The sequence below is a fragment of the Desulfosporosinus sp. I2 genome (assembly GCF_000960765.1).
Classification (GTDB): domain Bacteria; phylum Bacillota; class Desulfitobacteriia; order Desulfitobacteriales; family Desulfitobacteriaceae; genus Desulfosporosinus.
In genome coordinates this window covers 57,672-98,149 of sequence record NZ_JYNH01000005.1, presented here as the reverse complement: position 1 = coordinate 98,149, position 40,478 = coordinate 57,672, and the positions used below count along the sequence as shown (strand labels likewise).

40 protein-coding genes (1 of these 40 only partly in view) are annotated in these 40,478 nt (G+C 42.1%); 23 read left to right on the top strand and 17 right to left on the bottom strand.

Features of this window, described 5'->3' with window-relative positions; all coding sequences use genetic code 11:
- The coding region (locus UF75_RS02810) for a 4Fe-4S dicluster domain-containing protein (protein ID WP_045573083.1) at nucleotides 1–1,611 on the top strand (1,611 nt) is incomplete at its 5' end.
- A 95-nt stretch (nucleotides 1,612–1,706) separates the two neighbouring features.
- On the opposite strand, the gene UF75_RS02805 is transcribed toward UF75_RS02810, so the two are convergent.
- A complete protein-coding gene (locus tag UF75_RS02805; protein ID WP_045573068.1) occupies nucleotides 1,707–2,705 on the bottom strand; it encodes a rhodanese-like domain-containing protein in 999 nt (332 codons plus the stop codon).
- A gap of 396 nt (nucleotides 2,706–3,101) precedes the next feature.
- Between UF75_RS02805 and UF75_RS26095 the strand changes: the two genes are divergently transcribed.
- The 5 genes from UF75_RS26095 to nrfD are packed head-to-tail and all read left to right on the top strand — an operon-like array spanning nucleotide 3,102 to nucleotide 8,081.
- Nucleotides 3,102–3,719, top strand: a complete 618-nt coding sequence (locus UF75_RS26095) for a rhodanese-like domain-containing protein (RefSeq protein WP_052692967.1) — start codon at nucleotides 3,102–3,104, stop codon at nucleotides 3,717–3,719.
- Between the two features lie 59 nt (nucleotides 3,720–3,778).
- Nucleotides 3,779–6,025 (top strand): thiosulfate reductase PhsA, encoded by a 2,247-nt coding sequence (phsA, locus tag UF75_RS02795; protein WP_045573067.1) that lies wholly within the window; start codon nucleotides 3,779–3,781, stop codon nucleotides 6,023–6,025.
- Nucleotides 6,025–6,606 (top strand): molecular chaperone TorD family protein, encoded by a 582-nt coding sequence (locus UF75_RS02790; protein ID WP_045573066.1) that lies wholly within the window; start codon nucleotides 6,025–6,027, stop codon nucleotides 6,604–6,606. The genes phsA and UF75_RS02790 overlap by 1 nt, the downstream gene beginning before the upstream one ends.
- Nucleotides 6,593–7,162 carry a 4Fe-4S dicluster domain-containing protein gene (locus tag UF75_RS02785; protein ID WP_045573065.1) on the top strand — a complete coding sequence of 190 codons (570 nt, stop codon included), beginning with the start codon at nucleotides 6,593–6,595 and terminating at the stop codon, nucleotides 7,160–7,162. The genes UF75_RS02790 and UF75_RS02785 overlap by 14 nt, the downstream gene beginning before the upstream one ends.
- A gap of 1 nt (nucleotide 7,163) precedes the next feature.
- On the top strand, nucleotides 7,164–8,081 hold the full coding sequence (nrfD, locus tag UF75_RS02780; protein WP_045573064.1) for an NrfD/PsrC family molybdoenzyme membrane anchor subunit: 918 nt from the start codon (nucleotides 7,164–7,166) through the stop codon (nucleotides 8,079–8,081).
- 331 nt (nucleotides 8,082–8,412) lie between these two features.
- Here nrfD and UF75_RS29810 read toward each other — a convergent pair whose 3' ends face one another.
- Nucleotides 8,413–8,643 carry a hypothetical protein gene (locus UF75_RS29810; RefSeq protein ID WP_242860086.1) on the bottom strand — a complete coding sequence of 77 codons (231 nt, stop codon included), beginning with the start codon at nucleotides 8,641–8,643 and terminating at the stop codon, nucleotides 8,413–8,415.
- A gap of 82 nt (nucleotides 8,644–8,725) precedes the next feature.
- Here UF75_RS29810 and UF75_RS02770 point away from each other — a divergent pair, with 82 nt between their 5' ends.
- From UF75_RS02770 to UF75_RS02755, 4 genes are all read left to right on the top strand, one after another.
- Entirely contained in the window at nucleotides 8,726–9,352 is a 627-nt protein-coding gene (locus tag UF75_RS02770) for a cytochrome b N-terminal domain-containing protein (protein ID WP_045573063.1), read from the top strand.
- Between the two features lie 73 nt (nucleotides 9,353–9,425).
- Complete coding sequence (locus UF75_RS02765; RefSeq protein WP_045573062.1) at nucleotides 9,426–9,839, top strand: hypothetical protein; 414 nt, start codon at nucleotides 9,426–9,428, stop codon at nucleotides 9,837–9,839.
- Between the two features lie 16 nt (nucleotides 9,840–9,855).
- Nucleotides 9,856–11,319, top strand: a complete 1,464-nt coding sequence (locus tag UF75_RS02760) for a hypothetical protein (RefSeq protein ID WP_045573061.1) — start codon at nucleotides 9,856–9,858, stop codon at nucleotides 11,317–11,319.
- Between the two features lie 252 nt (nucleotides 11,320–11,571).
- Nucleotides 11,572–12,474: a selenium metabolism-associated LysR family transcriptional regulator gene (locus UF75_RS02755; protein WP_045573060.1), complete on the top strand. Its 903-nt coding sequence runs from the start codon at nucleotides 11,572–11,574 to the stop codon at nucleotides 12,472–12,474.
- A gap of 91 nt (nucleotides 12,475–12,565) precedes the next feature.
- Here UF75_RS02755 and UF75_RS02750 read toward each other — a convergent pair whose 3' ends face one another.
- The 4 genes from UF75_RS02750 to UF75_RS26775 all read right to left on the bottom strand — a co-directional run bounded on the left by UF75_RS02750 (nucleotide 12,566) and on the right by UF75_RS26775 (nucleotide 14,403).
- Nucleotides 12,566–13,057 carry a YeeE/YedE thiosulfate transporter family protein gene (locus UF75_RS02750; protein WP_045573059.1) on the bottom strand — a complete coding sequence of 164 codons (492 nt, stop codon included), beginning with the start codon at nucleotides 13,055–13,057 and terminating at the stop codon, nucleotides 12,566–12,568.
- A 15-nt stretch (nucleotides 13,058–13,072) separates the two neighbouring features.
- A complete protein-coding gene (locus UF75_RS02745; RefSeq protein ID WP_045573080.1) occupies nucleotides 13,073–13,303 on the bottom strand; it encodes a sulfurtransferase TusA family protein in 231 nt (76 codons plus the stop codon).
- 9 nt (nucleotides 13,304–13,312) lie between these two features.
- On the bottom strand, nucleotides 13,313–13,942 hold the full coding sequence (locus UF75_RS02740; RefSeq protein WP_045573058.1) for a YeeE/YedE thiosulfate transporter family protein: 630 nt from the start codon (nucleotides 13,940–13,942) through the stop codon (nucleotides 13,313–13,315).
- Between the two features lie 287 nt (nucleotides 13,943–14,229).
- Nucleotides 14,230–14,403 (bottom strand): DUF3787 domain-containing protein, encoded by a 174-nt coding sequence (locus tag UF75_RS26775; protein ID WP_082074980.1) that lies wholly within the window; start codon nucleotides 14,401–14,403, stop codon nucleotides 14,230–14,232.
- A gap of 195 nt (nucleotides 14,404–14,598) precedes the next feature.
- Between UF75_RS26775 and UF75_RS02735 the strand changes: the two genes are divergently transcribed.
- From UF75_RS02735 to UF75_RS02720, 4 genes are all read left to right on the top strand, one after another.
- Nucleotides 14,599–15,150, top strand: a complete 552-nt coding sequence (locus tag UF75_RS02735) for a TetR/AcrR family transcriptional regulator (protein WP_045573057.1) — start codon at nucleotides 14,599–14,601, stop codon at nucleotides 15,148–15,150.
- 17 nt (nucleotides 15,151–15,167) lie between these two features.
- Nucleotides 15,168–16,253 carry an efflux RND transporter periplasmic adaptor subunit gene (locus UF75_RS02730; RefSeq protein WP_242860084.1) on the top strand — a complete coding sequence of 362 codons (1,086 nt, stop codon included), beginning with the start codon at nucleotides 15,168–15,170 and terminating at the stop codon, nucleotides 16,251–16,253.
- Nucleotides 16,250–19,318: an efflux RND transporter permease subunit gene (locus UF75_RS02725; protein WP_242860083.1), complete on the top strand. Its 3,069-nt coding sequence runs from the start codon at nucleotides 16,250–16,252 to the stop codon at nucleotides 19,316–19,318. Before UF75_RS02730 ends, UF75_RS02725 begins: the two co-directional genes overlap by 4 nt.
- A gap of 274 nt (nucleotides 19,319–19,592) precedes the next feature.
- Entirely contained in the window at nucleotides 19,593–20,963 is a 1,371-nt protein-coding gene (locus UF75_RS02720) for a citrate/2-methylcitrate synthase (RefSeq protein ID WP_045573055.1), read from the top strand.
- Between the two features lie 134 nt (nucleotides 20,964–21,097).
- Here the strand turns inward: UF75_RS02720 and UF75_RS02715 are convergent, their stop codons facing one another.
- Complete coding sequence (locus tag UF75_RS02715; RefSeq protein ID WP_052692965.1) at nucleotides 21,098–22,483, bottom strand: M48 family metallopeptidase; 1,386 nt, start codon at nucleotides 22,481–22,483, stop codon at nucleotides 21,098–21,100.
- Between the two features lie 265 nt (nucleotides 22,484–22,748).
- Here UF75_RS02715 and UF75_RS02710 point away from each other — a divergent pair, with 265 nt between their 5' ends.
- The 3 genes from UF75_RS02710 (at nucleotide 22,749) to pheA (ending at nucleotide 25,514) form a co-directional block, all read left to right on the top strand.
- Nucleotides 22,749–23,648 carry a phosphatidylglycerol lysyltransferase domain-containing protein gene (locus tag UF75_RS02710; protein ID WP_045573077.1) on the top strand — a complete coding sequence of 300 codons (900 nt, stop codon included), beginning with the start codon at nucleotides 22,749–22,751 and terminating at the stop codon, nucleotides 23,646–23,648.
- A 38-nt stretch (nucleotides 23,649–23,686) separates the two neighbouring features.
- The gene (locus UF75_RS02705; protein WP_045573054.1) at nucleotides 23,687–24,574 is read left to right on the top strand and encodes a GNAT family N-acetyltransferase; all 888 of its coding nucleotides are present in this window, start codon (nucleotides 23,687–23,689) and stop codon (nucleotides 24,572–24,574) included.
- Between the two features lie 106 nt (nucleotides 24,575–24,680).
- Nucleotides 24,681–25,514 carry a prephenate dehydratase gene (gene pheA, locus UF75_RS02700; protein WP_045573076.1) on the top strand — a complete coding sequence of 278 codons (834 nt, stop codon included), beginning with the start codon at nucleotides 24,681–24,683 and terminating at the stop codon, nucleotides 25,512–25,514.
- 30 nt (nucleotides 25,515–25,544) lie between these two features.
- Here pheA and UF75_RS02695 read toward each other — a convergent pair whose 3' ends face one another.
- Both UF75_RS02695 and UF75_RS02690 read right to left on the bottom strand, forming a co-directional pair.
- Nucleotides 25,545–27,608 carry an HD domain-containing phosphohydrolase gene (locus UF75_RS02695; protein WP_045573053.1) on the bottom strand — a complete coding sequence of 688 codons (2,064 nt, stop codon included), beginning with the start codon at nucleotides 27,606–27,608 and terminating at the stop codon, nucleotides 25,545–25,547.
- 309 nt (nucleotides 27,609–27,917) lie between these two features.
- Nucleotides 27,918–28,727: a ParA family protein gene (locus UF75_RS02690; protein ID WP_045573052.1), complete on the bottom strand. Its 810-nt coding sequence runs from the start codon at nucleotides 28,725–28,727 to the stop codon at nucleotides 27,918–27,920.
- Between the two features lie 207 nt (nucleotides 28,728–28,934).
- On the opposite strand from UF75_RS02690, the gene UF75_RS02685 reads away from it, so the two are divergent.
- Nucleotides 28,935–30,221, top strand: a complete 1,287-nt coding sequence (locus UF75_RS02685) for an MFS transporter (protein ID WP_045573051.1) — start codon at nucleotides 28,935–28,937, stop codon at nucleotides 30,219–30,221.
- 86 nt (nucleotides 30,222–30,307) lie between these two features.
- On the opposite strand, the gene UF75_RS02680 is transcribed toward UF75_RS02685, so the two are convergent.
- The 5 genes from UF75_RS02680 to yyaC form a co-directional block, all read right to left on the bottom strand.
- Entirely contained in the window at nucleotides 30,308–30,541 is a 234-nt protein-coding gene (locus UF75_RS02680) for a hypothetical protein (protein ID WP_207642467.1), read from the bottom strand.
- Between the two features lie 113 nt (nucleotides 30,542–30,654).
- Nucleotides 30,655–31,356, bottom strand: coding sequence for a hypothetical protein (locus tag UF75_RS02675; RefSeq protein WP_045573049.1), 702 nt, complete (start codon nucleotides 31,354–31,356; stop codon nucleotides 30,655–30,657).
- Nucleotides 31,346–31,546 (bottom strand): hypothetical protein, encoded by a 201-nt coding sequence (locus UF75_RS02670; protein ID WP_045573048.1) that lies wholly within the window; start codon nucleotides 31,544–31,546, stop codon nucleotides 31,346–31,348. Before UF75_RS02670 ends, UF75_RS02675 begins: the two co-directional genes overlap by 11 nt.
- 331 nt (nucleotides 31,547–31,877) lie before the next feature.
- Nucleotides 31,878–32,450, bottom strand: a complete 573-nt coding sequence (locus UF75_RS02665; RefSeq protein ID WP_045573047.1) for a xanthine phosphoribosyltransferase — start codon at nucleotides 32,448–32,450, stop codon at nucleotides 31,878–31,880.
- A 359-nt stretch (nucleotides 32,451–32,809) separates the two neighbouring features.
- Complete coding sequence (gene yyaC, locus UF75_RS02660) at nucleotides 32,810–33,412, bottom strand: spore protease YyaC (protein ID WP_045573046.1); 603 nt, start codon at nucleotides 33,410–33,412, stop codon at nucleotides 32,810–32,812.
- 501 nt (nucleotides 33,413–33,913) lie between these two features.
- Here yyaC and UF75_RS26085 point away from each other — a divergent pair.
- The 5 genes from UF75_RS26085 (at nucleotide 33,914) to UF75_RS02635 (ending at nucleotide 39,243) form a co-directional block, all read left to right on the top strand.
- Complete coding sequence (locus UF75_RS26085; protein ID WP_052692964.1) at nucleotides 33,914–34,234, top strand: DUF1992 domain-containing protein; 321 nt, start codon at nucleotides 33,914–33,916, stop codon at nucleotides 34,232–34,234.
- Nucleotides 34,235–34,458: 224 nt separating this feature from the next.
- On the top strand, nucleotides 34,459–34,944 hold the full coding sequence (locus UF75_RS02650) for a ferritin family protein (RefSeq protein ID WP_045573045.1): 486 nt from the start codon (nucleotides 34,459–34,461) through the stop codon (nucleotides 34,942–34,944).
- A 276-nt stretch (nucleotides 34,945–35,220) separates the two neighbouring features.
- On the top strand, nucleotides 35,221–36,126 hold the full coding sequence (locus UF75_RS02645) for an EamA family transporter (RefSeq protein WP_045573044.1): 906 nt from the start codon (nucleotides 35,221–35,223) through the stop codon (nucleotides 36,124–36,126).
- A gap of 79 nt (nucleotides 36,127–36,205) precedes the next feature.
- Nucleotides 36,206–37,396 (top strand): multidrug efflux MFS transporter, encoded by a 1,191-nt coding sequence (locus UF75_RS02640; RefSeq protein ID WP_045573043.1) that lies wholly within the window; start codon nucleotides 36,206–36,208, stop codon nucleotides 37,394–37,396.
- Between the two features lie 137 nt (nucleotides 37,397–37,533).
- On the top strand, nucleotides 37,534–39,243 hold the full coding sequence (locus tag UF75_RS02635) for an aldehyde ferredoxin oxidoreductase C-terminal domain-containing protein (RefSeq protein WP_045573042.1): 1,710 nt from the start codon (nucleotides 37,534–37,536) through the stop codon (nucleotides 39,241–39,243).
- 87 nt (nucleotides 39,244–39,330) lie between these two features.
- Here the strand turns inward: UF75_RS02635 and UF75_RS02630 are convergent, their stop codons facing one another.
- From UF75_RS02630 to UF75_RS02620, 3 genes are all read right to left on the bottom strand, one after another.
- On the bottom strand, nucleotides 39,331–39,741 hold the full coding sequence (locus UF75_RS02630; protein WP_045573041.1) for a DUF202 domain-containing protein: 411 nt from the start codon (nucleotides 39,739–39,741) through the stop codon (nucleotides 39,331–39,333).
- 79 nt (nucleotides 39,742–39,820) lie between these two features.
- On the bottom strand, nucleotides 39,821–40,054 hold the full coding sequence (locus tag UF75_RS02625; protein WP_045573040.1) for a hypothetical protein: 234 nt from the start codon (nucleotides 40,052–40,054) through the stop codon (nucleotides 39,821–39,823).
- Nucleotides 40,055–40,164: 110 nt separating this feature from the next.
- Nucleotides 40,165–40,478: the 3' portion of an MBL fold metallo-hydrolase gene (locus UF75_RS02620; protein WP_045573039.1), read on the bottom strand. The gene runs 382 nt beyond the window's last position; only the last 314 of its 696 coding nucleotides appear in the window; its start codon lies beyond the right edge, outside the window; it ends in the stop codon at nucleotides 40,165–40,167.

Here is a 40,478-nt window from a genome sequence, read left to right as displayed (position 1 = left end):
ATTCAGCGACCTATGGCTCGTCACGATGGAGAAGACCTCCCGACGAGTGCTTTTGTCGGGGTTGAGGATGGTACTTTTCCTTTAAGCACAACACGGTACGAAAAACGGGGAATTGCAGTTTATTTACCCGAATGGCAAATCGATCAATGTATTCAGTGTAATCAGTGTGCCTATGTCTGCCCCCATGCCACCATTCGGCCTTTCCTCTTGGATGATAGCGAGCTTGAAAAAGCTCCGGATACTTTCAAGACGAAGAAGCCTATCGGCAAAGGGCTGGAAGGTTACCACTATCGTATTCAGGTTACGCCCCTTGATTGTACAGGTTGTGCAAACTGTGCTGACGTTTGTCCGGCACCCGGTAAAGCAATTGTGATGAAACCCGCCGACCATGAGATTGAAATGGAATCAGAAAACTGGGAATATGCGATTAAAAATGTCACCGAAAAACGTCAGCTCATGGATGTTAAGACTTTAAAAGGGAGTCAATTCGCTCGTCCACTGCTGGAGTTCCATGGAGCTTGTCCAGGCTGTGGTGAGACCCCTTATGCTCGACTTATTACACAGTTATATGGTGACCGTATGTTAATTGCTAACGCAACAGGTTGTTCCTCCATCTGGGGCGGCAGTGCACCGTCTATTCCTTATACGGTTAATGCAGAAGGCAAAGGACCCGCCTGGATGAGTCCACTCTTTGAAGATAATGCTGAGTTTGGCTATGGCATATATCTGGGTTCAAAGCAAATTCGAGCTAAACTAGCTCAGCTTATGCAACAGGGCTTGGAGAGTACGATTGGCGAAAACCTCAAAGAAGCTTTCAGGGAATGGCTAGAAAACATGGAGGATGGAGAAGGATCAAAACGAGCCTCTGCCCGCGTACTTGAAGCGATGAGCAAGGAAGATGCTGCTGGTAATCCGATTGTGCGTGAAATCAAGGGGAAGAAAGATTATCTCATCAAACCCTCTGTTTGGATTTTTGGCGGGGATGGCTTTGCTTATGATATTGGTTATAATGGCATAGACCATGTCATCGCGAGCGGAGATGACGTGAATATCCTAGTCATGGATACGGAGGTTTACTCCAATACGGGTGGACAAGCCTCAAAGGCAACCCAGACCGCCGCCATTGCTAAATTTGCAGCCGCCGGGAAGAAGGTCCGCAAAAAGGATCTAGGATTGATTGCTACGACCTACGGTTATGTCTATGTTGCTCAAATAGCTATGGGTGCTAACATGAATCAAACGATTAAGGCAATTGCTGAAGCTGAAAGCTATCGTGGACCGTCGATTATTATTGCTTATGCTACTTGTGTGAACCACGGGATTAAATCCGGTATGGGCACGAGTATCCTTGAACAGAAGAAGGCTGTCGAAGCAGGGTATTGGCATCTCTGGCGACATGACCCCCGTCTTAAAGAGCAAGGTAAGAACCCGTTTGTTCTAGACTCAAAAGAGCCTTCGGCTTCCTTCCAAGATTTCTTAAAAGGCGAAATCCGATATTCTTCTCTGATGAACGTTTTCCCGGAAGTTGCTCAAGAGATGTTCGACGAGGCAGAAGGACATGCTCGAGAAAAATATCAGACTTTAAAGCGTTATGCAGAAATGCAATATTGATAAACTCTAGGGTTTTTATCAAATAATATGACAAAAGGCATGTCAATCATCAAAATTGGCATGCCTTTATTCTTCAGATAACTAAATGACTCGTATTATTGTACAACTTCATAAGATTTGTCAGAACTCCACCCTTTACTAAAGCCAGCCATACCGAATCCGAAATTCAGACTCTTTGTGGGAATGCCATAGATATTAAGCATGGAGTCGGTTTGCCCAGCCGTTTGTCCGGTATAACAATAGACAACGACAGTTTTACCTTTGCTTTTTTCCTTGATCGAATCGAGGTTTTTCGCGATGTCAGGACCGTAGGAAATGTTTACCGCGCCTTTAATGTGGCCTTTAGCAAAATCTTCAGCTTTGCGAACATCAACCAAGTAGTATTTGTCAGCCTCTTTGGCAAGGGCATCTTTCATAACCGGGAGCTCAATTTTATTGGAATCTTTTGGCAATTCATTAAAATATTTCTGAACTGCCTCATCAATTGCTTTGCTCTTACTAGCGACTGCAGGAACTGTAGGCATTACAGTTGGTTCTGTTACAGTCGGATACTTCTGCCCTAACCAACCCCTGGTCTCAAAGCCTGCAGTGCCGCTGCCACCCATTCCTGAGTTTAAGGAGAGGGTCTTGATTCCGGCAACATTGAGAAGTGAATCTGTTTGACCGGCGGTCTGTCCGGTATAGCAAGCAACGATTAACGTTTTGTCTTTGGCGATTGCTCGGATGCTATCCAGGTTTTTAGCGATATCTGGGCCATAGGGCACGTTAATAGCTCCCTTAATATGTCCTTGAGCATATGCATCCGCACGACGAACATCCAATATTACGTATTTATCGGGGGTTTTATCGAGCGCATCCTTTAAATCTTTCTCAGCTATCTTATAGGAGTCTTTAACATTAGAGCCAATATCATTGAAGTAAGTTTCAACAGCTCCTTTAATTGCTTTTGCTGGGTCTTCTGCAGGAAGAGATACGGCTGCTACTGGTGAACTAGACGGAGTAGTGGCAGCGGGTTGGGCTTGACCACACCCAGTTACAAGAAGGCCGACAATTGCAAGGGAGGTCAAAAAGAGCGATAATTTTCTTTTTAACATTTAAAACATCCTCTCAACTTTAAATTATATTCCAAATTATTTAGATTATATTCTAACTTAAATTGGAATATGTTATTTAACATAAATATTCTACAAGCATGTGAAAAACCCCTCTATCACAACTGAGTTAATCGTATAAATATTTGTTATGCACCTATAAAATTAATAAATAAGGTAATTTTATTTCCATTCATCATAAATAAATTTTATTAAAACATAACTATGCTTATAACATTTAGTTATATGCTTATAACATTAAAGAATATGAACATTAAATTTTAACGGCAGGAAAAATGTTCTGTTTAGAGAATAGTGAATATATAGTTTTAGGCGATAATTGAAGAAATCATCGTAATCAGACTTGTGAATTATTTATTTAAGAGGAGGGCGAGAAATTTGAAAACTAAGTCGATGTCAATGCGAGCCATGAGTTTGACTGTTATCTATCTATTGTTATTAGGTTTTGGCATGACTTTTTTAGTGGGCTGTGGCAATAGCGCGTCAACGGTGGGCACGGTTGACAAGGCTCAAGACCCGTCGAAGGCTGAGGTTAACCAGAATGCTAAACCTCTCCAAGGCGTCTCTGCCGACAGGGTACCGGCAACTGCCAATTTATCGGTCACTGATTTGGAAGCGGCCCTGGTGGATGATAAAGGGTTGCAGTTAATTGACGTAAGAGAAGCCAGAGAATTTGCCACGGGGCATATCAAGATGGCACTTAACAGACCTTTGGGTGATCTTGAGAAAAATCTTGCCCGGATTAGTAAGGACAAAGATATCGTCCTAATCGATCTTAATGGTACCCGTGCAGAGTCAGCCTGGCATGTTCTGGTAGAGAAGGGTTATGACCAAAACAAAGTAAAAGTTTTAACCGGGGGCATGTTGCAGTGGAGAGGAATCGTCAGCTCAGCAGGTAGCAACAGCAGCGCTGACACTAATAATAGCGAAACAAAAAATAGTGGTGATACGGAAGCGCCTAAGCCCGAAGTCCAGGAGATGGTAGGCGGCTGTTAGAACAATTGTGGTTAATGAAATATTAAAGTACAACTTTCTTAATGAATGGAGGGGAAAAGATGAAACGGAGAAATTTCTTAAAGGGTATACTTTATGGAACAGGCGGAACCGTGGCGCTCGTGGGTGGTTTCGGAACCTTTAATAACTTGGACTCGAACAAAGCTGAAGCAGCTAGTCAAGATCTTGAAACAACTGTCTTTTCTTCATGTGAAATGTGTAGAAACCAGTGCCCAATTGCCGTTAAAGTCAAAGACGGAAAGGTCTGCAAGATTGAGGGTCATCCCAATGATGCAGCTTTTGGTGGCGTAATCTGTGCGAGAGGAAATGCAGGTCCGTCATTGCTATATGACCCTCAACGAATTAAGAAACCGATGATTCGTACTGGTGAACGAGGGGAAGGCAAATTCAAAGAAGTTAGTTGGGACGAAGCATACACTTATATAGCCGATAAATTATATAACGTCAAGGATCAATACGGCGGGGAAGCTATCGCCCTGGCTAGTCGTAAAGGACCCCATGATTGGTTTTTTCGGTCGATTGGTAAAGCGTTGGGCTCCCCTAATGTATTTTCCCATGAGGCAACCTGTCCGATGACTCGTTCCGTAGCCTTAGAGACTACCTTTGGAAATGAAGCGATCGCAGCAGATTATGCCAATACCAAGTATCTTATCTCTATTGGTCGAAACTGGTTTGAAGGAATTCATGTTGCTCAGGCAAGAGCAGTTTCCAAGGCGCTAAGCAATGGGGCTAAGCTTGTAGTCCTCGATCCGCGTTTTAGTGTTACTGCTTCAAAAGGAGAATGGCTTCCTATTAAAGGCGCCACTGATTTGGCCTTTGTCATGGCTATGGCCAATATCATGATTCGGGAAAATCTCTATGATCAAGCCTTTATCTCCCAATATACGGAGGGCTTTGATAAATGGGCCGAAGAGGTTAAGGATAAAACTCCGGAGTGGGCAGAGAAAGAGACTGGAATTTCCAAAGAAAAAATTATTCAGATAACTAGAGAATTTGCCGCTGCAAAGCCTAAAGCTATTTTAGACTTTGGTTGGCGAACAGCTTATACACCCAATGACTATCAACTACGTCGTGCGATTCTGATAGTAAATATGATGATTGGAAACTTAGAAGTTCCGGGGGGATATTATACAACCAAACCGGCTAATTTCTTAAAAAGTTTTTCGGATCAAGCCGCTTACGCTAAAGGGTTAGGGAGTGTAGCCCAACCTAGTTTCCCCAAGGCATCCAAGGGCCGGATTGATGGGACAGGCGTTAAAGGCACACCAGGTCAAATCATTCCTGCGTATGATGGGGCCGTCGGAAAAATTGCAGAGAGCATCTTAACTGAAGAGCCATACCCTATCAGAGCATGGCTTGTGCATCGATTTAATCCCTATATTTCACTGACTGGAAGTATGAGGATGGTAGAGGCTTTCAAAAAACTTGATCTTTTGGTAACTTGTGATGTCTATATGACGGACACTGCCTATTTTTCGGATGTAGTTTTACCGGAATGCACCTATTTAGAACGTTATGAACCGATTTTTGATATGTCTGGATTAACCCCTAAATATGTGATAAGACAGCCTGCTGTACCGCTTGTTTATCCAGATACAAAACCGTACTGGCAGATTTATAAAGAACTTGGGGAAAAGATGGGTTTGGGCGATTATTTTAAATTCAAGGATATGGAAGATTATATAACTCAACAAATAGCCCCAACTGGTTTAACCTTAGCTCAAATAAAGGAACTGGGGGTTTGGACTCCCCCAGGGATGAATGCCTTTTATGTTCGAGCTAATGACTCCAAAGCATCCTTGGATAGCGTTTTGTCAAACCAAAGTAAAAAGATTGAAATCTTCTCAGAAGAGGTAGAAGAAGCAACAAAACAAGGTGTCCCGAAATATGTTAGTCACCCGCAACCAGAAGAGGGCAAGTTTCGGTTTGTCCAAGGTAAAGTAGCTGTACACACGAACGCCGGAACGGCAAATGTCCCGATACTGAACGAGTTAATGCCGACCAATACTTTGTGGATGAATACAGTGAGCTGTAGAAAACTCGGCTTAAACGATGGAGATGAGGTCGTTATTTCTTCAGGAACCTATGAGCAAAAAGGCAAATTGAAAATGACTGAAGGAATTCGGCCAGATTCTGTTTTCTGTTATCACGGGTTTGGACGAATTTCACCGGAACTTAAAAGAGCTTTTGGTAAGGGCATTCATGATAATTACTTAATTCCCCATGAAATTGGGGAAGTTGGCAACGCCGTGACCTCGACTACGTTTGTAACGGTTCGAAAAGCCTAATGGACAACAGCATGATTGCAGAACTATACTTGTCATTTGCAGCAGTTTTCCACCGACCTAACCCAGATGTTGCGGATCATTTAGAAGAGTTTATTGATCTCTGGTCTGAAGTAATTCCAGAAATTGACGACTCGGTTCAGAAATTGACAACTTTTTGTCGTCAATTTCCAGCAGGGGAACAGCGGCTTAATGCCTTATGGGAACACTATATTCCACTTTTCGAAACAGGTGCAGTTGAAGCCTCTCCTTATGCCTCAGTTTATTGCGGTGAGGAAGGTTTAGTGTTAGGTAAAGAAGCGTTTAATGTTCAACAATTTTATGCAAATTGTGGGTATTGTATGGGGGAAAAAAGTGGAGAACTTCCTGACCATTTAGCCGCTGAATTAGAGTTCTGTGCGTTGCTAGCCCGAAATGGACAGACTGACTCATTAATGGAGTTTCAGAAAAAGCATTTAACTCCTTTTTTAAATAGTATTTTACTTAGGATTAAGAATTCTAATCGTCCGGTTTACTCTGAGGTTGCCGCAATTCTGGAAGTCAAACAGTTTAATTCACAGAAAGAGGGTGATGTTGTTGGCTAAAAAGTATTCCATGATTATTAACCTGGCGAAATGTATTGGCTGTCAGGCGTGTACAGTCGCTTGTAAGTTCCAAAATAATGTACCGGAAGGACAGTTTAGAACGAAGACTCCCGCAAATGGGCTGAAGGGTACCTACCCTAATGTTTCACAATATTTTGTAAAGGAAGCTTGTCAAATGTGCCAAAAGGCACCCTGTGTAAGCGTTTGTCCGACAAAAGCTTCTTACTACAATGAAGACGGAGTTGTCTTAATCGATGTTGATAAGTGTGTTGGTTGCAAGTATTGTATGACTGCCTGCCCCTATGATGCGCGTTTTCTTAACAAAGAAACGGGTGCGGCAGACAAATGCACCTTCTGTTATGAATTAAAGGTTTCTAATGGGGAAAAACCCGCTTGTGTTTCGACCTGTGTTGGTGGTGCTTTAATGTTTGGCGACCTTAATGATCCACTTAGTGAAGCCTCTCAGTTCTTGGCAAAGCATAAAGGAGAAGTTCGCAAACCTGAGCTAGGTACTCACCCTAATGTTTATTACATTTATGAAGGGGTGGTGAAGTAACGTGGATGTTATTTGGGGTGTTAGTGTCGATGAAGTTGCTTGGGGTGGAGCCATAGCTTTTTATTTATTCCTAGCGGGAATTGCTGGCGGAGCATTCCTAACTGCTTCAATGACGGATCTCTTCAGCAAAAAGCAGTATCCAAAGGTAATTCAGTCAGGGGCCTATATTGCGATCGTTTCTATTATCGTCGGCTTAGGGTTATTAGTTGTTGATTTAGGTCGTCCGTTAAGTTTTTGGAAACTTCTTCTTAATGTAAATATGGGATCTGTCATGTCAATCGGCGTCTTTATCGTTTCGGGTTTCACAGCCTTGTCAGTTGTTTATGGGGTTCTTGTATGGTTAAACGCTGCTGCGCAAAAACAGATTAAGATTACTTCTGCGAATACAGAAGTAGCCGCTACTTCGGTAGGCCAGGGCCTTCAAGCATTTCGAAAACCAGTGGCTGGCTTGGGAGTTCTATTTTCTATAGGGACTGCGACCTACACTGGTTTCTTATTATCCGCTGTGACAACTAATAACTTCTGGCACACACCGTTTATGGGTATTGAGGGGATTCCATTCTTACCGATTCTATTTTTAGTGTCTGCTATTTCGACTGGTTTAGCAGCAACCTTGATTGGAGCCTTGAACTGCGGGGATCTAACAACCTATAAAAAAATTGATATCGTCTTAATTATCCTCGAGATTATTTTAATCTTCATTCTTTATCTATCCGTCAAACCTGTATTCTTTACCGGAAGTATGGCTGTCTTGTTCTGGTTAGGTGTCGTTATTCTAGGATTGATGAGTCCATTGCTTTTATCAATCTATAGCCTTGCAAAGCACAAAAATGTTATTTTACCTGTTTGCGGGATGGTAGTCATTGGGGGATTTTGTTTGCGATATTTCGTTGTGTATACTGGACAGTTATTTAAATAATCTTGTTTTGGTTAAAATTAAAGTTTATATTCCATTCTCACTTAAACGGGCTTAGAGCTCGTTTTCTTTTAACATCAATGGCGTAAATCCATGTATAATGTTTTAGAGTGCGAAAGTTTACAATCATCGTTAAAAGAGGGTGGATTTGTTGACATTTGATCAGACACTCTATAGCAGGCGGCAGGTATTAAGTCTGGGGAGAAAGACTCTGTTAGTGCTAGGTATAGGTTGTCTTTACCCTGTCAGTCACTATTTAAGAGCGAAAGAAAACCAACTGGCTGTGGCCCGTATTGCCAGTAGTGAGATGCCATTGAAGATTCATTGGCAACGATTAGGTCAAACCCGCTTTTGGTTGCGGCAAGGAAACGATGGGGTGGAGGCGATGTGGGCCAGCTGCACTCATTTGGGGTGTGAGGTGAGCTATGACCCTGAACAGGATCTGTGGCTTTGTCCCTGCCACGGCAGCCGCTTCAACAGGGATGGGCAGCCTGTACAAGGTCCCGCGGTGAGTCCCTTGGTGCGGGCGGAAGTGAAGGAGAAAGACGGTTTTCTTTATCTGCACCAGCCAGCAGTATAGGACGAGAGATGGGTAGGCAAAGGCAGCAGGGAAGGCAATTCTGATTAAGCTGGATAGGGAGAATTAGATGGGTAAGCAAGGGAACAATTCCTTTATGGGACATATTCGCCCCCGTCAAATAAGGACGGGTGCTCTACGGTTGAGAGCCACATTCTGTTTGGGTGGATTTTCTTTTTTGGCCTTTATAGTATTGACTATAACTGGTGTGTTACTCTTGTTCTATTACCAGCCCGGAGATAGGGCTTTTGCTTCTCTGAGTGAACTAAATTCCGTTCTGCCTTACGGGGGATTCGTCCGATCCCTGCATTTCTGGGCAGGCCAGATGATGGTGATCAGTGTTTTTATGCATATGGTACGAGTGGTATGGTCGAGGGCTTACCGCCCTTTGCGCGAGCTTAATTGGATTACGGGGGTAGTGCTTTTTGGCTTGACAGTGATCTTAGATTATTCTGGTTACCTGCTCCGGGGGGGGCAAGAAAGCGGGGCCGCGGCAACCGTTGGACAAGCTCTGTTCACATCGTTACCAGGGGGACAGGCTCTGGCAACCGTTTTTTTTGGGCAACCATCACCCCTCAATGGCAGTACCTTAAATATGTTTGTCTGGCACGCTTTTATTTTGGCAGGTGCAGTTGGTTTTTTGCAGTTGTTTCATTTTTGGAGGATCCGGCGAGGCGGCGGAGTGCGGCCTTTGTAAGGGGCACTCTGTATGAGATGAGGGAACATGATTAGGATAAAACGAACGTGCTCTGGACGTGAGGTGAGAATAGATGGACCTACTAGAAGGTGAAAGGACTCAAGCGCCAGCAGAAGTTGAGCAGAGCGGACGCCAGGAAAAAGTACCACTGATCGAGCTACAGGTGAGGGAGTACATTGGCACTTTTCTTTGGTTGGGCTTTTTATTGGCATTGACTGCTAGTGTAAAAGTACCTTTAGATAGCTCTCCAAAGGCGGCGGCAGTAAGCATCTCCAAAGCCCCATGGGTATTTGGGGCAATCCAGTGGCTGTTACAACAGTGGCCGGCGTGGCTGAGTGGGTGGGTTTTACCTCTTCTATCTATGGCAGTGCTATTTACCCTGCCTTGGTGGGGGCAAAAAGTGGGCAAAATGTGGGTTTGGATAATTTTCCTGATCCTAAGTTTGGTTTGGGTAGGATTAACTTTCTTATATATGTTTATGGGGTAAAGGAGGAGCTTCCAGCATGACCAAACGTTTGCGGTTAATAATACTTCTAGGGTTAGCGATTAGTTTTTGCCTCATCATGTTTTTCCTGGCGATAAACTCGTTTAGTTCTTCCCCGTGGCAGGATTGGCAAACAAAGTATTTTCAAGCTCAGATTAAAGAACTTCAGGGAACTATGTCCACGGTTCAAGGAGAAGAGCAAGTAAAGAAATTAGAACAGGAAATCAAAGAGTGGCAGGAAAAGAAGCCAGCTATACAGGAGATACGCCTATCGAACGGTCGCCTTGAACGTTGCACTACGTGTCATATAGGGCTTGAAGAAATTTCGGCTTCTCACCCCAGCGATAGTATTGGTTGTACAGTTTGTCATGGAGGGAATGCCTTGTCCGTGGAGGAGAAGACTGCTCATGAGGGGATGTATGGCGGGGGGCACCCGGGTCAGTTAGAGGTGGCTCGCTTGAGTTGCGGAGGGAGCTCGGAAGTAGGGCAATGCCATAGCGGAAATCGACAAGAGGCCGACAACCAAGTGGATTTGCTGACTACAGCCTTAATGGCCAGCAAAGGGGGTGAACTCTCCATGACCAGGTACATGCATGGACTGGACATCCCACCGCGGGTACTACTAAAACCTGGGGAGACGGCTGCCGATGTACAAACTCCCTTTAACCATCGTGTTGAAGAACCGAAATTTCAGCAGAACTGTTTGGCAGTTTGCCACCTGAACGGGGGAGAACTACCGGGGCAAGAAGTCCAAGCTAACGGGTGTGAGAGTTGTCATGTGCTAAGCAATACAAAACACACTTATGAGGGAAAGGATGTCACGATACCCCAGTCAAAAACGGGTTATGGAATATCTCACCGTCTGACCGTGCAAATCCCCTACACCCAGTGTAATCAATGTCATAATCAGGGAACTTATAAGATCGACACGATGGATTTTATTCCTCGCCAGGATTTAGACCGTGTTAAATCTTCACCACCCCCGGACAAAGAGAGTCTCGAGACACGCTGGCAGAATGTTTATTCCCCAGGATTGGTCTTTACTAAATGCGAAGTCAACTTGGACTGTATAGACTGCCATACCCGCAAGGAGACCATGGGGGACGGAGAGATGTACTACTCTGAATGGAAAGCGTTGAAAATCCAATGTCTTGACTGTCATGGGACTATGGCTAGCAAGCCAATAGAGTGGAAGATAACGGACAAATCCGATATGGCCTGGGCGGAAGCTCGCATCAATCCAGTCTTTCCACCTCTTAAAATGGGAGATGTCATTCTTAAGACAGCCAAGGGAGAGGAATTAGCTTATGTCCGTCAGGAAGAGGGTAAATGGTTCAATTATCGTAAAACCAATGGGGAAAAATATTTAATTCCACAAGTTATTGACAGTCAATGTCGCCAGGACCCAGATAAACAGTCTTCCGAGGACTGCCATAAATGCCATGATGCTTCGAAGGATAAACCTTCCTCGGGAGGAAAATGAGATCATGGTTTCATTGCAGAGGGAACTATTGTAGGTGGATAATTAAAAAATGAACGTGAACCAAAGTTTAGTTCATTGAATTCTAAAGTGCCTGACTATAAAATACTAATATAGGCTTAATAAACTAAATAGCATTTATGGCCTAAATAACATCAATAGCCTAAAGGCATTAATGGCCTAAATAACATCAATAGCCTCAATGGCCTCAATGGCCTTAATAACCTTAGAAACTTAGAGGACGGTGAAATTGTATTGGATAGTAACCAACTTAAGATCTTTTGTATGGTAACGCGCCAACAAAGTTTTTCTAAAGCTGCTAAATTGTTGCATATGAGTCAACCGGCTGTTAGCACACATATCAAAAATTTAGAAGAATACTACCAAGGGCAATTGCTTACCCGAACTCCACAGGGTGTGATGCTTACCAAGGCTGGAGAAGTCTTTTATAACTATGCACTAAAGATCCTTGACCTTCAAGACGAAATGGAGCAACAAATCGAAACTGTATTTAAGCATGAAAACAATCAAGTAGTGATAGGTGCAAGTACCACTATTGGAAATGTCTCACTTCCTTGCTCAATTTATTTGTTTAAAGAACAATACCCAGAGGTCGAGCTTTGCTTAAATATTGCCAATGCCGAAGAGGTTCTGAGTATGGTTATGTCTGATGTCGTTGATCTCGGTGTTGTAGAAGGAGACTCGGAGTCTTCTACACTTAAAGCGATTCATGTTACTTCGGATGAATTAGTACTTATTGTCCCTCCTCAGCATCCCGCTGAAGGAGACGTTATTTCCCTTCAAGACTTCCTCAAACAACCGCTAATTATGCGAGAAGACGGATCTGGAACGAGGAAGATTTTGGAAAGCGCTTTAGCTCGTCATGGCTATTCTGTGAATCAACTGAATGTGATTACTGAGATGAAGAATATCTATGCCATTAAATCTGCCGTTGAGGCTGGATTGGGGGGATCGGTTATGCCCTTACTGGCGGTTCGCAAAGAAGCGTATACGGGAACTCTTAAAGTGCTAAGGATTATCGACATGGATATGCCTCTGATTTTTAATATTGTTTATCCTAATAGTCGCCCACTTACGACTAAGGCAAAGCTGTTTATTAACTTCCTCACGAATCCTGAAGAAAGCTGCCTTTGTTGAAAAATGGAACCAATGTAAAGGGGACGTATCGAAACTAAGTTTGAACTTAGTTTCGATACGTCCCCTTTTTGGGCTAAGTTTCGTTACAGCTTTAAATTAAATATTTAAGGAGAAGTTTTGACCCTAACCAAGCTCCCAAAAAGACAGCGACTGCAAAAATCCAGCCGGTAAGAGAACTAGAAGCAATTCCATTCAACAGGGCGCCTACATTGCAACCATAAGCAATTCGTGCTCCGTAGCCCATGAGCAGCCCACCAATCAAAGCAGAAAAAAAGAATTTTTTATCACGGATTGGCCGAAAGCGAACCTGCGAAGCGACTAAGGTTGCCCAAAAAGCACCTAGCAACAACCCCAGGTTCAAATAGGTTCCTGAGGCAGCCATTAATCCCTGAAACGTAAAACCTCGGTCATTGAGTATTCCAAGGTTAGTACCGATCCATTCCGTCCAATTTTCAATATTCAAAGTAACTCCCCAGGGTTGACGCCTCACGATCAGCACAAGTATGTTGAGCACACCTAAAATAATGGCCCCTACCCAATAAGCCCAAGGGCCATGGATAATTGTCTGTAAAGTCTTTTTCATTGATGCTCACACTCTCTACTCATGCGTTTTCGTAAGTTCAAGATGCCATATTCCATTCGCAACTTCTTTCTCTTCAATGGTATATCGATTGGCTTTTGCCCAAACTACAATCCCTCTTGAGGTACAACTATGTTCAGTCTCTAGAACCAAAATATCTCCACATTGCATGGATAACAACTTCTTTTTTGCTTTAATTAGGGGAATTGGACACATTTCTCCCCATATATCAATTGCAAAACGAGTCATAATTGTCACCTATTCCCCTAATTGTTTTTTTTGCCACCATCTAGCCCACTGCCATAGGGCGGATAAGGCAATTATCTCCAGAATAAGGGTCGGGACCCACCCTAAGATATCCGGCAGGAAAATCCCCGGCCATTCACCAAAGGCGTTACTCCATTTTTTTACTGATCGTTCTCCCAAAACAGAGCCCACAGCCAAACCGAAAAAAGCCACCAATTGCATGGCAAACCCTTCCCCAATACGGATTAGAATTCCGGTCGAACATCCGCCAGCCAACACCATTCCTATCCCAAACAACAGACCACCCACAACGGTATGAACCCCGAAGGGAAATATATTAAGGCTCAACGGGATATTTCTCTGCGCAGCGCTCCAGGAAACCAGCGCAAAGCCCAGGATGCTTATCCCCAAAAGCAAAAGAAAGGCTCGAGTGAGTTGGGTCATACCGACTAATATTGGATCTCGCAACGCAGACACAAGACAAAAGCGAGACTTTTGTAAGACAAAACCCAAACTAATTCCGAGAACCATGATGAGTGTTAGATGGATGCTTATTTGCGAAAGAAGAGCGAGCAACAACGTAAGAAATAGAATAAATCCGATGTTCCATTTCCGTTGGGAACGAAAAGCACTATTTTCCATTTTGCTCCCCTCTTTTTAGTAGTTTATCAAATCTAATTGGGATAATATTATTACTTCTTAATTCGACTATGACCGGAAAATTCCTTTAAAAAATAGTTAAAAACTCTGATTCGGTCGTTAAAAGTAACGACTTATCTTTGAATTCATATAAAGTCAATAAATATCTGGGCATTAGCCTAAAGAATAAAGGCATGTCATTCAAAGTGACATGCCTTCATTCTTTAGGCAGCCGAAAATTGGTTGCAGCGTTGCAGAGTTGCAGATAAGAAAAGAATCGTGGTTATTTGTTAGGACAAGGAATTTGTATCCACCCATTCCTTGGCATTTTGCACGGATTCTTCACTGGGGATAGGAACATTCGATTGGGGTTTAACGCTTTCGATATGCCCTCGCCAAGCCGCCGTGTCATGTTTTTCAATTGGGTTTGCTAAGAACTTTTCTTTGGACTTATTTTCAGTCATCACTATACCTCCTTTAAGATTCAGTGTTATTATTCCCAATTTTATGTTCAATAATTTGCCTTTTCAGGTTATATAAATAACCATTGGCGCGAGAGAAATTAACTTGGTCTCACCCCTTGATCCCATAAATATTTGATAGTAAACTATAGATACTGAAATAGTTTCCTTAGAAACTTTCAACTTAGGAGGTTTATCATGCGCGAGCGAATTATCCAGGTTGCTACTGAGTCCATAAAAAAATACGGATTACGAGGCTTTACGTTAGATGACATCACCGGGGAACTGAGCATGAGTAAAAAAACCCTCTATAAATATTTTGCCTCCAAAAACGAACTGATCTCGGAAATCGTGCAAAGTGCCGCTGAAATTGAGAAGCAACGGGTACTGCAAGAAATCGATCGTTGCACGACATGGCTTGAAAAACTTAACGCCATCCTGTCCGTGTACTCCTATCCGGCTATTCCTTTCCGCGTCCTCAATGAACTGCAGCGTTTTTTCCCCTCCGAACAGGAGACTATCAAAGAAATCCGTCGTTTCCGCGAACAGATGGCGATGACCGTCTTAGAGGAGGGGATCGTCAATGGTGACATCCGGGATGATATTGATCCGGCCATCATGCTCCTGACGTTTACTAAGACGGTTCTGTCACCCTTGGAAGACGAATTTCTAAATGCCAATGACATGACCATTAACCACCTCTTAGAACAGATGAAAAAGCTCTTGTTTTACGGAATCCTAAATCGTTAAGGAGGTATTTCTGAACTATGATGAAACTCAAACAGTTGTCTTCGTCCTTGCTAGCCTTTCTTCTGCTCCCCGCATTTTTGACCGGCTGCAGTTCCCAGCCGACGGACACCACCCCGGTAGAGATTACCAGACCGGTAAAGGTTTCGTCGATAACGGAACAGTCGCAGTCAGTCCGATTGGAGTACTTAGGCGTCATCGGTTCTGGTGAATTAAAGAAGTATAGTTTTAAAGTCCCAGGAAGACTGGCTCATTTGAACGTTCAAAAAGGAGAGGCTATTCATCAGGGAGAACTGCTCGCCGCCCTGGAACAGACCGATCTTTCCCTGTCCCTGCGCAATTCTCAACTGAATCTCTCCCAGGCCGAGCAAGTATATCAGGATGCCCAAACCCAGTATACCAAGTATCAAGCACTTCTAAAGGCTGGAGCCATGGCCCAGAATGATCTGGATAAAGCCAAACTGGATATGGATGTTAAAGAGTCCACTTACCAGAAGGCTCAAGTCGATGTTGAAGCCAAACAGAATGCTCTTGCCGATACGCAACTTTATACTGATATGGACGGCTATGTGACAGATATCCTCTTTAAGGAAGGGGAAAATCTAGCTGCTGGATATCCTGTCATCGTTGTTCGCAGTCAAGAGCAAGTGATCGATGTAGGTCTAGACCAGACCGATGCTGCTAAGATAAAGCCAGGGGATCAAGCTGAGGTCAAAGTCGGCAACTTTACCGGATCGGGAGAAGTGACCCGCATCGATCAAGTTCCGGATACACAGACTCGTACCTATAACACCGAGATTAAATTGACGAAAGAAATACCGGTTCAGGCCTATTTGATTGGCGCTGCAGCAAATGTTTTCCTGGCTGCCGGTGCAGAGAAAGGCATTTGGATCCCAATCTCGGCGGTGATGAATGATGGCGAAGATTACGTATATCTTGTCCAAACCGACCGAGCGGTTAAAAAAAATATCAATTTAAAGAACAGCCAAGGTTTTAATGTCCGGATCGAAGGGCTAAATCCGGGAGACACCCTAGTCACCTCGGGCATGAAGGAATTAAGTGAGGGCATGAAAGTGACGATCGCTCCAACTACAGGAGGACAATGATGGAAAAAGGTCTGATTTATCAAGTCATCCACAATCGCCGTTTTACCCTTTTTTTCACGTTTATAGCCCTGTTACTTGGCCTTTATAGCTATTATGTTATACCTAAACAGGAAAGCCCGAATGTGAAGGCCCCTTTCGCTATCATTAAGACCATCTATCCGGGGGCCGAACCTGCAGAGGTGGAAAAACTCGTCACTAAAGTCATCGAAGACAAAATCATCGAAGTCCCAGGTTACAAAACTTCCTCCTCCTATTCGCGCAACAGTATTTCGATCGTCGTCTTAGAACTCCAAAATGATGCTGATGTCGATAAAGCTTGGACTGATCTGAGGCGCTATATGGATGATCTTCAAAGCGGTCTGCCGGCGGAATGCCAAAAGGTCGATGTTAATACTGATTTAGCGGATACTCCCGGCATGATCCTCAGCCTTTCCGGGGATCAGTATTCTTATGAACAGCTTTCCGACTTCGCTGATCAGTATAAAAATGAATTAAACAAAATTGACGGGATATCTCGCTTTGAAGTCGACGGGGTACAAAAGAAAGAAGCCCAGGTAGAAGTCAATACTGCCCGGATGAATCAATATGCTCTATCCTTGGATGATATCGTCAATGCCTTAAAAATTCAAAACTTGGATATTCCCTCTGGTTCTCTTAGTAATGGAAATACCAAGATCAATGTCAGTATCCCAGCCAGTTTTAACTCCCTCCAGGATATTGAAAATTGCGTTGTGTCAGTCTCTAAAGATACCGGAGCTATCGTACATTTAAATGATATCGCCGCTGTATCCTGGAAATTGGCTGATTCTACGACCCGGATCAGAGAAAATGGACATAACGCTATCTTGTTAAGCGCCTTCTTTTCCGACAATAATAATATTGTTCTCATTGGTAACGATGTGCAGTCTAAACTTAATCTGCTCAAAGAGCAAATGCCCCCTGGCTTAAACGTCGATGAGGTCACTTACCAACCGGCCAATGTTAATCAAAGTGTAACTAATTTCTTTATAAATTTGCTTGAAGGAATTGCCTTAGTCCTTGTGGTCGTTTTTCTTGGCATGGGTTGGAAGAATGCCATTGTCGCCTCGACAGCCGTACCTCTCTCGATCCTAATTGCTTTCTGCGCCATGTACCTCTTAAAGATCAGAGTGCATGAGATTTCCATTGCTGCCCTGATCATCGCTTTAGGTATGCTGGTGGATGATGCCATTGTGATTATTGATTCGATTCAGGTCCTAATTGACCAGGGTGTGGAGAAAATGACTGCTTGTATACGTGGCACAAAGCGGGCTGTCCTACCAGTATTCACGGCGACATTAACTACTGCAGCTGCTTTTGCCCCCATGCTCTTTGTACCCGGTCCGGCCGGGGAGTTCCTTCATGCCTTGCCTGAAGTCGTCATTCTGGCTGTTGCTGCTTCGTTTATTGTCGCTATCTTTGTCACCCCAGCTTTAGCCTATATATTTTTCGATCAGCTTAAACCGGGCAAATCGCCTAAGCGATCCCCTGTGAAAAGCTTCTATCAGGGCTTTCTGGCAATCGGCATGAAGCATAAGAAACTAACCCTTCTCTTAGCCTTCTCCCTGTTTGTCCTTACGGTGCTTTTTACCTTTAAGCTGCCAGTGATGTTTTTTCCCAAAGCGGACGTCAATATGTTTTATATTGATGTTCATGCCGAAACGTCGGCTGACCTAGATAATACAGACCGAGTGGCTCAACAGGTAGAAAAGTTACTCTCTGACCAGAAAGAAGTCCTGAATTATACTACTTCTGTAGGGGAAGGACTTCCTAAATTCTATTTAACAGTGGGGCAATCTTCTCAGTCTCAAGATTTTGCCCAAGTCCTGTTGAAAGTGGATTTGACGAAAGGAAGGCAGTTCAAATCAAATCAGGAAATGGCTGTCTACATGCAAGATTTGTTGGACAAACGCTTGATCGGGGGAACAGCCCGGGTCGAGCTGCTGGAAAAGGCCTTCCCCGGTACCCCTATAGGGATTCAAGTCAACAGTAACGATCAGCTGGCCTTGACCAAGGCTGTCAACTATATCCATGACAAACTGTCCGCCATCCCCGGCACCCTGAATGTGGCAGACGATCTGGACAGCGCCGAATACCAATTTACCGTCAATGTCGATCATGACAAAGCTTCCCAGTTAGGCATCACCCAATATGACCTTGAACGCCAAATTAATATTGCTTTAAAAGGAGCAGAAGCGACCGTTTTTCGCAAAGCCGGCAATGAATATCCTATCCTAGTGATCAGTGATATTCAGTCCAAAGAGGCCCTGGAAAACCTGGCCATCAAATCCTCTCTCTCCAGCCAGAAAGCCTTGCTCAAACAATTAGCCACCATTCAACTTGAAGCCTCAATTCCTACGATCCGCAAATATGATCGAGAGAAGGCCATTACCGTCTCCTCCCAAGTTAAACCCGGTTACAGTGCTATTACCATTGAAAACAACCTCAAACAAATTATCGCCGAAAACCCGGACGAGTTAAAGGGGGTTACCCTTTCTTATAAAGGGGAAGCGAAAGACATCAATGATAATTTCGGCGATCTGGGTACAGCGGCTCTGTTTGCCCTCTTTGCTATCTATCTCATTCTTATGCTCCAGTTTCGCTCTTTCTTGCAGCCCTTCATCATTTTTATCACAATCCCACTCTCTCTCTTCGGAGTAATTGTCGGTCTGTTTGCTTTCGGCCAGCCCCTCTCCTTTACGGCAATGGTTGGGGTCGTTAGCTTAATGGGAGTCGTGATTAAAAATGCCATTCTATTAATTGAATTTATCAATAGCGCCCGTAAAGAGGGTATGTCAGTTACGGATGCCTGCTTTGATGCTGTTACCCGACGCTACCGACCTATTTTTCTAAGCGCCATGACTACGGTCATTGGGCTGGTTCCCTTAGCTCTTTCCGGCAGTGACCTTTTCGAACCATTATCTGTGGCGATTATGTGTGGGTTAACGGTTTCAACGTTGCTGACCCTCGTGATTATTCCGGTTGTCTATAGCCTGTGGTTTTCTGATGGAACACTTTCCACAGAGACAAACAAACTGACAATATAGCACATGAACAGAGTGCAAAAAGACACGGACATTATTCCTGTCCGTGTCTTTTGATAGCGTGCCTTAAGTACAGAATTACGGTAGCATGATTTGTTTTTTTCCGGTTATCCTATACTCTTAATAAACTTTTCTAATTCCTCAGGATCCTAGTGGGGATTGGAATCGAACCTATGAAATATTAGCACGAGTATTTATAAAGCGCTTGACAGATCTTAAGTAACAACTCATAATTATGATACAAGTTGTCTGCTAGTAACAAAGAAGGAGTTATACAATGGAACATTTAAAATTGGAACAATTTCAAGAAAGAATGCTTAATGATTTAAGCAACATGACAGTAGAGAAGGGCGCTATCAATCCTGAGCTTTACAGTAAATATGCAGTTAAACGGGGACTCCGTGATCTAGACGGGAGAGGGGTACTCGTGGGTCTAACAGAAATTGGCGAGGTTCATTCTTATATTATTGATGAAGGGGAAATGGTCCCTGTTCCTGGCCGTCTAATTTATCGGGGCTTCGACATCAGTGATCTTGCTAAGGGCTTCATGGAGGATAAGCGCTTTGGGTTTGAAGAGACTGTTTATTTGCTGCTTTTTGGACAGCTCCCCAATAAGAAGTCACTTAAGAATTTTGAATTGCTGCTTTCTTGTTATCAGAAGCTACCAGAGGATTTCGCTCGTGATATGATTTTGAAGGCGCCGAGCAAAGATATTATGAATGGATTAGCGAGAAGTGTCTTGGCTCTGTACTCTTTTGATGATAATCCTGATGATATTTCCATTAAAAACGTCCTAAAACAATGTATCAAGCTTATTGCCTCTTTCCCTTCCTTAGCGGTCTATAGTTACCAAGCCTACTCCCACTACCATGGAAATCAAAGCTTGTTCATTCATAGTCCACAGCCTGAATTAAGTTTAGCTGAGAACATTCTTTACATGCTGAGACCAAATTGCAAATATACGGAGCTGGAGGCAAAACTTCTTGATCTGGCGCTGGTGCTTCATGCTGAACATGGAGGGGGTAATAACTCTTCCTTCGTGACCCATGTCGTAACCTCTACTGGTACGGATACCTACTCTGCTATTGCTGCTGCCTTAGGAGCGCTTAAGGGGCCAAAGCATGGAGGAGCAAATCATAAAGTGATCGAGATGTTTGAAGATATCAAAGACAAGGTAAAGGATTGGGAGAATGATGAAGAGATAGCGGGCTACCTTTCCCTGATCCTTAGCAGAGATGCCTTTGACCGTTCGGGTTTAATTTATGGAATTGGCCACGCCGTCTACTCCGTCTCCGACCCGAGGGCGGTTATTCTCAAATATTATGCTTCAAGGCTGGCAAAAGAAAAGGGACTTGAAAACGAATTCAATCTCTACGCCAAAGTTGAAAAACTTGCTCCCGAGGTTATTGCTCAGTATACGAAAATCTACAAAGGTGTCAGTGCCAATGTTGATTTCTATTCAGGGTTTGTCTACCAAATGCTGAATCTTCCCATAGAGATGTTCACACCGATTTTTGCCCTCGCCAGAATCGCGGGCTGGAGCGCTCATCGCATAGAAGAAATCATCAATGCCGGAAAGATCATCAGACCTGCCTACAAAAATGTAGTACCCAGAAAAGCATATGTCGCCCTATACGATAGAGATTAAGGAAAACAAGGGGAGAAAACGGGAAAACAAGGGGACAGGTTCCCTGTTTCGGGAAGCAAAACAGGGAACCTGTCCCCTTGTTTCGGGAAGCAAAACAGGGAACCTGTCCCCTTGTTTCACTTGTTTCACTTGTTTCAATTTCTATGTTGGGATTCTTGTTCTAAGGCGTTTATTCTTGCTAGCGCTGGTGGATGGCTATAACTGAACCAGACTATGAAGCGGGGGGGAGACAAATCAGATAAACCTATGCGGGCAAGGTCTTTTTGCAACTGGATTTCTGCATTGAGGTCTCCCGTGAGTTCGAGAGAAAAACGGTCTGCACTTAGCTCCATTTCTCTAGATATTGCAGATTGGAGAGGATTGCTTACAAAGAGAAGAAGGAGCAGTGCCAATTGTAAGGCTGCCCATAGTTGGGGTGGCTTTTTACTACTAGTCAGAAAGTATAACTTCGTTATATACTTTCTGGAAGCATAAGGGCAACTAAGGCGGCCACCTTCGCCAAACTTCTCCGCTAAGCTAACACGTGCGAAGACAGTGTCTTCGGGCGCCAGCCAAGTTTTCTTTACATTTTTAGGTAACCAAGGTCTTAAGAGGATCGTTAATAAACCGAAGACAATAAAACCTCCTATCATTCCGTAGAAAAGCCCATGGACAACATCGTTGTGTCGCCAATGTCCCATCTCGTGAGCAATAACGGCTTTAACCTCTGGGAAGGAATAATTACGTAAGAGGGTATCGTAAATGACAATTCGTTGAGTAGTTCCCACTCCGGTAAAATAGGCGTTGGCTAAGGTTGTTTGTCTGCTGGCGTCCATCACGAGGACAGCGCTAAGGTTTAGTCCAGCCCGTTGAGCCAGATCATCAACCATGGTTAGGATAGCGGAATTGGGTAAGGGTTCAAAATGATTAAACAGCGGGGATATAACAATCGGCCAACAAATAGATTCTATAATGAGCCAGAGACTAAATAAAACAGCACTGACCAACCACCAATTGCGCGATAACCGGTTGACTAGCCAGAAAAATATGAGCCCTCCCACAAGAGAAATGAGGAGCTCAATTCCGCAGTTTTTCAAATAGTCGATCCACCATGCAGCTTGGGTTTGAGTACTAAAACCCCAGATTTTTTGCCAGTAGTATCCGCTGTAATAGGAGAAAGGCAGGGACAATACTTTGAGTAAAAGCCAAATGCTTAGTATGGATAAAGCACAGGCTAACCAATAATTCCTGCTAATCTCTTGAAGACGCTTAAGAAAGGTTTGCCCTACAGAACTAAAGAGCAACCAAATTAAAAAGCTGGTTTGAAAGCAAAACTTAAGTATATAGAGGATACGAGGCGTTGAATTGTAAATTCTAGCCTCATTAGCAGTATCTGGCGAAAAAAACCTCGTTACTAAAGGATCTATAGGTCCGGGAAAGAGGGCGGACCAAAGATACAAAAAAGCAAAAATAGCAGCTAATCCTATCAGGAAAAACCAACCAATTTTGGCACGCCGTGCACTGCGCTTGTGATTGAACATTTAGAATTCTCCACCTTAAACCATATAACTTATTTTAGGATTATTATAGTCCTTTTTGGGAGTGCAATTATAGGGAATATGAGAAAAAGATTAGAAAACCTTTCAAGGATTAGCCATGTGGCATAAAGCACAAATTATAGGTTGGCAATCGATCAAGCAGATGAGATAATAAGATCATTGTAATCTTACGGCAGTGAATACGGATGGACTTAGATGTAAATTATACCGTATGTAGAAGAATCATATGAATTGGATGGAGAAAAGAATGATTACCTTTAAAAAAGTTGAACTAAGCGACAAGCAATGGATGGACCCCCTTCTTGCTATAGCTGATATGCGTGGCGGTCATCAAAACTATACTAATATATTTGCATGGTCGGAGATTTATAACTATCAGGTTGCACAAGTCAGTGGTTTCCTTGTGGTCAAAGGAGTTCTCAATGATGTCCACTATTATTTTTATCCTGCAGGTTCGGGCGATATCACGACTGTATTTGAGGTTATGCAACAAGACGCGGCTTCCTGCGGTCATGAATTTGTTTTAGCCGGAGTATCTCCCGAGAATATCGCCGTGATCAATCGAGTGTTTCCTGATCACTTTGAATATAAAGAGATGAGGGATAGCTTTGATTATGTTTATCTTTTGGACAAGCTCGTCACGCTGGCAGGGAATAAGCTTCACTCTAAACGAAATCATGTCAACAGGTTTAAGAAGGAAAACCATGACTGGAGTTTCGAACTGATATCTGGAGAAAACTTAGCAGAGTGCTGGGAGATGAACTTGCAGTGGTGTAGGATTAATTCCCAAAGTATAGAAATTGCCAAAGAAAGTTGCGCAGTACGTCGTTGCTTTAATCATTTTACCGCTCTTGGTTTAGAGGGTGGACTTATTCGTACAGATGGCAAGGTGATTGCCTTCACGATGGGAGAAAAACTAAATTCTGACACCTATATTATTCATATTGAAAAAGCCCTTGGTGAAAGAGAGGGTTCCTATCAAATGATTAACCGTGAATTCGCTGCTTTTATCCAAAAGAACTATCCTCAACAGATTTATGTGAACCGTGAGGAGGACATGGGCTTCGAGGGCTTAAGAAAGGCTAAGTTATCCTACCATCCATATATGATGGAAGAAAAATACTTTGCAACCTATTTCGAATTATAGAGTAGTTATTTTAAAGGCAGATGGAGTTTGAAGATAAGATGAGCGAAATTAGACTGGCGCAGAAGGGCGACACCGTTCGCCAAAAAGAAATTTGGAAACGTTGCTTTGGAGATCCTGACAGTTATATTGATTTCTACTATGCCAATCGGTATAGAGAGGACGAAACAGCCGTATTGCTTCAGGATGGAGAGATTTCGGCTATGATTACAATGATATCTGTCAGAACCGTGCTCCCTGATAAGCGAAACTTTAATACTGCCATGCTCTACGCTATCGCAACTCATCCTCAATATCAAAACAGAGGTTTTGCAACTCAATTAATGGACTTTAGCAACCGCTATCTTAGGGCTAAGGAGAATGAATTCTCTGTCTTAGTTCCGGCTAAGATGCAGCTTTTTGACTATTATCGTAAACAGGGATACCAGGACGGATTTTATATAAGGGAGGCTCTGCTTTTACGCGATAGGGTAGATTATTTGCCAATCCATAAATTGTACAATTGTACGATCTCATCGATAACTCCCGAAGAGTATAATCGGAGGAGGAATATTCAACTTAGGGGCAGACTGTTTATTTCGTATCACGATGAGGACATTGCCTACCAGAAAAGGTTGTCACAACAGTCTGGAGCGGACATCTATGCTCTAGATATTGAGGATATTCAGGGTTGTTTAACGCTTGAAAGAATAACTTCTGACAGGGTATTCATCAAAGAAATCTTGCTGCCTGAGGATTATATTTACACGGCTATCAAACAGATCATCCTACGACTGTCTGCAAAGGAATATGTTCTGCGCACTCCTTCCTACCTAGGCGAGAAATTCGGAGGCTCAGTTCGTCCTTTTGGAATGATAAGGATACATAGAGAAGTTGGTACGGTGATAACGTCGGAAGATCAAGGATATTTGGGGCTTGCCTTCGATTAGTTATCGAGACATTGCCGGCGGTGATAAGGTTTCTTATAAAGATCCCTTTTTTGGAGCCCATTTTTACGAGCCATTGTATTCATTAAAAAAAGCAGGGGGAAATTATATGCAAAGAATTGGCTATCTTGGTCCGGAAGGTACCTTTTCCCAACGAGCTGCGCAAATGTATATCACTAATAAGTCCGCCCAATTAATCGGAATGTCTAGCATCCGAGAAACTCTTTTAGCGGTTCAACGGGGTGAACTAGATCTGGCCGTTATCCCCTATGAAAACTCTTTGGAGGGGTCAGTCAATGTAGTCCTGGATATATTGGCTTGGGATGTGGACTTACATATTATTAATGAACTAACTCTTCCAATATCACAGACTCTAATGATTAATCATGGGGCAAGGTGGCAGGACATTACTGAGGTTTTCACTCATCCTCAATCAGCCGGTCAGTGCCGACTTTTTTTAGAAACACAACTGCCGCAGGCAAAATTGTATTTAACAAACAGTAACTCAGAAGGTGCAAATCAGGCTAAAAAGAATGGAATTACTGCGGGGGCTATCGGCGCAGAACAAGCGGCAGAAATCTTCGGGCTTGAAGTTGCCCTTCGTGATATACAGGATAATCTTAATAACTTTACTAGGTTTGTGGCTGTAGGAAAAAATGCAGCTCATAACACTGCCAATCGGAATAAGACCTCAATTGTATTTTCAACGGAACATAAACCTGGGAGTTTAGCTTGCATCCTGGATATATTTAGTTTGTGGGATATTAATATGAGTAAGATCGAATCCAGACCTTCGCGTGGAAAACTTGGAAGATATATATTTTTTATTGACATTGAAGGGCACATGACTGACCCGGATGTTCGAGATGCTTTAACCATGGTAAAACGAAAAACAACGTTTTATAAGTTCCTCGGTTCTTATCCAAGGGTAGATTCGGATTAGGTAATTGCTATTAAATCAAATCAACTCAACTCAACTCAACTCAACAAATTTATCAACAAGCTTAGGATCAAACTGTGTCCCTTTGAATTTGACAATTTCCAGCAGAGCCTCTTCTTTGGAGAGGGCCTTCCGATAGGGTCTGTTGTTTGTCATGGCATCAAAAGCATCAACAATTGAAAGGATCCTACTCTGCACAGGAATCTCTTCACCCTTCAACTTGAAGGGATAGCCATTACCATCCCACCACTCATGATGCTTGAGTATCCAATCTGAAATGTGTATGAGGTCTGGCGAAGACTCGGCAATACGATAGCCAATTTCAGTATGCAGCTTCATCTCGTTCATTTCTTCGTCAGTAAGCCTGCCAGGCTTAAAAAGTATTCTATCAGGTATACCAACTTTCCCGATATCATGAAATTGGGCAAAGAGATGCATGTCCTTAATATCATTATTCGACATGCCTATAGCTTCAGCCAACTTGCCGGATAATTCTTGCATTCTGTCACCATGTCCTTCGGTGATAAAGTCGCGGACTTCCAGCATTTTAGTAAGAATATCAATGTTTTTACTTTTCTCACTCTGGCGATGATGGAGTTTCTCGCGGTACATCAGATTATCCGCTATCTTTAACAATTCTTTTAAATCCTTTTGAGTACCGTCCCCGACCGCATAACCTAGAGACATGCTAATGGGTATAATACGCTCTTCAGTATTAATCATGGCTAGTAATCTATCTATTTCAGACGATATGGCTGAGAGTTCCTTAGTCGTTGTGTGTTTAATTAATACGGCAAACTCATCTCCGCCAATCCGGGCCACGACATCATTGCAATCAAAACACTGACATAAAATAGTTGCGGCTGTTTTTAAATAATCATCACCCACAGCATGGCCGAGAGTATCGTTGACCAGCTTCAACCCGTCAATATCACAAATGACAATACCCATTCCGCTCGTATTTTTATCAAGATATTTATCTAATGCTTGCTCAAAATAGTTTCTATTATATAGATTTGTTGGGGTATCATGAATACTCATGTTATAAAGCTTGACCTCTGATACCTTACGTTGTGATATATCTCTAACAACGGCCAGCACCTTATCGTCTCCGCATAAAACAAGTCGTGCTTCAAAGAACGTTTCTTGACCTAATTTTTGAGAACAAAACTCAAAGGTTTGGATCTCACCAGTCCCAAACAGTTTTTCTATGTTCTGGAATGTTAACTCTGCAATATACTCATCCACAAAGTCTAAATTTTTGATATTTTTGCCTAAGAAATCCGACTGCATATGAGAGGGAATTATAGTATTTTCTATATAATTATCAATCAGATACCCGTTACGGTCCAACAAGAAAAACATGTCAGGCATGACCTTTAAAAATGCACTGAGTCTGTTTTCACTTTCCTTTAAGGCCTTTTCTGAGTTTTTTCTATCAGTTATATCAACAATTGTAACAAGAACCTTAGATAATTCACCTGCTTCGTCAAACTCGGGTTCATGATCTCCCATTGCCCATCGAACACTTCCATTGTCAGGATTTTTTATCCCGATAACTTGTTCGCGTGAAGGTTTGCCGGTAGAAAGCACTTTAAATAGAGGGAACTCATCCATAGTTAAGCTTTGACCATCCTCGTTTATATAATGGATAATGACCTCCTCCAACGACACTTTGGGCAGATGTTCTATGAGAGATTGTTTCTTTAAAGATTGTTCTACGAGAGGCTCCCCTTTGTCCGCCAGGTTTTTGGGGCTTCCCAGTTCGATAAACTTTCTATTGCATAACAGAAACTCCCCTTTCGGAGAAAACAAGGCTACACCCACATTCAGATTAACTAGGAGAGTTTTTATTTTATCGTCACTTTCTTTAAGCTTTAGACGGGTTTCCGCGAGTTCTGCCGTCATGCATATAAGTTTCTTTTCTTTACTCGTATTTAGAATATGTAAAGTTACGGCTACAGTAAAAGTAATCAATAATTCACTGAGCAATTTGAAGGCATTAGGATCATAGCTAGCAAGGGCTGGTTTAGGGAAAAATAGAACCAAGAATAAAAGGAGTAATAGGAGAGCTAAATTTTTAAATGATATCCTCATAACATTACTCCTTTATAAATATAGTTAGATATGGTTCTTCATAGTACGATATAATTCTACAAAATTATGCTAATTCCTCCAAACTTTTTATATGAAAAATAATAATCCAGATGCAGCAACTGGAAGAAAGACCCTTTGATACACAAAATCGCGAGCAACGCAAAAGGGGCTTTGGGCAAAGAAATCCGACAATGGCTTAAAGCCTTTGCCGGATTTCTTTATCTGTTCAGTTTAACCCTTATGAAGATATGGCCTTCCATGGCGATAGTTTAAAGAAACATCTTAAATGAAATATAACCCTAAGAGCCCTCATGCTATGGCAAAGACCTCTTTTACAAACGAAAGATACTCGGGTGCCTTTTTTATGTCGGGTTCGCCGTCAGTCTGCGCTAATCCATGTCGTATGGCGCGTTTGATAACAGTGTCAAACACTTTGATGTCTGGGGTCTCAGCAAATTGTTTGCGAAGTTCTTGGAGCTTTACATGATGTAGGTTGGTATGGTCTTGGACCATCGTAGGTAATATCCCTAAAATATTAATCTTTGAACCTTGTTCCTGAATACCCTTAATTAGGAAGATTGTCTCATAGATGCCATCAATGGATAGACCCTCTGGAAGGACAGGAATGATAATATCCGTGGAGGCTAACAAGGAATTTATGGTTGGGATGTCATTGCTCGGAGAAGTGTCAATTAAAATGTAATCGTACTGAGTTCTTATCTCACCGATTGCTTTCCTTAAAAGGTATTTGGGGGCAGGGAATAGCTTGGAATTAATTTGAGCCATTACTTTTGGGCTAAGTTCAGAAAGAGAATTGTTGGATAAGTAGAGATCAACCCCAAATGCATGTTGTTTGATGTCTCTCATTTTTGCTTCCCCAATTAGAACATCGAAGATTGTCTTCTTTAAGTCAGTTTTTTTGATCCCAAATGATAAGGCAATATGGCCTTGAGCATCCATGTCAACAATAGCTGTCTTATATCCGAGACTAACTAACCCTACAGCCATGTTTGTGACGGTTGCTGTTTTGCCAACCCCACCTTTCTGTGAGGCAACAGAAATTATTCGTGCAGTTTTAGTATTATTTGTAGTATTAGTAGTTTTAGAATGTCTAGCCATTTGACAACATCCCTTTCTTAAAATATGTATTGGTTTATTTTACCATATATTAACAATGGAGTATATAGTTGGATGGAAAGCAGGCGAGCGATTATTTATAGACAACTAAAAGGAAGTAAGCAATTAATTTATTAGCAGGAAAAATTTAGTAGACGGCGAATTAATTAGTGAATATTCAGAAAATAGATAGGAGGTTATCAGGTTATTATGGAACTGCAAAAATCCATTAAAGAAGATAAAATAGTCAATCCCAAGGGTAAAGATGCAGCAGTTATTTTGTTTATATTTACTGGTATCTTAGTAGTACTTGGCTCCTTGGGATTTGGGCGTTTCAGTATGGCGCTTATTCTGCCGTCCATGCAAAAAGGTTTAGGGTTTAACTACTCCCAAATGGGTATTATTGTAACAGCAGCTTTCTTAGGTTATTTATCCTTTAGCCTTGGCTCAGGGATCGCAGCGGCACGTTGGGGCTCTAGTAAGATAATTACCTTTTCTCTCTATCTAACAGGATTTAGTATGGTTTTGACTGGGTTGGGTTCAGGTTTTTTTTGGCCTTTGATCTGGTTGGCTTTAGCTGGAGTCGGAATGGCTGGAGCTAACATACCTGTCATGGCGATGACTGTAGCTTGGGTGCCGGCTGAACGTCGAGGCTTTGCCTCGGGGCTTTTAGTTTCAGGTTCGGGTCTCGGTCTGTTAATCAATGGTTTTTTATTACCGAGGTTGATATCTGCTCCAGGTGGTCAAGGTTGGCGTACCGCTTGGATCTGCTTAGGTATAGCTGTAATAATTATTGGAATCTGGACCAACTTTAAACTAAAGGATCAACCAGCTAATTCAAGTGGTTTTACGCAAGTAGCAAATAATCCAATGAAAGAATCGATATGGAAAAAGATAATTAAGATATTTAGGGAAAAACCAGTTTTACGAAGATTAGCGCTGATATATTTTGCCTTTGGCTTTTCCTATGTGATCTTTACAACTTTTTTTGGAGCCTACTTAACCGAAACACGAGGCTGGTCTACTGTGAATGCCGGACGATTGTGGTCTTGGATTGGAGTTTTTAGTTTGCCTAGTGGGTTTATTTGGGGCTGGGTTTCAGACCGTATAGGACGGCGTTGGGGACTTATTACGGTTTATTTAATACATGGTAGTTGCCTTATTGCTTTTGCAACTTTGCCTTGGGAGGGAGCAATAGCAACTGCCGCCTTGATTTACGGTCTGAGTATTTTTAGTGTGCCGGCAATTATGAATGCTGCCTGTGGAGATGAAGTAGGAGCCCAATTAGCCCCTACCGCGTTTGGAGCTGTTACAGTAGCTTTTGGCCTCGGTCAAATGGCCGCGCCCGCAGTGGCAGGTGCAATGTTAGATATGGGTTGGGGTATGGTTCAGAATCTTTGGCTTTCTGCCTTAATCGCATTTCTTGGTGCGTTAGTTGCTGTTTTTCTTCACCAGCCAATTTCCATACCGTTAAAAATGGATAAAAGCAAAACATAATGGCCAGCTTGTTAATCAGAAGGGAATTTTCAACCCGCTAAGATACTTTTTAAGTGTTACTTCAAAATCCTTCGAATTCACTTGTCCTAATTCCAAAAAGTTGGACTTATAAGATGGATAATTAAAGCTTTTGCCGAATTTTTCAGTAAAAAGCGCATCACTGAGACATTTTCCAGGATAATGAGTGGGCCGTGATCAACTCCAGCGATTCTAGGTGAATCATTAAAATAGTCTTTTATTTCGCGACCATAAATTTGGTTCAACTCTTGTTGCATTCTGGTATATTCTTCTCCTCGAATACTTTTGGCATAATTAAACATGAGAACACTATTAGCATGTGTGAGTATATGGAAGAAATCTCGCGAACCTCAGGATTCACCTATCCGTTTTTGAGCTAAATCGGTAGGAACAAACCTCCAACCCTCATCGGATGTCAATATCCATAGATTTGCTGTGGATAATCACTACAGTAACTGTTCTGAATATCATGGTTGTCGTTAAAGGTTATTCCCCTAATTTCAATCATATTTGATGAGTAAATGGACTCATTTTCATTTTCACAAATACAATCTTTTACGAATTTAATATACTGCAGGCTAATTTCATTGACACATTGAACTTTCTCATCCGTTTGTGAGAAAAAGGTCGGAGTTTCAATGCTTACCGCACACTTGCTAGGGCTAGAAAATAATTGCTTAAGGAAAATAATGTCATCAACATTTCCTTGTTTTAATTTCATGTGAAACATTAAATTGGCTGTTTCAATTTTAGGATAAACAGTAAGAAAAGTTTCAATTTCCATGGTTTTGTCAGATCTACTAAATAGACTGGAATCATCCCATATTAAATAGAAACTGTTAAGTTTCCGACGAAAATGGTTAGATTCATGGGGGAATAAAAACTTTTCTGTGGCATCAAATGATTTAGCATAATTTGCTTCAACATCTGATTTAAGATAATCAATTTTTTTATCCCACTTTACTTCGACTTGCCTTTCTAAAAGCTTACGTTCAATTTGCTCAATCGTTTGTTCTGTCAATGAGATATGTTTCTTATCATTGCAGGATTTTATAGAAAAGATATTAATAAATCCAAGATAAATATCTGAGAATAATGGGAGTTCTCTATTCATCATGTTCATTCACCTGCTTTTTAACTATGGCTAACATATCTCTACCTTTTCTCGTTTGTAGGGCAGAAATAGAATTAACGTAATCATCTCGATAAACTTTACTTTCATCAAGCCCAATAATTTCTTTATCAAGTATATGATATACATAGAATTCAACAATATCTAGAAGGGGCTGTTGCAAAATGAACTTCATAGTTCGTAGAGCAGCAGCCTACTTTTGTACTCTTAAATAAAAACTGCGGATTCCAAAGAACCCGCAGTTGGCGTATAATTAAGTTATGCAAACCACTAAATTATACAGTAAGAATTATACCGAATTTAAAGGTCGCTATCAATTAGTTTTACCATTTAATTTTGAGGTGTTAATACCGGAGGATGATTCAGTTCGACTGCATGACTGATTTAACTAGCCTAATAAAGAAGGGAGTATCGCTAACTACTTGTTAAAAGTAGTTTTGCGACACCCCCTCCGATAAGCGTTGGTGATTATAAAGCTAGGGTCAATCCCTAGTTTTATGTTTGATTTATTTGAAAAAAACCTGGCCATCTCGTATTGAGTCGATGATGGCTAAAGACTCTAGCTGAATGCCCTTTTCTTGTATGAGTTTTCTACCCTCTTGAAATGTTTTTTCTATGACGATACCCGCTCCGGAAATCTCCGCGCCACTTTGAGATAATAAACTAATCAATCCCATAAGTGCACTTCCGCTAGCTAGGAAATCATCAATAATTAACACTTTGTCATTCGGACATAAGAACTCTTTTGATATTTTAATGGTGTATTCCTGATCTTTAGTATAAGAATAAACCTTTGCTTCGTAAACATCCTGGTTCATATTGAGGCCCGCATGTTTCTTTGCAAATACGACGGGAACATTATTAAAGTACTGAGCAGCTATACAGGCAATGGCAATACCGGAGGTTTCGATGGTTACTATTTTTGTTACTTCTTTACTTGAAAACCTGCGTTTGAATTCCTTACCTATTTCATTAAACAATGTAATATCTAATTGGTGATTCAGAAAATTATCGACTTGGATAATTCGATTTTCAACTATTTTTGCGTCCGTGCGAATTTTATCTTTTAAGAGTTGCATGATCCTAATACTCCCTTCTCAAAATGAAAACACTCCTAAAACTTTTCAGGAGTGACAGTAGAAATAGAAACTAATAACTACAAGAATAACTTTAATATCGCAAAAAAGCAATATATTTTCTTATGGATGACATTAAGTTAATAAACCGCACTTTAGGGTGCGGTTTTTCTAGTACTAGAAAGAAAGTATAAGGGCAACTAAGGCGGCCACCTTCGCTAAGGCTAACTAGAAGGCTAATTCGTACGAAGACAGTGTCTTCGCTCCGCTAAGCTAACACGTGCGAAGACAGTGTCTTCGTGGGCGCCAGCCAAGTTTTCTTGAGTTGCATGCCGGACGGAAGAGGATTGTGCAAATCGTTCTTAGGAGCATTGACTCTGTTTCTGACTGTTATTGACTAGAGAATCCTCACGGGAATCAGGTACTGCCTGCCAAATTAAGTGTGTGATATCTGAGGCAAGCTTCATCACCGTATGAAGACGGGTACACTGCAGAACCTGAAGTTCAAAAAAGCCTCCCATATTAACAATTCCCATGATTGAGATATCACCTACAGTGGGCAAATCTTTACGGACTGCTGTTCCTGGTGTTAAGGGAGAGTTGGACAGGGTTATTTTGCCAATTTCTTCGATTTTACCTAAACAGGCATCGATCGCCAGGACTATATCGGGATTATAGAGGGCCGAACCTTTTTTAAGTTCTTGAATCAGGTTTTGCGCGTGCAGAGGTTCATCCAGTGTCCCTAATACCGTATAACCCAGACGCTTTAAATTTGTTCCAACCAATGGTCCCAGACAGTCGCCGGTTGCCCGGTCCGTACCAATACAGGCGAAGAGCACCTTTTTCGTGGATGTAAGTTCTTTTAAAGTGGAGACGAACGATAGTTTATCCCAGTAATTATAGGTGAATGAATTAACCGAGGCTAGGATGTGTCTCGAATTATCTATAATTATTGTCACCCCCATAAATTGGAGCAGTCGATTCTCCCAAACGTTGCACTTATTCGGTGCTAGGTTGAAAATCTTGACTTCTCAGAGAGAAATAAGAACTATCAGTTGATAGCACTTATTAGTCATTGTATAAGTGAGGGTGAAATATATGCTTGAGTAATTAGAATAGATAATGACGAACAACATAGGTTGAGGGGTTCAAGCTATGAAAAATAGTGGAGAATTGAGGAGTAACATGAACGAGAGAATATATTGTCCTAAATATTGTCCTAATTATTTTTCCGCATACTTTATTGACTTAATAAGCAAATCCCCTCCCGCTATAGTATTTGTAAAAATTGTTCTCACGGTTTCAATATATTCTTGTGCTCTGTTAAGGACGGACTATAGTGAGTGAGCCAGAGTTCAGGTAATATGTTATAAAACTAGTAGAAGCGCAGCAATTCATGGGCTTATGAATGCTGTTTATCATATAATACAAAAACAAAAATTATTTGCTTGTGAGGGGATAGCAGCATGAAAGATATCTTTAGTATGCTCACAGAACGGAGAATTCAGGAGGCTATAGCTAGGGGTGATTCCCAAAACCTTCCTGGTTCAGGAAAACCTTTAAAGATTGAGGGTCTTTACTTTTTACCCCGAAAACTTAGAGCCGCATACATTGTCCTGAAAAACTCAGGTTATCTGGATCAAACCACCGAAGAATACAATCGTTTTCCGCCTGCCACAACGGGTGATTTGAAGTTACGTGATGAAGACTCTACTATTTCTAGACAAGAACTTACTGAAAAGGTCATTAACTATAACGTTATGATGGATTGCAGACGTAGGTGGTAAAAAGTTAGAGTCGACCTGGGTGGACTTGAGGGAGATCTAGGTTGGCATTCAACCTCGCTTTGGTATGCCCTCTAAATATTGTTGGGTATTATGGTATAAAGATTTTATATGGTATATTATAGTTATTAATCTTTATGCAGTCGCCAATCACTAAAAATAAGTAAGCCCAAATGATGATTGATCTTGCATAATGGTTAGATTTGAACTATAAGGGAGGAAACTTTATGAAAACATTGGAAAATTTAATGGAAGCTTTTGCTGGAGAATCACAGGCTAATCGAAAATATATTGCTTATTCAAAAAAAGCTGAGGCAGATGGTAAAAAGAATGCTGCAAAGCTTTTTAAAGCAGCTTCAGATGCGGAAACCATTCATGCCTTAAAACATTTCGAGGTTGCAGATAAGATTAAGTCAACTGTTGAAAACTTAAACGATGCAGTTAATGGAGAGAATCATGAATATCAAAGCATGTATCCTGAATTTCTAAAAGCGGCTCAGGAAGAAGGAAATCAAGCAGCGGTTAGAACGTTTACTTATGCTCTAAAGGCCGAAGAGGTCCATGCGAAACTGTATAAGGAAGCACTAGATAATCTGGAACAGGAGGAAGAAGTATTTTACTATCTATGTCCTGTTTGTGGAAACATTGAGAAAGTAGTACCGGAACGCTGTTTTATCTGCGGTACTTTGGGAACAAAATTTATAAAGTATTAAAAAATTGTCATGCCATTAGCCGCACCCTTGCGAAGTCACTTGATTTCCGAGGGTGTTTTTGTTTAGGACAAGAACAACGGTCCAGCAATACTCCAAATGGTAGAGGATAGATCCCCGTCAGAGATTAACGAGAAAAGGCTAATTCTTAAGATATTAAATAAAAGGAAGAGGGTAACCGTCACTTATGGGACTATAAAGTTAAGAAGGTTTTTGCGAATTTAATAGCGAATATATTAGATTAAAATTTGTTGGCGTTTTATTTGGAAAGGTGAGCTTATGGTAAAGAGAGAAGATTCTATGGTAATTTTGGCTTATATAGCGGTATGCATAATTTGGGGCTCTACATATTTGGCTATTCGAATCGGAGTGAGTGATCTTCCTCCTGAATTATTTGCGGGTATTAGATTTTTGATTGCCGGGTCATTAGTAACACTGTTTGCCTATTTTCGTGGCAATAAGTTCCCGCAAAGTTTTGTCGATATACGGAGACAAGCCATTGTGGGCTGTTTTTTGTTACTTGGGGGTAATGGAATCGTTGTATGGGCAGAGCAATGGGTCTATTCTGGGGCTACAGCCTTACTTATGGCCATAGGTCCCTTGTTTAATGCGATTCTGGAATTAATCTTACCCAATGGTCCGAGGCTTGGTGTTAAGGGGTGGGTTGGTTTGCTATTGGGGTTTAGTGGGGTTGCACTTCTGGTCTTAACGGGTTCAGATGCTAATATTATTGATATTTCAGGCGGAATATTAATCGTAATAGCCTCGTTCTCTTGGTCCTTAGGTTCTGTCTATTCCAAAACCTTTACGCCTACGGGATCGACCATCACAAACATTGGAATTCAGATGTTAGCTGGCGGGATTGGGTTAACCATAGTTGGGCTCCTAATGGGAGAGGCCACCGAAATACATCTGACAAGCAAGGGAATTGGAGCCATGGCTTATTTGGTTTTGTTTGGATCTATCATTGGCTACAGCTCGTTCATCTACCTTTTGCAAAAATGGCCCGCTTCAAAAGCGGGTACCTATGCCTATGTTAATCCAGTTGTCGGAGTCTTTTTAGGGGCCGTCATTCTTGGAGAACCAGTTTCAGGCTATGTGTTTGTTTCAGCGGCGATTATTTTGGGTGGCGTCTTTTTAGTGCAACTATCAAAGACCAAGAGAAAGACTCAAATAACTTCCTAAAACCGTGCAGAAAATCCGGTTATAGGATTAGAATCAGGTTTATTTTCCTACGCAAACTGCAACATGAAAGGATATACTCATGCCTCTTTGGAAACGCAACTTATATATACTATGGTCTGGATGTTTCATAACAATGATCGGCTCGAGCTTGGTAATCCCATTTTTGCCCTTATACATCGAGCAACTCGGTGTAAAAGAAGTCGCGAGAATCGCACAATGGTCGGGATTAGTCTATAGTGCTACGTTTATGTTATCGGCCTTCGTGTCACCAATTTGGGGGAGACTGGCCGATAAACACGGTCGAAAACTGATGCTGTTACGCGCCAGCTTGGGTATGGCGGTTATCATGACACTCATAGGACTTGTCCAGAATGTTTATCAGCTGTTTTTTCTCCGACTTTTGATGGGTGCAGTTAATGGCTATATCCCGGCAGCCATCACCCTAGTCGCTACCCAGGCACCCAAAGAACACTCTGGATGGGCCTTGGGAACCTTATCAACCGGATCTGTCGCTGGTACATTAATCGGCCCGTTGATTGGAGGCACTTTATCGGAAATCATTGGACTTCACCATGTCTTCTTTGTCACCGGGGGATTTATGCTGCTTTCCTTTCTCGTATCGCTATTGTTTGTACGTGAAGAATTTGTTAAACCGACCAGAACCGATTTAACAAACAAGGAAGTCTTTAAGTTGATTAAACATCCTAAGGTGCTGGTAGCTATGTTTCTTACCACGTTTATGATTCAATTTGCCAACATGTCAATTGAACCAATCGTTACTATCTATGTTAATCAATTAGCCCAAAACATGGGCCATGTGGCAATTGTCTCCGGTGCCGTCGTTTCGGTTGCTGGGTTGTCTAATATTCTCGCGGCTCCTTGGCTTGGGAGGTTATCGGATCAGTACGGGGCCCGTAAGATCCTCATGGTTTGTCTATTCCTTGCTGCGATGGTATTTATTCCCCAAGCCTTCGTCCACAATTTGTGGCAACTGATGGGATTACGCTTTCTTTTAGGCCTTACAATGGCTGGTATGCTGCCTTCGGTTAACTCCCTCATTAAACGGAGTGTTCCTCAGTCGGTTACCGGCAGGGTATTCGGTTACAATCAATCTGCTCAGTTTTTAGGCAATATCGCCGGGCCGAACCTCGGTGGGCAAATGGCAGCTTATTTTGGAATTCAGTATGTCTTTATCTCCACTTCAGCCCTACTTTTCTTGAACGCCGGATGGGTATATATCACTGGAAAAAAAACTCTCGAACATCCCTAAGCAAAAGGAGACGCTGCGCTGAATTAATTAGTCCGCCTTGGCGAATTATTTAGATTGAAGAGGATAAAGTATAGGTGCTTAATTCGCGTGCTAAACAATGGAAAAGTTTAGTGCATACACATGGGGAGGGTATATGAATGAGCAAAATCTTACGAGTGAATATGTCAACCTTAAGTGTCGTGACTGAAAAGCCCAAAGAAGATTATCGCCTGCTCGGCGGTCGGGCGTTTATTGCAAAATATATGTTGACTGAAGTGAAGGCAACCTGTGAACCTCTAGGGCGGCATAATTTGTTAATTTTCACACCGGGGCTACTTGGCGGCAGTATGGTTTTTAGTTCTGGGCGAATTTCGATTGGCGGTAAGAGTCCTTTAACGGGTGGGATTAAAGAGAGTAATGGAGGAGGGGTTGTCGGCATAAAGCTGGCACGACTCGGTTATCAAGCAGTGATTATCGAGGACCTTCCTAAGGATGCTCAAAAATACATATTAAAGATTACGGTGACGGGGGCAGAACTGCTTTCCGCTGAAGGCTATTGGGGCAGTGGGGTATATGAGACTGCGGCCCGTCTGAGACAAGACTTTGGCGAGAAGGTCGCTATTTCTTGTATTGGGTCGGCTGGCGAAAATCGTCTACTAGCTGCAGGAATTGCTAATACGGACACTGAAGGGGTCCCAAGTAGATACAGTGGCCGCGGTGGTCTTGGTGCAGTCATGGGCTCCAAAGGGCTAAAGGCTCTGGTGATTGATGATACGGGGATGGGAAACCTCGAACCGCAACGACCAGAGGCGTTTAAAAGCGTGATTCAAGAATATGCTCGGCTGCTTAAAACCTCTCCCGTAATTAAGAATTATACAGACTTTGGGACTGCAGCGTTAGTGAATCTGACAAATGCCATTGGAGGCTTGCCAACGCGGAACTTTTCGACGGGCCAGTTTTCAGGCGTGGACAAGATTAGTGGGGAAACTCTGAGGGAGACGATCCTCACCCGCAAAGGAAAACCCGCGCATGCTTGCATGCCGGGCTGTTTGATCAAGTGTTCGAATGTCTATGTGGATGAGCAAGGGAAAGACTTAGTCGCCCCATTAGAATATGAGACGATTGCTCTTATGGGATCTAATCTAGAAATTGAGGACCTCGACGTCATTGCTCACCTTAATTATTTGTGTAACGATTATGGACTGGATACGATCGAAGTAGGTGCTGCGCTTGGTGTGGCGATGGCAGGCGGGCTTCTTCCTTTTGGGGACAAAGAGGGGGCCATCCGTCTTGTGGAAGAAATCGGCAAGGCAACTTTAACGGGACGAGTTTTGGGTAATGGGGCAAAGCTTGCTGGCCAGGTTTTAGGGGTGCTTGAAGTGCCAGTGGTGAAAGGGCAGGCGATGGCTGCGTATGAGCCACGGGCCATTAAAGGGACAGGGGTGACCTATGCGACTTCCCCAATGGGTGCCGATCATACTGCCGGAAACTCCATCCGTGCAGATTTAAAACATAACTCCCCCAAGGGGCAGGCAGCATTTTCTCAGAAGGCGCAGTATACAGTGCCAATTTATGACGATTTAGGGTTGTGTTTATTTTCCATGGGAGTCTTGGGAGCTCATCCGGAAATCCTCTGTCAATTGGTCAATTCCCAATTAGGCACGGACTATGTGCTTGAAGAACTGCAAGCAATTGCTAGGAACACAATCAAGTGGGAACGAGCCTTTAACCAAGCGGCAGGTTTTACGAATGTTAATGATCGTTTGCCAGAACACTTTACAGAAATACCCAACCCTGCAGCTGAGAATGCTGTGTTTGACGTGACCGGGGAAGAACTCGATAATGTTCATAGAACCTTCACGACTTAAACTTAACGAAACAAGGGGACAGGTTCCTTGTTTTACTCTAACGAAACAAGGGGACAGGTTCCTTGTTTTACTCTTATTTCTTTTGCATTAAGTGCTCTTAATCAAATAAATTACCAGAAAGACTCCGATTGCAAGGAGGGACAGGGTGAGCAAGATGTTAAGTTTCGAAGCAGGTTGATAGGAATCCTCGTATATTTGTCTTTCAACATTCTTATACCTGATAAAAGCCAGTACGCTCATTAAGGTACCGAGACCCACAAGGTAAATTCCGGCGATGGCTGAATATCCATGTGAATTAGGTAAGGTAATTTTTATATTTGATTTTTCCAAAACGAAGGACATTTGTTTTATGAACAAAGTGAATCTCTCAACAACAAAACCAAATGCCATGATCCCTATACTTGTTCTAATCCAAGCCAGAAATGTCCGTTCGTTGGCCATGTGAACGCGGCGGTTGCGAAGTCCTCTAGATTGTTTATCTTCGATTGTTTCTGGCATTCAAGAATCCTCCATTATAAGGTTTTATCTGAATTTTAAGCACCTCAGCTTATATAGTTGGGGTTAAGCTGGCATACATTTACGAAATTGTGTCCGAACACTGTTTAAGGGTATGTCTTCCTTTGTCAATTTGTTTACGAATATTTAGACAAATATCAATGAAAGTACTCTTATTGAGTTCTGCAGATTTATCAGGTAACGAATAAGTTGGCAACGATTTGTCATTCTTGATATCAAAAATAAAGATTTTATTCTGATCTGAGAGATATCGAAACTCTATTTTATTATTCACAAAAACTAATGAAACCGACATAGTTCTACCTTCTTTCGTGATTTTAAGTCATTATATATCTTTTGGGGGACATTTGAAATGTCATAAAGGATTTAGACTTACTTCAAGATAAAAAATGTTACATACAGTGGTTAAAGTATTAACTCTTGCCCCTTTTGGGAAAATTTCAAAATTTTACTTGGCCCTTTCTTCATTTTGTCTCCGAATGTGTCGGCTATTTTAGGGCTATCGGCAAAGTGCATTGGAATTAGAATCCGGGGAGTAAGCTCCTGAATGAAGTACTCAGCTCCTGCGCTATAGTTTTGCTCAAGTCTGGGGTCGACTGGAAAAAAAGCAATATCAATAGTTTCCCCTTTGATTTTTTGAACTTCTTCCTTAAAGTCCTTTTCGGCCTTCGCCATTTCTTTGGGTGTGTCAATCCAGTACCACCAGTTTAAATCTCCGG

Excerpts from the sequence above, each read along its gene's own strand:
- UF75_RS02805 (WP_045573068.1), bottom strand. The coding sequence starts at position 2,705 with ATGTTAAAAAGAAAATTATCGCTCTTTTTGACCTCCCTTGCAATTGTC.
- phsA (WP_045573067.1), top strand. The coding sequence starts at position 3,779 with ATGAAACGGAGAAATTTCTTAAAGGGTATACTTTATGGAACAGGCGGA.
- UF75_RS02790 (WP_045573066.1), top strand. The coding sequence starts at position 6,025 with ATGGACAACAGCATGATTGCAGAACTATACTTGTCATTTGCAGCAGTT.
- UF75_RS02785 (WP_045573065.1), top strand. The coding sequence starts at position 6,593 with ATGTTGTTGGCTAAAAAGTATTCCATGATTATTAACCTGGCGAAATGT.
- UF75_RS02770 (WP_045573063.1), top strand. The coding sequence starts at position 8,726 with ATGGGTAAGCAAGGGAACAATTCCTTTATGGGACATATTCGCCCCCGT.
- UF75_RS02765 (WP_045573062.1), top strand. The coding sequence starts at position 9,426 with ATGGACCTACTAGAAGGTGAAAGGACTCAAGCGCCAGCAGAAGTTGAG.
- UF75_RS02760 (WP_045573061.1), top strand. The coding sequence starts at position 9,856 with ATGACCAAACGTTTGCGGTTAATAATACTTCTAGGGTTAGCGATTAGT.
- UF75_RS02750 (WP_045573059.1), bottom strand. The coding sequence starts at position 13,057 with ATGAAAAAGACTTTACAGACAATTATCCATGGCCCTTGGGCTTATTGG.
- UF75_RS02745 (WP_045573080.1), bottom strand. The coding sequence starts at position 13,303 with ATGACTCGTTTTGCAATTGATATATGGGGAGAAATGTGTCCAATTCCC.
- UF75_RS02740 (WP_045573058.1), bottom strand. The coding sequence starts at position 13,942 with ATGGAAAATAGTGCTTTTCGTTCCCAACGGAAATGGAACATCGGATTT.
- UF75_RS26775 (WP_082074980.1), bottom strand. The coding sequence starts at position 14,403 with ATGACTGAAAATAAGTCCAAAGAAAAGTTCTTAGCAAACCCAATTGAA.
- UF75_RS02735 (WP_045573057.1), top strand. The coding sequence starts at position 14,599 with ATGCGCGAGCGAATTATCCAGGTTGCTACTGAGTCCATAAAAAAATAC.
- UF75_RS02730 (WP_242860084.1), top strand. The coding sequence starts at position 15,168 with ATGATGAAACTCAAACAGTTGTCTTCGTCCTTGCTAGCCTTTCTTCTG.
- UF75_RS02725 (WP_242860083.1), top strand. The coding sequence starts at position 16,250 with ATGATGGAAAAAGGTCTGATTTATCAAGTCATCCACAATCGCCGTTTT.
- UF75_RS02720 (WP_045573055.1), top strand. The coding sequence starts at position 19,593 with ATGGAACATTTAAAATTGGAACAATTTCAAGAAAGAATGCTTAATGAT.
- UF75_RS02715 (WP_052692965.1), bottom strand. The coding sequence starts at position 22,483 with ATGTTCAATCACAAGCGCAGTGCACGGCGTGCCAAAATTGGTTGGTTT.
- UF75_RS02710 (WP_045573077.1), top strand. The coding sequence starts at position 22,749 with ATGATTACCTTTAAAAAAGTTGAACTAAGCGACAAGCAATGGATGGAC.
- UF75_RS02705 (WP_045573054.1), top strand. The coding sequence starts at position 23,687 with ATGAGCGAAATTAGACTGGCGCAGAAGGGCGACACCGTTCGCCAAAAA.
- pheA (WP_045573076.1), top strand. The coding sequence starts at position 24,681 with ATGCAAAGAATTGGCTATCTTGGTCCGGAAGGTACCTTTTCCCAACGA.
- UF75_RS02695 (WP_045573053.1), bottom strand. The coding sequence starts at position 27,608 with ATGAGGATATCATTTAAAAATTTAGCTCTCCTATTACTCCTTTTATTC.
- UF75_RS02690 (WP_045573052.1), bottom strand. The coding sequence starts at position 28,727 with ATGGCTAGACATTCTAAAACTACTAATACTACAAATAATACTAAAACT.
- UF75_RS02685 (WP_045573051.1), top strand. The coding sequence starts at position 28,935 with ATGGAACTGCAAAAATCCATTAAAGAAGATAAAATAGTCAATCCCAAG.
- UF75_RS02680 (WP_207642467.1), bottom strand. The coding sequence starts at position 30,541 with ATGTTTAATTATGCCAAAAGTATTCGAGGAGAAGAATATACCAGAATG.
- UF75_RS02675 (WP_045573049.1), bottom strand. The coding sequence starts at position 31,356 with ATGATGAATAGAGAACTCCCATTATTCTCAGATATTTATCTTGGATTT.
- UF75_RS02670 (WP_045573048.1), bottom strand. The coding sequence starts at position 31,546 with ATGAAGTTCATTTTGCAACAGCCCCTTCTAGATATTGTTGAATTCTAT.
- UF75_RS02665 (WP_045573047.1), bottom strand. The coding sequence starts at position 32,450 with ATGCAACTCTTAAAAGATAAAATTCGCACGGACGCAAAAATAGTTGAA.
- yyaC (WP_045573046.1), bottom strand. The coding sequence starts at position 33,412 with ATGGGGGTGACAATAATTATAGATAATTCGAGACACATCCTAGCCTCG.
- UF75_RS26085 (WP_052692964.1), top strand. The coding sequence starts at position 33,914 with ATGAAAGATATCTTTAGTATGCTCACAGAACGGAGAATTCAGGAGGCT.
- UF75_RS02650 (WP_045573045.1), top strand. The coding sequence starts at position 34,459 with ATGAAAACATTGGAAAATTTAATGGAAGCTTTTGCTGGAGAATCACAG.
- UF75_RS02645 (WP_045573044.1), top strand. The coding sequence starts at position 35,221 with ATGGTAAAGAGAGAAGATTCTATGGTAATTTTGGCTTATATAGCGGTA.
- UF75_RS02640 (WP_045573043.1), top strand. The coding sequence starts at position 36,206 with ATGCCTCTTTGGAAACGCAACTTATATATACTATGGTCTGGATGTTTC.
- UF75_RS02635 (WP_045573042.1), top strand. The coding sequence starts at position 37,534 with ATGAGCAAAATCTTACGAGTGAATATGTCAACCTTAAGTGTCGTGACT.
- UF75_RS02630 (WP_045573041.1), bottom strand. The coding sequence starts at position 39,741 with ATGCCAGAAACAATCGAAGATAAACAATCTAGAGGACTTCGCAACCGC.
- UF75_RS02625 (WP_045573040.1), bottom strand. The coding sequence starts at position 40,054 with ATGTCGGTTTCATTAGTTTTTGTGAATAATAAAATAGAGTTTCGATAT.